The sequence below is a fragment of the Agromyces lapidis genome (assembly GCF_009749405.1).
Classification (GTDB): Bacteria; Actinomycetota; Actinomycetes; order Actinomycetales; family Microbacteriaceae; genus Agromyces; species Agromyces lapidis.
Map to the genome: position 1 here is coordinate 506854 of NZ_WBIQ01000002.1, position 57671 is coordinate 564524.

The 57671-nt window shown below is 71.4% G+C and carries 47 protein-coding genes (1 of these 47 running past the window's edge); 29 read left to right on the top strand and 18 right to left on the bottom strand.

The window, feature by feature from the left end; genetic code table 11:
• Nucleotides 1–57 precede the first annotated feature (57 nt).
• The 3 genes from groES (at nucleotide 58) to GQQ93_RS05720 (ending at nucleotide 2934) form a co-directional block, all read left to right on the top strand.
• Entirely contained in the window at nucleotides 58–354 is a 297-nt protein-coding gene (gene groES, locus GQQ93_RS05710; protein WP_022889766.1) for a co-chaperone GroES, read from the top strand.
• A 107-nt stretch (nucleotides 355–461) separates the two neighbouring features.
• Nucleotides 462–1412 (top strand): EamA family transporter RarD, encoded by a 951-nt coding sequence (rarD, locus tag GQQ93_RS05715; RefSeq protein ID WP_376863068.1) that lies wholly within the window; start codon nucleotides 462–464, stop codon nucleotides 1410–1412.
• Between the two features lie 220 nt (nucleotides 1413–1632).
• Complete coding sequence (locus GQQ93_RS05720) at nucleotides 1633–2934, top strand: ABC transporter substrate-binding protein (RefSeq protein ID WP_157423251.1); 1302 nt, start codon at nucleotides 1633–1635, stop codon at nucleotides 2932–2934.
• 189 nt (nucleotides 2935–3123) lie between these two features.
• Here the strand turns inward: GQQ93_RS05720 and GQQ93_RS05725 are convergent, their stop codons facing one another.
• The 5 genes from GQQ93_RS05725 to GQQ93_RS05745 form a co-directional block, all read right to left on the bottom strand.
• On the bottom strand, nucleotides 3124–3267 hold the full coding sequence (locus tag GQQ93_RS05725) for a hypothetical protein (RefSeq protein ID WP_157423252.1): 144 nt from the start codon (nucleotides 3265–3267) through the stop codon (nucleotides 3124–3126).
• Between the two features lie 92 nt (nucleotides 3268–3359).
• Nucleotides 3360–4133, bottom strand: a complete 774-nt coding sequence (locus GQQ93_RS05730; protein WP_157423253.1) for an ABC transporter ATP-binding protein — start codon at nucleotides 4131–4133, stop codon at nucleotides 3360–3362.
• Nucleotides 4120–5001 carry an ABC transporter ATP-binding protein gene (locus GQQ93_RS05735; RefSeq protein WP_343032741.1) on the bottom strand — a complete coding sequence of 294 codons (882 nt, stop codon included), beginning with the start codon at nucleotides 4999–5001 and terminating at the stop codon, nucleotides 4120–4122. Before GQQ93_RS05735 ends, GQQ93_RS05730 begins: the two co-directional genes overlap by 14 nt.
• Before the next feature lie 22 nt (nucleotides 5002–5023).
• Entirely contained in the window at nucleotides 5024–6004 is a 981-nt protein-coding gene (locus GQQ93_RS05740) for a branched-chain amino acid ABC transporter permease (RefSeq protein ID WP_157423393.1), read from the bottom strand.
• 15 nt (nucleotides 6005–6019) lie between these two features.
• Nucleotides 6020–7171: an ABC transporter permease subunit gene (locus GQQ93_RS05745; RefSeq protein ID WP_343032742.1), complete on the bottom strand. Its 1152-nt coding sequence runs from the start codon at nucleotides 7169–7171 to the stop codon at nucleotides 6020–6022.
• Between the two features lie 405 nt (nucleotides 7172–7576).
• Between GQQ93_RS05745 and guaB the strand changes: the two genes are divergently transcribed.
• Complete coding sequence (guaB, locus tag GQQ93_RS05750) at nucleotides 7577–9079, top strand: IMP dehydrogenase (RefSeq protein ID WP_157423256.1); 1503 nt, start codon at nucleotides 7577–7579, stop codon at nucleotides 9077–9079.
• A 43-nt stretch (nucleotides 9080–9122) separates the two neighbouring features.
• On the opposite strand, the gene GQQ93_RS05755 is transcribed toward guaB, so the two are convergent.
• Both GQQ93_RS05755 and GQQ93_RS05760 read right to left on the bottom strand, forming a co-directional pair.
• Entirely contained in the window at nucleotides 9123–9605 is a 483-nt protein-coding gene (locus GQQ93_RS05755; RefSeq protein ID WP_157423257.1) for a GNAT family N-acetyltransferase, read from the bottom strand.
• Nucleotides 9606–9728: 123 nt separating this feature from the next.
• The gene (locus GQQ93_RS05760; protein WP_157423258.1) at nucleotides 9729–10898 is read right to left on the bottom strand and encodes a MalY/PatB family protein; all 1170 of its coding nucleotides are present in this window, start codon (nucleotides 10896–10898) and stop codon (nucleotides 9729–9731) included.
• 132 nt (nucleotides 10899–11030) lie between these two features.
• Between GQQ93_RS05760 and GQQ93_RS05765 the strand changes: the two genes are divergently transcribed.
• Both GQQ93_RS05765 and GQQ93_RS05770 read left to right on the top strand, forming a co-directional pair.
• A complete protein-coding gene (locus GQQ93_RS05765; protein ID WP_157423259.1) occupies nucleotides 11031–12731 on the top strand; it encodes an ABC-F family ATP-binding cassette domain-containing protein in 1701 nt (566 codons plus the stop codon).
• A 98-nt stretch (nucleotides 12732–12829) separates the two neighbouring features.
• Nucleotides 12830–13318, top strand: coding sequence for a DUF6463 family protein (locus tag GQQ93_RS05770; protein ID WP_157423260.1), 489 nt, complete (start codon nucleotides 12830–12832; stop codon nucleotides 13316–13318).
• Between the two features lie 27 nt (nucleotides 13319–13345).
• Here GQQ93_RS05770 and GQQ93_RS05775 read toward each other — a convergent pair whose 3' ends face one another.
• Entirely contained in the window at nucleotides 13346–13879 is a 534-nt protein-coding gene (locus GQQ93_RS05775) for a DoxX family protein (protein WP_157423261.1), read from the bottom strand.
• Nucleotides 13880–13970: 91 nt separating this feature from the next.
• Between GQQ93_RS05775 and GQQ93_RS05780 the strand changes: the two genes are divergently transcribed.
• The 4 genes from GQQ93_RS05780 to GQQ93_RS05795 all read left to right on the top strand — a co-directional run bounded on the left by GQQ93_RS05780 (nucleotide 13971) and on the right by GQQ93_RS05795 (nucleotide 18473).
• A complete protein-coding gene (locus tag GQQ93_RS05780) occupies nucleotides 13971–14522 on the top strand; it encodes a TetR/AcrR family transcriptional regulator (protein ID WP_157423262.1) in 552 nt (183 codons plus the stop codon).
• Between the two features lie 55 nt (nucleotides 14523–14577).
• On the top strand, nucleotides 14578–15702 hold the full coding sequence (locus GQQ93_RS05785) for a GuaB3 family IMP dehydrogenase-related protein (protein ID WP_157423263.1): 1125 nt from the start codon (nucleotides 14578–14580) through the stop codon (nucleotides 15700–15702).
• Nucleotides 15703–15847: 145 nt separating this feature from the next.
• Complete coding sequence (locus GQQ93_RS05790; RefSeq protein ID WP_212277258.1) at nucleotides 15848–17578, top strand: glycerol-3-phosphate dehydrogenase/oxidase; 1731 nt, start codon at nucleotides 15848–15850, stop codon at nucleotides 17576–17578.
• Nucleotides 17579–17648: 70 nt separating this feature from the next.
• Nucleotides 17649–18473 (top strand): SURF1 family protein, encoded by an 825-nt coding sequence (locus GQQ93_RS05795; RefSeq protein ID WP_246192104.1) that lies wholly within the window; start codon nucleotides 17649–17651, stop codon nucleotides 18471–18473.
• Nucleotides 18474–18557: 84 nt separating this feature from the next.
• On the opposite strand, the gene GQQ93_RS05800 is transcribed toward GQQ93_RS05795, so the two are convergent.
• Nucleotides 18558–18989, bottom strand: coding sequence for a VOC family protein (locus tag GQQ93_RS05800; RefSeq protein ID WP_246192106.1), 432 nt, complete (start codon nucleotides 18987–18989; stop codon nucleotides 18558–18560).
• Nucleotides 18990–19057: 68 nt separating this feature from the next.
• On the opposite strand from GQQ93_RS05800, the gene GQQ93_RS05805 reads away from it, so the two are divergent.
• The 3 genes from GQQ93_RS05805 to guaA are packed head-to-tail and all read left to right on the top strand — an operon-like array spanning nucleotide 19058 to nucleotide 21750.
• On the top strand, nucleotides 19058–19654 hold the full coding sequence (locus tag GQQ93_RS05805) for a TetR/AcrR family transcriptional regulator (protein WP_157423264.1): 597 nt from the start codon (nucleotides 19058–19060) through the stop codon (nucleotides 19652–19654).
• A 9-nt stretch (nucleotides 19655–19663) separates the two neighbouring features.
• Entirely contained in the window at nucleotides 19664–20167 is a 504-nt protein-coding gene (locus GQQ93_RS05810) for a DUF3817 domain-containing protein (protein ID WP_157423265.1), read from the top strand.
• The gene (gene guaA / locus GQQ93_RS05815) at nucleotides 20167–21750 is read left to right on the top strand and encodes a glutamine-hydrolyzing GMP synthase (protein WP_157423266.1); all 1584 of its coding nucleotides are present in this window, start codon (nucleotides 20167–20169) and stop codon (nucleotides 21748–21750) included. Before GQQ93_RS05810 ends, guaA begins: the two co-directional genes overlap by 1 nt.
• 126 nt (nucleotides 21751–21876) lie before the next feature.
• Here the strand turns inward: guaA and GQQ93_RS05820 are convergent, their stop codons facing one another.
• On the bottom strand, nucleotides 21877–22824 hold the full coding sequence (locus GQQ93_RS05820; RefSeq protein WP_157423267.1) for an L-lactate dehydrogenase: 948 nt from the start codon (nucleotides 22822–22824) through the stop codon (nucleotides 21877–21879).
• A gap of 138 nt (nucleotides 22825–22962) precedes the next feature.
• Nucleotides 22963–23778, bottom strand: a complete 816-nt coding sequence (locus tag GQQ93_RS05825) for a Bax inhibitor-1/YccA family protein (protein ID WP_157423268.1) — start codon at nucleotides 23776–23778, stop codon at nucleotides 22963–22965.
• A 169-nt stretch (nucleotides 23779–23947) separates the two neighbouring features.
• Between GQQ93_RS05825 and GQQ93_RS05830 the strand changes: the two genes are divergently transcribed.
• From GQQ93_RS05830 to GQQ93_RS05840, 3 genes are all read left to right on the top strand, one after another.
• Nucleotides 23948–25003, top strand: coding sequence for a glycerophosphodiester phosphodiesterase family protein (locus GQQ93_RS05830; protein ID WP_157423269.1), 1056 nt, complete (start codon nucleotides 23948–23950; stop codon nucleotides 25001–25003).
• Between the two features lie 112 nt (nucleotides 25004–25115).
• Nucleotides 25116–27605: an ATP-dependent helicase gene (locus GQQ93_RS05835; protein WP_212277259.1), complete on the top strand. Its 2490-nt coding sequence runs from the start codon at nucleotides 25116–25118 to the stop codon at nucleotides 27603–27605.
• Complete coding sequence (locus GQQ93_RS05840) at nucleotides 27602–28171, top strand: NUDIX domain-containing protein (RefSeq protein ID WP_157423271.1); 570 nt, start codon at nucleotides 27602–27604, stop codon at nucleotides 28169–28171. The genes GQQ93_RS05835 and GQQ93_RS05840 overlap by 4 nt, the downstream gene beginning before the upstream one ends.
• Nucleotides 28172–28207: 36 nt before the next feature.
• On the opposite strand, the gene GQQ93_RS05845 is transcribed toward GQQ93_RS05840, so the two are convergent.
• Complete coding sequence (locus tag GQQ93_RS05845) at nucleotides 28208–28930, bottom strand: VIT1/CCC1 transporter family protein (RefSeq protein ID WP_157423272.1); 723 nt, start codon at nucleotides 28928–28930, stop codon at nucleotides 28208–28210.
• A 271-nt stretch (nucleotides 28931–29201) separates the two neighbouring features.
• On the opposite strand from GQQ93_RS05845, the gene sucC reads away from it, so the two are divergent.
• Nucleotides 29202–30371, top strand: a complete 1170-nt coding sequence (sucC, locus tag GQQ93_RS05850; protein WP_157423273.1) for an ADP-forming succinate--CoA ligase subunit beta — start codon at nucleotides 29202–29204, stop codon at nucleotides 30369–30371.
• Nucleotides 30372–30382: 11 nt separating this feature from the next.
• On the top strand, nucleotides 30383–31291 hold the full coding sequence (gene sucD / locus GQQ93_RS05855; RefSeq protein WP_157423274.1) for a succinate--CoA ligase subunit alpha: 909 nt from the start codon (nucleotides 30383–30385) through the stop codon (nucleotides 31289–31291).
• 140 nt (nucleotides 31292–31431) lie between these two features.
• Here the strand turns inward: sucD and GQQ93_RS05860 are convergent, their stop codons facing one another.
• Nucleotides 31432–33318 carry a prealbumin-like fold domain-containing protein gene (locus GQQ93_RS05860; protein ID WP_157423275.1) on the bottom strand — a complete coding sequence of 629 codons (1887 nt, stop codon included), beginning with the start codon at nucleotides 33316–33318 and terminating at the stop codon, nucleotides 31432–31434.
• A 429-nt stretch (nucleotides 33319–33747) separates the two neighbouring features.
• Between GQQ93_RS05860 and GQQ93_RS05865 the strand changes: the two genes are divergently transcribed.
• The 7 genes from GQQ93_RS05865 (at nucleotide 33748) to ddaH (ending at nucleotide 42136) form a co-directional block, all read left to right on the top strand.
• Entirely contained in the window at nucleotides 33748–34299 is a 552-nt protein-coding gene (locus tag GQQ93_RS05865; protein WP_157423276.1) for a hypothetical protein, read from the top strand.
• A gap of 50 nt (nucleotides 34300–34349) precedes the next feature.
• Nucleotides 34350–35813, top strand: a complete 1464-nt coding sequence (locus GQQ93_RS05870; RefSeq protein WP_157423277.1) for a hypothetical protein — start codon at nucleotides 34350–34352, stop codon at nucleotides 35811–35813.
• A gap of 65 nt (nucleotides 35814–35878) precedes the next feature.
• On the top strand, nucleotides 35879–37147 hold the full coding sequence (locus GQQ93_RS05875) for a cell division protein PerM (RefSeq protein ID WP_157423278.1): 1269 nt from the start codon (nucleotides 35879–35881) through the stop codon (nucleotides 37145–37147).
• Between the two features lie 55 nt (nucleotides 37148–37202).
• Nucleotides 37203–37796, top strand: a complete 594-nt coding sequence (gene purN, locus GQQ93_RS05880) for a phosphoribosylglycinamide formyltransferase (RefSeq protein WP_157423279.1) — start codon at nucleotides 37203–37205, stop codon at nucleotides 37794–37796.
• Nucleotides 37793–39403, top strand: coding sequence for a bifunctional phosphoribosylaminoimidazolecarboxamide formyltransferase/IMP cyclohydrolase (gene purH, locus GQQ93_RS05885; RefSeq protein ID WP_157423280.1), 1611 nt, complete (start codon nucleotides 37793–37795; stop codon nucleotides 39401–39403). Before purN ends, purH begins: the two co-directional genes overlap by 4 nt.
• A 156-nt stretch (nucleotides 39404–39559) precedes the next feature.
• Entirely contained in the window at nucleotides 39560–40651 is a 1092-nt protein-coding gene (locus GQQ93_RS05890; protein WP_157423281.1) for a Glu/Leu/Phe/Val dehydrogenase family protein, read from the top strand.
• Between the two features lie 210 nt (nucleotides 40652–40861).
• Nucleotides 40862–42136, top strand: coding sequence for a dimethylargininase (gene ddaH, locus GQQ93_RS18185; protein WP_281349877.1), 1275 nt, complete (start codon nucleotides 40862–40864; stop codon nucleotides 42134–42136).
• Between the two features lie 125 nt (nucleotides 42137–42261).
• Here ddaH and GQQ93_RS05900 read toward each other — a convergent pair whose 3' ends face one another.
• The 4 genes from GQQ93_RS05900 to GQQ93_RS05915 are packed head-to-tail and all read right to left on the bottom strand — an operon-like array spanning nucleotide 42262 to nucleotide 49786.
• Nucleotides 42262–42933 (bottom strand): ABC transporter ATP-binding protein, encoded by a 672-nt coding sequence (locus GQQ93_RS05900; protein WP_157423282.1) that lies wholly within the window; start codon nucleotides 42931–42933, stop codon nucleotides 42262–42264.
• Nucleotides 42930–43931: an ABC transporter ATP-binding protein gene (locus GQQ93_RS05905; protein WP_157423283.1), complete on the bottom strand. Its 1002-nt coding sequence runs from the start codon at nucleotides 43929–43931 to the stop codon at nucleotides 42930–42932. The genes GQQ93_RS05900 and GQQ93_RS05905 overlap by 4 nt, the downstream gene beginning before the upstream one ends.
• A gap of 3 nt (nucleotides 43932–43934) precedes the next feature.
• Nucleotides 43935–46754 (bottom strand): ABC transporter permease, encoded by a 2820-nt coding sequence (locus GQQ93_RS05910; RefSeq protein ID WP_157423284.1) that lies wholly within the window; start codon nucleotides 46752–46754, stop codon nucleotides 43935–43937.
• A complete protein-coding gene (locus GQQ93_RS05915) occupies nucleotides 46751–49786 on the bottom strand; it encodes a hypothetical protein (RefSeq protein ID WP_157423285.1) in 3036 nt (1011 codons plus the stop codon). Before GQQ93_RS05915 ends, GQQ93_RS05910 begins: the two co-directional genes overlap by 4 nt.
• 574 nt (nucleotides 49787–50360) lie before the next feature.
• Between GQQ93_RS05915 and GQQ93_RS05920 the strand changes: the two genes are divergently transcribed.
• On the top strand, nucleotides 50361–52145 hold the full coding sequence (locus GQQ93_RS05920; RefSeq protein ID WP_157423398.1) for an ABC transporter ATP-binding protein: 1785 nt from the start codon (nucleotides 50361–50363) through the stop codon (nucleotides 52143–52145).
• On the top strand, nucleotides 52142–53947 hold the full coding sequence (locus tag GQQ93_RS05925; RefSeq protein ID WP_157423286.1) for an ABC transporter ATP-binding protein: 1806 nt from the start codon (nucleotides 52142–52144) through the stop codon (nucleotides 53945–53947). Before GQQ93_RS05920 ends, GQQ93_RS05925 begins: the two co-directional genes overlap by 4 nt.
• A gap of 91 nt (nucleotides 53948–54038) precedes the next feature.
• On the opposite strand, the gene GQQ93_RS05930 is transcribed toward GQQ93_RS05925, so the two are convergent.
• Nucleotides 54039–55316 carry a type III PLP-dependent enzyme domain-containing protein gene (locus tag GQQ93_RS05930; protein ID WP_157423287.1) on the bottom strand — a complete coding sequence of 426 codons (1278 nt, stop codon included), beginning with the start codon at nucleotides 55314–55316 and terminating at the stop codon, nucleotides 54039–54041.
• 280 nt (nucleotides 55317–55596) lie between these two features.
• On the opposite strand from GQQ93_RS05930, the gene GQQ93_RS05935 reads away from it, so the two are divergent.
• A complete protein-coding gene (locus GQQ93_RS05935) occupies nucleotides 55597–56262 on the top strand; it encodes a response regulator transcription factor (RefSeq protein ID WP_157423288.1) in 666 nt (221 codons plus the stop codon).
• A protein-coding gene (locus GQQ93_RS05940) for a sensor histidine kinase (RefSeq protein WP_157423289.1) crosses the window boundary here: on the top strand, nucleotides 56262–57671 show its 5' portion. 372 nt of this gene lie beyond the right edge of the window; only the first 1410 of its 1782 coding nucleotides appear in the window; the start codon lies at nucleotides 56262–56264; its stop codon lies off the right edge, out of view. The genes GQQ93_RS05935 and GQQ93_RS05940 overlap by 1 nt, the downstream gene beginning before the upstream one ends.

The following is a 57671-nucleotide window of genomic DNA, read 5'->3' on the forward strand; positions in this document are numbered from 1 at the left end:
GAGGCTGCTAATCAGTCTTCGCAAGACATTTTCTTCATCAGAGAGATAGGGGCAACCGTGTCGGTTTCCATCAAGCCGCTCGAGGATCGCATCGTCATCAAGCAGGTCGAGGCCGAGCAGACCACCGCGTCGGGCCTCGTGATCCCCGACACCGCCAAGGAGAAGCCCCAGGAGGGCGAGGTCGTGGCGGTCGGCCCCGGCCGCATCGACGACAACGGCAACCGCGTCCCGCTCGACGTCGCCGTCGGCGACAAGGTGATCTACTCGAAGTACGGCGGCACCGAGGTCAAGTTCGGCGGCGAGGACTTCCTCGTCCTCTCGGCCCGTGACGTGCTCGCGGTCGTCGTTCGCTGAGCGACTCGACCCTTCCAGAACGGCCCGGATGCGCTGCATCCGGGCCGTTCTGCGTCTGCGCCGTCGGCAGCGTTGGCCATCGAGGCGCGCGGGCGTAGTCTGTATCGGTGAATCCCCGCCCTGACAGCCCTGCCGCGACGACGCAGGCGGGCATCAGCAGGCCGGGACTCGGGTATGCGATCTCCTCCTACCTGCTCTGGGGATTCCTCCCCATCTACTTCATCGCGCTCGCGCCCACCGGCTCGCTCGAGATCGTCGCGTGGCGCATCCTGCTCTCGCTGGTCTTCTGCGCGCTGCTCATCACGGTGACGCGCGGATGGGGCGCGTTCTTCGCCCTGCTCCGCGACCGGCGAGTGCTGTTCACGATGGCCGCTGCGGGCGCGCTCATCTTCGTCAACTGGCAGACCTACGTCTACGCGGCGGTCTCGGAGCAGGTCGTCGAAGCCTCGCTCGGGTACTTCATCAACCCGATCGTGACCGTCTTCCTCGGCGTGCTCGTGCTGCGCGAGCGGCTGAACACGACGCAGTGGGTCGCGGTCGGCATCAGCATCGTCGCGGTCGTGGTGCTCGCCGTCGGTCACGGGCAGTTCCCGTGGATCGCGCTCCTGCTCGCCTTCTCGTTCGGCTTCTACGGGCTCATCAAGAAGCGGGTCGGTCCGCGGGTCGACGCCGTCTCGGGCCTGACGCTCGAGACGCTGTGGCTCGCGCCGCTCGCCGCGGTGCAGCTGTGGTGGGTCGCCGCGACCACCGGGCTCACGATGGGCACGGAAGGCACGTGGCACACGGTGCTGCTGCTCGGCGCCGGCGCGGTCACGGCCGTGCCGCTGCTGCTGTTCGCGGCGGCATCGCGCCGGCTGCCCCTGATCTACATGGGGTTCATCCAGTACTTCGCGCCGTTCATCCAATTCCTCGTCGGCGTCGTGCTGCTCGGCGAGCCGATGCCTCCCGAGCGATGGGTCGGCTTCGCGCTCGTGTGGGCGGCCCTCGCCGTGCTGACGGTCGACTTGATCCGCGGCGCTCGACGAGCCTCGAAGCGGGTCGTCGCCGAGCCGGTCTGAGTCGTCGTCCCTACTGCGGATTCCGCGCATGATGACGCAGGATGACGCGGATTCCGTGCGTAGAACCGCTGAAGGGTGTCGGTGAGATAACAATCCGACCGGGTGTTACCGGGTTGTGACCGGGGTGACTTGTTTCCGCCGATGCCCCGGAATACTGTCAGACAACGGCGTCACCACGGCGCTGCATTGTGTACCAATTCCTTCAGTCCCAAGGAGCAACATGAGCGTATTCGCGAAGGCCACGGCCTCGCGCTCGGCTCGCGCAGCCTGGACGGGTGTCGCCATCGCCGGCGTCAGTGCCCTCCTCCTCACTGCGTGCAGCACGGGTGCCCCGGCCCCTGCCGAATCCGAACCGGCCACGGACGCCGGTGACGCCCTGCCCATCGCCGAGGGCGAGCGCGACCTCGCGCTCAAGCTCGGAACGATCCTGCCGCAGAGTGGTGCGCTCGCATTCCTCGGCCCGCCCGAAGAAGCGGGTGTCCAGCTCGGTGCCGACGACGTCAACGCCGCAGACTCTGGCCTCGGCGTCGAGATCGTCTTCCGCGACTCGGGCGACACCACGACCGACACCGCGACGGTCTCCGTGACCGACCTCCTCTCGCAGGACGTCTCGGGCATCATCGGCGCCGCGTCGTCGGGTGTCTCGAAGACCGTCATCGACCAGATCGTGGCGGCGGGCGTCATCCAATTCTCGCCCGCGAACACCTCGGCCGACTTCACCGACTACAACGACAACGGTCTGTACTGGCGCACGGCTCCGTCCGATGTGCTGCAGGGTGAGGTGCTCGGCAACCTGATCGCCGAGGACGGCAACGCCACCCTCGGCCTCATCGTGCTGAACGACTCGTACGGCACCGGTCTCGCGCAGTTCACCAAGGACGCCTTCGAGGCGGCCGGTGGCGAGGTCGTCGCCGAGGCGCTCTTCAACGAGGGCGACTCGAGCTTCGACGCGCAGATCTCTGAGGTCACGGCGGCCAACCCCGACGCGATCGCGCTGATCACGTTCGACCAGGCCAAGATCATCACGCCGGCCCTCGTCGGCTCGGGCTACCCCGGCGACCAGCTCTACTTCGTCGACGGCAACCTGTCCGACTACAGCGCCGACTTCGCGCCGGGCCTCGTGGCCGGCTCGAAGGGCACGCTCCCGGGCCTCGACACGGGCACGCTCGGTGACTTCACCGACCGCCTGCTCGCCGTCGACCCCGAGCTGACCGACTACAGCTACGCGGCCGAGTCCTACGACGCCGTCGTGCTGCTGGCGCTCGCGGCCTACGCGGCCAACAGCACCGACGGAGCCGAGATCGCCAAGTACCTCCAGCAGGTCTCGGGCGGCACCGGCGACGGCGAGAAGGTCACGACGTACGAAGAGGGCGTCGCGCTCCTCGCCGAGGGTCAGCAGATCGACTACGACGGACCGTCGGGTCCGATCACGTTCGACGAGAACGGCGACCCCACCGAGGCGACGATCGGTATCTTCCAGTACCTCGACGACAACACCTACGAGCGCATCGGCGACGGCTGATCCAACGCGCGAAGGTGAAGGGCCCCGGCTTCGGCCGGGGCCCTTTCCCGTGCCCGGGAACGTGCCCCATGGCGATCGCCCTCGCGGCCGGCGAGCGGCCCGGAGAGGCCCGTGTGGAGCGACGGTGGCGCACCTTGCACCTCAGGCCGGAGCGGGTCTCTGAGACGGCCGTGCCGCCCGAGGACTGCTTCACGCCGTCGAGTCGAGTCGGATGATGGGCACCCGGTCCGTCGACGGCGGGATCGGCGGCATCCCACCCTGCTCGACGAACCACACGCGCGACGTCCGAGGGCTGCCGTCGCGGCGCAGCGTCGTGATCCACCCGTGTCGCATGCGGACGATGCTCATCGCTCACCGCCCGCCCGGCGCGGGAACGGCGAAGGGGCGGATGCCGCAGCATCCGCCCCTTCGCCGTTCGCCTGCGGCTACTCCTCGTCCTGCCCGAGGGTGCCGAGGTAGAGGCCGATGACCTTCGGGTCGTTGAGCAGTTCGCGGCCGGTGCCGGTGTAGGCGTCGCGACCCTGATCGAGCACGTAGCCGCGGTCGCAGATCTGCAGGCAGCGGCGGGCGTTCTGCTCGACCATGATGGTCGTCACGCCGGCACGGTTGATCTCCTTCACGCGCAGGAAGGCCTCGTCCTGACGGACGGGGGAGAGCCCGGCGCTCGGCTCATCGAGGAGCAGCACGTGCGGCCCCATCATGAGTGCGCGCGACATGGCGACCATCTGCCGTTCACCGCCCGACAGCGAACCGGCCCGCTGGCCGAGGCGCTTGCCGAGCTCGGGGAAGATCTCGGTGACGAACTCGAGGCGCTCCTTGAGGCCCTTCGGCTTCAGGAAGATCCCCATCTCGAGGTTCTCCTGGATCGTGAGTGAGGGGAACACGTTGTTCGTCTGCGGCACGAAGCCGACGCCCTGGGCGACGAGCTTGTTCGCCTTGAGGTTCGTGATCTCCTCGCCGTGCAGGAAGATGCCGCCCTCGCGCACCTTCACGAGACCGAAGATCGACTTCAGCAGGGTCGACTTGCCGGCGCCGTTCGGGCCGATGATGCCGATGAGCTCGCCCTGGGCCGCCGTGAGCGAGCATCCGTTGAGGATGTTCACCCCCGGCAGGTACCCGGCGACGACGTCGCGCACCTCGACGACGAGCTCGCCGGCGGGCGGCTCTGCGACGGACGGGGCAGGACTACTGTTCGTCATCGAGGAGCTCCTTCAGTGCTTCGACGTGACCGGTGTCGGTGGAGCCGAGGTCGGTGTCGTGGTGGGCGCCGAGATAGGCGTCGATCACCGCCGGGTCCTCCATCACCGTGTGCGGGTCGCCTTCGGCGACGACCTTGCCCTCGGCCATCACGATCACCCAGTCGGCGATGTGCCGGACCATGTGCATGTCGTGCTCGACGAACAGCACGGTCATGCCCTGGGCCTTCAGGTTGAGGATGTGGTCGAGCAGCGACTGCGTGAGCGCCGGGTTCACGCCGGCCATCGGCTCGTCGAGCATGACGAGCGTCGGGTCGCTCATGAGCGCCCGCGCCATCTCGAGGAGCTTGCGCTGCCCGCCGGAGAGGCTCGCCGCGTAGTCGTCCTTCTTGGCGTCGAGCTTGAAGCGCGCGAGGATCTCGAGCGCCTTCTCCTCGATCGCGGCGTCCTGCTTGCGCCAGAGCGACGGGATGAGGGAGCGGAAGAGGTTCTCGCCGACCTGGTCCTTCGCGCCGAGCTTCATGTTGTCCATCACCGAGAGCAGGGCGAGGGACTTCGTGAGCTGGAACGTGCGGATCAGGCCCATGCGGGCGACCCGGTAGGCGGGCACGTGCGCGAGCGCGCGCCCGTCGAACGACCACGTGCCGGTGTCGGGCTTGTCGAAGCCCGTCAGCAGGTTGAAGAAGGTCGTCTTGCCGGCGCCGTTCGGCCCGATGAGCGCCGTGATGGCGCCGCGGGGGATCTCGACGTGCTCGACGTCGACGGCGGTGAGGCCGCCGAAGGTGCGCTTGACGCCGTCGGCGATGAGGATCGGGTCGTGCTTCTTGACGCCGGGGGCGGCATCGCCGACGTGGAGGCCGGTGGTCTTCACCGGCTTGGACCTGGGAGTGGCATCACTTGACAAAAGCCAGCTCCTTCCGATTTCCGAGGAGGCCCTGCGGCATGAATATGACGATCAGCATGATCGCGATGCCGACGAGGATGAAGCGGAGCTGACCGGCCTGCACCTGCGTCATGAACGGGAACCAGCCCGCCTCGACCGCTCGGGAGATGAAGCCCGAGAAGAAGGAGAGCAGCACCCAGAACACCATCGAGCCGACGATCGGCCCGAGGATGGTCGCGGCGCCGCCGAGCAGCAGGATGGCGTAGACCATGAAGGTCAGCGTCGGCTGGAAGTACGACGGCACGACCGCACGCGGCATCACGAAGATGATGCCGGCGAGGGTGCCGAAGAGTCCGCCGAGGATGAGGCTCTGCATCTTGTACGAGTAGACGTTCTTGCCGAGCGAGCGCACGGCGTCCTCGTCCTCGCGGATGCCCTTGATGACGCGGCCCCACGGGCTGCGCATCAGCAGCCAGGTGAGCAGGGCGGCGAGCGCGACGACGACCCAGGCGAGCACGAGGAAGAACCACACCCGGTTGTCGAACACCCACGGGCCGAAGCCGTAGCGCCCGGGCGGGAACGGGTTGAACTCGAGCAGCCCGGCCTGGAACTCGGAGAGTCCGTTGGCCGAACCGGTCACCGGCTGGAACTCGTTCGTCGTGAACACGAGCCTCAGTACCTCGGCTGCGGCGATCGTCACGATCGCGAGATAGTCGGCGCGCAATCGCAGCGTCGGGATACCGAGGATGAGTGCGAACACCACGGAGGCCAGCAGTGCGCTGAGCAGGCAGGCCCACCAGGGCCAGCCGAGCTTCAGCGCCGGGATGGCGTAGCCGTAGGCGCCGAGCAGCATGAATCCCGCCTGGCCGAAGTTCAGCAGGCCGGTGAAGCCGAAGTGGATCGCCAGACCCAGCGCGGCGAGCGCGTAGGCGGCTGTCGTCGGGCTGATCAGCTCGACGGCCGCGTTTCCGAAGATTGCTCCCCAGTCGATCATGGTCGTCCCCTCCTATCCGATTCGCTCTCGACGGCCCAGGATGCCCTGCGGCCGGAACAGCAGCACCAGGATCAGGATGACCAAGGCGCCCACGTACTTCATGTCGCTCGGCAGCCACAGGGTCGACAGCTCGACGAACACGCCCACGATGAGCGAGCCGACGAGGGCGCCGAACGCGGTGCCGAGTCCGCCGAGGGTGACCGCTGCGAAGACGAGCAGCAGGATCTGGAAGCCCATGTCCCAGCTGACGCCCGGGCGGAAGTACGCCCAGAGGATGCCCGAGAGGCCGGCCAGCAGTGCGCCGAGCACCCAGACGATGCGGATGACCCCGTCGACGTCGATGCCGCTCGCCGAGGCGAGGCTGGCGTTGTCGGAGACCGCGCGGGTCGCCTTGCCGATGCGCGTGCGCAGCAGGAAGAACGCGACCGCGAGGAGCACGACGATGCTGACGCCCATGCTCAGGAGGTCGACCCACGAGAGGGCGATCGGGCCGATGCGGATGTCGCTCGGCAGGGTCGCGCCGGGCAGCTGGCTCGTCGAGCCGCCGTAGAAGAACTGGTACGTGTAGCGCAGCGCGAGCGAGAGGCCGATGCTCACGATCATGAGTTGGATGACGCCGACGCCCTTCCTTCGCAACGGCTTCCAGATGGCGGCGTCGAGCCCCCAGCCGAGGGCCGCGCTGAGCAGCAGCGCGATGCCGATCGCCGCCCACAACGGCCAGCCGAGGTTCGACCCGAAGGTGAGCACCATGAGCGCACCGAAGGTGATGAGCTCGGCGTGCGCGAAGTTCGAGAGCCCCGTCGTGCCGAAGATGAGCGAGAGACCGATCGCGGCGAGCGCCAGCAGCAGACCGAAGTTGATGCCGTTGAACAGTCGTTGCGCGAACTGGTCGAAGAAGCTCACCGTGACACGGGTGCCCTCGCCGAGGAAGAAGTTCACCGAGGCGTTCTTCGTGAGGCCGAACTCGGCCTCACGGGTCGCACCGCCCTCGGCGACGACCACCCCTTCGGGCAGCGTGTCCTCGTCGAGGGTCACCTCGTAGGTGCCCTTCTCGGGTACGCCGATCTCCCAGCGGCCGTCGGCATCCGTCTCGGTCTCGGCTTCGAAGCCGTTTCCCTCGAGCGATATGCCCACTCCTTCGAGCGGCTCGCCGTTGTACTGCACGTTTCCACGGAAGTGGTATTCGTACTCCTCGGACTCCGAGGCCGTACTCCCATCCTCCGCCATCGCAGGGGACGCTGCGATGCCGGACAGAGTGAGTGCGGACAGAAGTATTCCGAGGAGGAGAAGCCACCTCCCGCGAGAGCGTGTCTGGATTGTTCTCGTGGGTTCCACTGCACCTCCAAGGGGTCACCGGAGGCGTTTTGGACCTCCGGGACCGATCCTTTCCCGTTGACGACGTCGTCGACGGTACGTGCCGATTATGTCCCATGTGTTTCCGACATGAGCACAACAGGCCCTCGATTGTTATCCGGGGAATGCCCGCGGTGCAAACTCGCTTAACATTGATGCACCGCCGATGCGCCGAACATGCGCTGCGCGCGGGTTCACTCGACACGAAGGGAAGTCATGGATCAGGCAGATCCGTTCGGATTCACGGGACTCACGTACGACGACGTCCTCCTCCTGCCCGGTCACACCGACGTGATCCCGAGCGACGCCGACACGAGCTCGAGGCTCACGCGTCGCATCACCGTCGCGACGCCGCTGCTGTCGGCCGCGATGGACACCGTGACCGAGTCGCGCATGGCGATCGCCATGGCGCGCCAGGGCGGCATCGGCATCCTGCACCGCAACCTCTCCATCGCCGACCAGGCCGAGATGGTCGACCGCGTGAAGCGCAGCGAGTCGGGCATGGTCTCGAATCCGGTCACCACCACTCCCGACGCCTCGGTCGCCGACGTCGACGCGCTCTGCGCGACCTACCGGGTCAGCGGCCTCCCCGTCGTCGACGACGACGGCAAGCTCGTCGGCATCATCTCGAACCGCGACATGCGCTTCGTCTCCGACTTCGACAAGCCGGCCACGAAGGTCAGCGACGTCATGACCAAGATGCCGCTCATCACGGGGCGCGTCGGCATGAACCCCGACGAGGCGCTCGCGATCTTCGCCGAGCACAAGGTCGAGAAGCTGCCGCTCGTCGACGACGAGGGCCACCTCACCGGGCTCATCACCGTGAAGGACTTCGACAAGTCCGAGCAGTACCCGAACGCCACCAAGGACTCCGAGGGGCGGCTCCGCGTCGGCGCGGCCATCGGCTTCTTCGGCGAGGCGTGGGAGCGCGCCGAGGCCGTCCGCGACGCGGGGGTCGACGTCATCGTCGTCGACACCGCGAACGGCGAGTCGGCCGGCGTGCTCGACATCATCCGCCGGCTGAAGGCCGACCCGAGCTTCGCCCACATCGACGTCATCGGCGGCAACGTCGCGACCTACGAGGGTGCGAAGGCGCTCGTCGAGGCCGGCGCGGACGCCGTCAAGGTCGGCGTCGGGCCCGGTTCGATCTGCACCACCCGCGTCGTCGCCGGCGTCGGCGTGCCGCAGGTCACGGCCGTGTACGAGGCATCCAAGGCGACCAAGCCCGTCGGGGTGCCGCTCATCGCCGACGGCGGCCTGCAGTACTCGGGCGACATCGCGAAGGCGCTCGTCGCCGGCGCCGACACCGTCATGCTCGGTTCGCTGCTCGCGGGCACGGCCGAGAGCCCGGGTGAGCTCGTGTTCCAGAACGGCAAGCAGTTCAAGGCCTACCGCGGCATGGGATCGCTCGGCGCGATGCAGACCCGCGGCAAGAAGACCTCGTACTCGAAGGACCGCTACTTCCAGGCCGACGTTCCGACCGACGACAAGCTGATCCCCGAGGGCATCGAGGGCCAGGTGCCCTACCGCGGCCCGCTCTCGGCTGTGGCCTACCAGCTCATCGGCGGACTGCGTCAGTCGATGTTCTACGTCGGCGCGCGCACCATCGAGGAGCTGAAGACGAAGGGCCGCTTCGTGCGGATCACCCCCGCGGGCCTCAAGGAGTCGCACCCGCACGACGTGCAGATCGTCGTCGAGGCGCCGAACTACACGCGCTGATCCGCGGCACAGGCGCCCCTGAGCGCCGGTCCCGGCGTCGCGGCTACTCGAGTTCCCGGATGTAGCAGAGCATGCGGGAGTCGGTGCCCGGTTCGATGTTCACGAAGCCGTGGCGTTCGTAGAACCTGCGGGCGTCGGTGTCGTCTTCGTCGACGTTGATGTGCATCTCGCCGCCGCCGCGCCGGAGCACCTCGTCGATGGCGTGTTCGAGCAGGGCCGTGCCGATGCCCGCACCGCGCAGCGCCGGCACGACGTACAGCTCGTCGAGCACCGCCAGCGGGCCTTCGCAGTACACCGTCGGCCGCAGCGTGACCACGGCGTAGCCGGTGGGCTCGGCGCCGTCGCCGGCGAACAGCACGAACCCGTCGGGGTCGGCGATCAGCCGACGGAAGCGCGGCTCGAGCACGTCGCGGCTCGGCGTCGGCGTGTCGAACTCGACCGCGAACTCGACCTGCAGCCGCGCTGCGGTCGCAGCGTCGGACGGGTCGGCGAGGCGGATGCCTCGTGCCCGATCTTCGTCGTTCATCGTCCTGCCGTTCTCGATTCAGGAGATCGGTGGCTGCTCAGGACGATGATGCGGATTCCGTCCTGACCTGGCGTCGATGTCCTGAATCGGGGAGCTCATCGGCGTCGCCGGGAGGTCGGCGCACTACGACGACGGCGCGCTCGCGGCGGCATCGGCGAGCCGGGTGACCGCCTCGCCGAGCACCTCGGGCGTGCACGCGAAGTTCAGGCGCACGTGCCCGCGCCCGACCTCTGCGCCGAACATCGTGCCGACGCCGAGCGCGACCCGCGCGTGCTCGAGGGCGAAGGCCGCGGGATCATCGCCCCAGCCGAGGGCCGAGAGGTCGAGCCACGCGAGGTAGGTCGCGTCGGGGATGCGGTACCGCACGCCCGGCAGTTCGTCGGCGAGGAGCTCGGCGAGCAGTCGCCGGTTGTCGTCGAGGCTCGCGAGCACGCCGTCGAGCCAGTGCCCGCCCTCGCGGAATGCGGCCACCGAGGCGATAGAGCCGAACTGGCTCATGCGCCACTCGACCTCGTAGGGGAACGCGCGGCGCACCGCGTCGCCGCGGTCGGAACCGGTGACGACCATCGCGGCCTTGAGCCCGGCGAGGTTGAACGCCTTCGAGGCCGCGGTCACGGTGATGCCGTGCTCGCGGGCGGCGTCGGAGACGGTGAGGAACGGCGTGTACCCGGTGCCGGGCTGTGCGAGCGGTCCGTGCACCTCGTCGGAGACGATCGTCACCCCGTGTCGCGCTGCGACGTCGGCGAGTGCGGCGAGCTGTTCGCGGGCCGGCACGAGCCCGATCGGGTTGTGCGGGTTGCAGAGGACCATCGCCCGCGCGCCCGCCGCGAAGGCGGCCTCGATGCCGTCGAGGTCGAGCGACCAGCCCTCGTCGATGCCGCCGAGCATGGGCACCTCGACGACGCGGGCGGAGGCCTCGGTCACGATGTCGAAGAACGGGGGATAGATGGGCGGCGTGATGACCACCCCGTCGCCGGGCTCGGTCACCTGGCGCAGCACCTCGACGAGGCCCATGGCAACGTCGCCCGTGCAGGTCACCCGCGCCGGGTCGACTTGCCAGCCGAGCCGTTCCGCGGCGAACGGCACGAATGCCTCGGCCACGCCCCGGCTGCCGGCGGCGTAGCCCGTGTCGGATCGGTCGATCGCGGCGTGCAGGGCGGCCGCAATCGGCTCGGCGAGCGGGTAGTCCATCTCGGCGACGGGCAGCGGCAGCACGTCGGCGTCGTAGTGGCGCCACTTCTCGCTCGTACGGGTGCGGAGGACGTCGAGAGGCTCTGCGGCGATGCGATGCATGCCTCCAGCTTGCCGCAGAACGGCTCGGGGTGGCAGGGGTGGCGCTGAGCTTGTATTCTGATCGGCTGCCCTTCGGGCGGCGCGGCCGCGGGTGTCCCGAGTCAGGTCGCCGACCGATCGGATCACCGAGCAATGGGCTTCATCGACGTCAACGGCGTCTCCTTCTCCCTTCCCGACGGGCGGCCGCTGCTCGCCCGCCTCGCGTTCCGCGTCACCGACGGCGCGACGACGGCGCTCATCGGCGCGAACGGCGCCGGCAAGTCGACGCTGCTGCGGATCATCCGCGGCGAGCTCCGCCCCGACGAGGGCAGCGTGCAGCTCGACGGCGGCCTCGGGGTGATGGACCAGTTCATCGGCACCGGGCAGACGGTCGACGGCGCGGATGCCACGGTCGCGGGCCTGCTCGTCTCGGTGGCGCCGGCGCGCATCAAGGCCGCCGCACTCGAACTCGAGGCATCCGAGAACGCGCTCATCGAGCGCGACGACACCGACGCGCAGATGCGGTACGCGACCGCGCTCGCCGAGTACGCCGAGGCCGGCGGCTACGAGCAGGAGGTGGTGTGGGACCACTGCACCCTCGCGGCGCTCGGCATCCCGTTCGAACGTGCGAAGTGGCGCGAGCTCTCGACGCTCTCGGGCGGCGAGCAGAAGCGGCTCGCCCTCGAGGCCCTGTTCCGCGGGCCCGAGCAGGTGCTGCTCCTCGACGAGCCCGACAACTCGCTCGACGTGCCGGGCAAGCGCTGGCTCGAGGAGCAGCTGCGCCAGACGCCGAAGACCGTTCTGCTCGTCTCGCACGACCGTGAGCTGCTCGCGCGCGCCGCCGACCGCATCGTCACGATCGAGCTCGGCGCGGCCGGCAACACCGCCTGGGTGCACGGCGGCAGCTTCGAGGGGTATCACGCGGCGCGCGACGAGCGGTTCGCCCGACTCGACGAACTGCGCCGACGCTGGGACGAGCAGCACGCGGCCCTGAAGACGCTCGTGAACACGCTCAAGGTGAAGGCGACGTACAACGACGGCATGGCCTCGCGGTACCAGGCCGCGGTCACCCGGCTGCGCAAGTTCGAGGAGGCCGGCCCGCCCGAGGAGCGTCCGCCCGCGCAGGCGGTGTCGATGCGGCTGCGGGGCTCGCGCACCGGCAAGCGCTCGATCGTCTGCGAGGAGCTCGAGCTCACGGGGCTCATGCGACCGTTCGATCTCGAGGTCTGGTACGGCGACCGCGTCGCGGTGCTCGGCTCGAACGGCTCGGGCAAGTCGCACTTCCTGCGGCTGCTCGCGGGCGGCGGCACCGAGCCCGATCGCACGCTCGGACACGTGACGAGCGTGGGTGAGACGCTCGCGCGGGTGCCGCACGAGGGTCGCGCGGTGCTCGGGGCGCGGGTCGTGCCGGGCTGGTTCGCGCAGAACCACGAGCATCCCGAGTTCCGGGGGCGCACGCTCCTCGACATCCTGCACCGCGGTGATGCCAACCGGGAGGGGATGGCGCGCGAGGCCGCGAGCTCGGCGCTCGACCGCTACGGGCTCGCGGGTGCGGCGCTGCAGGACTTCGAGCAGCTCTCTGGCGGGCAGCAGGCGCGACTGCAGATCCTGTTGCTCGAACTCTCGGGGGCGACGCTGCTGCTGCTCGACGAACCGACCGACAACCTCGACCTCGTGTCGGCCGAGGCGCTCGAGGAGGCGCTCGAGCGCTTCGACGGCACGGTGCTCGCGGTCACCCACGACCGCTGGTTCACCCGCAGCTTCGATCGCTTCGTGGTCTTCGCCCAGTCGGGCGAGGTCATCGAGACGGATGCCCCCGTGTGGGACGAGGGGCGCGTCGCTCGAGCCCGCTAGGGGCGCTGCGAGTCACGCGGCTCGTCGTCGGACGGGCCGAGTCGCCTCACCCGATCGGGTGAGGCGCCGAAAGGTTGCCGCAGCCAAGACTGGTCGGCATGACGAGACTGAGGAAGAACCGGCCGACGGCGATCGCGGGACCGGCGCTCATCATCGTGTGCGCACTGCACACCACGGTCGGAGTGCTCGCCTCCGCGCCGGCGCTGGCCGCGGCGGTCGCCGACGGCTGGTACGGGGCGATGACGATCGAGCTCGAAGTGGCGCTCTGGTTCTTGATGACCGGGTTCTTCGGGTTGGCCACGGGCCTGGCGGCGACCGCCCTCGAGCTCACCGGGCGACTGCCGTGGTCGGTGAGCATCGCCCTGCTCGCGATCGCGCTGATCGGGGTGGCTGCAGCGCCGGTGTCGGGGTTCCTGCTCGTGCTCGTGGCGGCCGCCCTCGCGGTCGTGCAGTCGGCGCGCGGGCAACGTCGGCGAGGATCGGTCGACTCGGACCGCCGCGCGCCTCTCGTCGACGAGCCGCGCCCGTCGGCTCCGGAGGGTGCGGGTCTCGTGCACGCTCCACGATCGGGAGAGGACCGGGAGTGAGCTCCGCCCGGCCCGCGACGAGGCCCGTCAGGCGAACGCGACTGCGAGGCACGCCGCAACGAAGACGAGCTGCTCGATCGTGCGGGGCACGAGGGGCGACGCGTCGCGGTTCGAACGGGCGGCGTGCACGTTCGCGGGGAACACGGCCACGAGCAGCAGCGCGAGGCAGAGCGCCGCGAGGCGGTGCGTCGGCGGGAGCAGCAGCCCGATCGCGCCGGCGGTCTCGAGCACGCCGGTGGCCGCGACGATGAGCTCGGGCCGGGGCAGCCGCGGCGGCACCATGGCGACGAGCTCGGCGCGCACCGTGGGCACGAGCCGCCCGATCGCGCCCATGAGGAACATCAGGACGAGGCCGCCCGTGAGCCACGCCGGCCAGTTGCCGAGCGCCGGAACGCCGAGGGCGCCGAGGAGGGCGGTCGCGGCGATGCCGACGGCGAAGGCGATCGGCACGGGGGAGAGGAAGGTGCTGGCCCAAGGGCCGCGCGGCGTCGGCACGGTTCGGTCGGCGCGGACGAGCCGTGCGTCGTCGGACGCGGCCGTGTCGCTCGGAGTGCGGTGCATCGGAGACTCCCATCTCGTGAACTTGTCAGTGTCAAGATAGGCCGGATCCCCAAACTTGTCAATGGCTAGTTCTGGGTTCTAGTCTTGGCGCATGGCGTACCACCACGGCCGGCTCCGCGAGACCCTGATCGACGAGGCGGCGGCCGCGATCGACGAGCGCGGCGTCGACGCGCTGAGTCTCCGCGAGCTCGCGCGCCGTGCCGGCGTCTCGCACGCCGCACCCGCCCACCACTTCGGCGACCGCTCGGGCCTGCTCACGGCGATCGCCGCCGACGGCTTCGAGCGCCTCGCCGACGCGCTCGGTGCCGCCGGCACCGACTTCGTCGAGGCCGGAGTCGCCTACGTGCGCTTCGCGACCGAGGAGCCCGGCCGGTTCGCGGTGATGTTCCGCACCGAACTGCTGCGCCCCGACGACCCCGCGCTCGAGGCCGCGCGCGACCGGGCCGGGAGCATCCTCGCCTCGGGGGCGGTCGGCGCCCTCGGCGAGGCCAGGGCCGACCGCCTCGCCGCCTGGTCGATCGTGCACGGCTTCGCCACCCTCTGGAACTCGGGCGCGATCGAGTCGGCACCCGACGAGCACCCCGATGCGCTCGCGCGGGAGGTCGCCGCGCGTCTCGTGCCCGGCGCTCGGGCCGGCGGCTGAGCCGCGCGATACCGCGGGCTCGGGCGCTTCCGGGAGCGACCGGTAGGCTGGGACGGTGAGCCAAGAGATCGAGATCGGCCGCTCCAAGCGGGGCCGGCGCGTATACGCATTCGACGACATCGCGATCGTGCCGAGCCGGCGCACGCGCGACCCCGAAGACGTCTCGGTCGGCTGGGCGATCGACGCCTATCAGTTCGACATCCCGTTCATCGCCGCGCCGATGGACTCGGTCGTCTCGCCGCAGACGGCGATCATGATGGGCAAGCTCGGCGGCCTCGGCGTGCTCGACCTCGAGGGCCTCTGGACCCGCTACGACGACCCCGCACCCGTCCTCGCGGAGATCCGCAGCCACCCGGCCGATCGTGCGACCGAGCGCATGCAGCAGCTCTACTCCGCGCCGATCAAGCCCGAGCTCGTCACGGCCCGCCTCGCCGAGATCCGCGCCGCCGGCGTCACCGTCGCCGCGGCGCTCTCGCCGCAGCGCACGCAAGAGCTGTACGAGACCGTCGTCGCCGCGGGCGTCGACCTCTTCGTGATCCGCGGCACCACGGTGTCGGCCGAGCACGTCTCGAAGAACCAGGAGCCGCTGAACCTCAAGAAGTTCATCTACGAGCTCGACGTGCCGGTGATCGTGGGCGGTGCTGCGACCTACACGGCCGCCCTCCACCTCATGCGCACGGGCGCGGCCGGCGTGCTCGTCGGCTTCGGCGGCGGCGCGGCCTCGACGACGCGCGCGACCCTCGGCATCCACGCCCCCATGGCGACGGCGGTCGCCGACGTCGCGGGCGCTCGCCGCGACTACCTCGACGAGTCGGGCGGCCGCTACGTGCACGTCATCGCAGACGGCGGCGTCGGCACCGGCGGCGACATCGTGAAGGCGATCGCCTGCGGCGCCGACGCGGTCATGCTGGGTGCGGCGCTCGCGCGCGCGACGGATGCCCCGGGCGGCGGCTACCACTGGGGCGCCGAGGCGCATCACCCGAAGCTCCCGCGCGGACGGCGCGTGCACGTCGGACAGGTCGCGCCCCTCGAAGAGGTGCTCTACGGGCCGGCCCCGGCCGCCGACGGCACCGCGAACCTCGTGGGCGCACTCCGCCGCTCGATGGCGACGACGGGATACTCCGACCTGAAGGAGTTCCAGCGCGTGGAGGTCATCGTCGAGCCGTACCTCGGTTCGTAGCGCGGTCGCCGCGGCGGCCTCGTGGGTCGTCGCCCGGCCGGATCCCGGTTCGTCGCCACCGGCTCTACTCGTTCGCCGGGGTCTCGGGTAGCGTGGAAACGGATCACGCGGCCCAGCCACGAGGCCGCGGGGATGGGGTGGCACGATGGCTCGGAACAAGTCGGTGACGCGTTCGCAGAAGCTCGGACCCGAGGAGCGCGCGGCCGCGATCGCCCGGCTCAAGGAGAAAGAGCTCGACATCCTCGTCGTGGGCGGCGGCATCGTCGGCACGGGTGCCGCGCTCGACGCCGTCACCCGCGGGCTCTCGACCGGGCTCCTCGAGGCCCGAGACTGGGCCTCGGGCACCTCGAGCCGTTCGTCGAAACTCGTGCACGGCGGCATCCGCTATCTCGAGCAGCTCGACTTCCGTCTCGTGCGCGAGGCGCTCATCGAACGAGGACTCCTCCTGCAGCGCATCGCGCCGCACCTCGTGAAGCCGGTCCGATTCCTGTACCCGCTGCAGAAGCGCGTCATCGAGCGCTGCTACGTGGGCGCCGGCATGCTGCTGTACGACATCTTCAGCTACACGGGCGGCCGGCCTCCGGGCGTGCCGCACCACCGGCACCTCTCGAAGCGGCAGGTGCAGCGGGCCATCCCCTCGCTCGCCCCGAACGCGCTCGTCGGCGGTCTCACGTACTACGACGCCCAGGTCGACGACGCCCGCTACGTGGCATCCCTCGCGCGGACCGCGAGCTTCTACGGCGCCCACGTCGCGACCCGCGTGAAGGTCGACGGCTTCATCAAGGTGGGGGAGCGCGTCGTGGGAGTGACCGCGCACGACCTCGAGACCGACGAGCACTTCGAGGTGCGCGCGAAGCAGGTCGTGAACGCCACGGGCGTCTGGACCGACGACACGCAGCGCATGGTCGGCGAACGCGGCACCTTCAAGGTGCGGGCGTCGAAGGGCATCCACCTCGTCGTGCCGCGCGACCGGATCCAGTCGGCGATGGGCATGATCTTCCGCACCGAGAAGAGCGTGCTGTTCGTGATCCCGTGGGGCCGTCACTGGCTCATCGGCACGACCGACACCGACTGGAACCTCGACAAGGCGCACCCGGCGGCGACCGCCGCCGACATCGACTACCTGCTCGAGCACGTCAACCGGGTGCTCTCCATCCCGCTCACCCGCGAAGACGTCGAGGGCGTGTACGCGGGGCTCCGCCCGCTGCTCGCCGGCGAGAGCGACCAGACCTCGAAGCTCTCGCGAGAGCACCTCGTGGCGCACACCGTGCCGGGGCTCGTCGTCATCGCCGGCGGCAAGTGGACGACGTACCGGGTGATGGCCAAGGACGCGATCGACGCGGCCGTCGACGCCCTCGACGGCCGCGTCCCGCCGTCGACGACGCAGGACATCCCCCTGCTCGGCGCCGAGGGCTACCAGGCGGCGTGGAACAAGCGCGGCAAGATCGCGCGGGCCTTCGACGTGCACAAGGTGCGTATCGAGCACCTGCTGAACCGGTACGGCACGATGACCGACGAGCTGCTCGACCTGATCCGCAGCGACCCGAAGCTCGGCGAACCACTGCCGGGTGCCGACGACTACCTCGCCGCCGAGGTCGTCTACGCGGCCTCGCACGAGGGCGCGCTGCACCTCGACGACGTGCTCGCCCGGCGCACCCGCATCTCGATCGAGGCGTGGGACCGCGGGGTCTCGGCCGCGCCGGTCGCGGCGAAGCTGATGGGCGAGGTGCTCGGCTGGGACGCGGCGCGCGAGACGCTCGAGGTCGAACGCTACCTCCAGCGCGTCGCCGCCGAACGGGCCTCGCAGGAGCAGCCTGACGACGAGTCGGCCGACCGGGTGCGGCTCGAGGCGCCCGACATCGTCGAGGTCGACTGAGCGCCCGCGCTGCGAGAGCCCCGCTGGGGCCGAGGGCACGCACAGGTGGGGCCGGGTAGGCTTGTCCATCGTGTCAACCGAGTCCCGGCGCGCCACCCTGCGCATGATGGTCCGTCCGCGCTGGGTGCTCGCGCTCGTCGCCGCACTCGGGACCGCCGCCGCGTTCGCAGTGCTCGGACAGTGGCAGCTCGAACGGGCCGTCGAACAGGCCGAGGTGGTCGAGCATCCGACCGAGGAGCTCAGGGCGTTCGCGGGTGTCGCTGAGCCCGGCGCTCCGACCGCGCAGGCCGTGACCGGGCAGAAGGTCGAGGTCGCCGGGGCATTCGTGCCGGGCGACACCGTGCTGGTCGCCGATCGCCGCAACGACGGCACCTCGGGCTATTGGGTGGTCGCGCATCTCGAAGTGGCGGATGCCCCGGAGGGAGGCCTGCCGGTCGCGCTCGGCTGGGCGCCCGATGCGCAGGTGGCGCAGGCCGCGGCCGATCGCTTCGACGCCGCGATCGATCCCGAAGAGAGGGTGGCGATCGTGGGTCGCTTCCTGCCGAGTGAAGCACCGGTCGCCCCCGCCGACGACGAAGACCCGTTCCTCATGCGATCGGTCGCGGTCGCGCAGCTCGTGAACGTCTGGGCCGATTACGACGACCGCCCGGTGTACTTCGGGTATGTGACCGCAGCCGAGCCGGTCGAGGGTCTCGAGGTCATCTACTCGCCGCCGCCCCAGCAGAACACCGAGCTCAACTGGCTGAACATCTTCTACGCGGTCGAGTGGGTCGTGTTCGCCGGCTTCGCGATCTATCTCTGGTACCGGCTCGTGCGCGACGCCGTCGAGCGCGAGCGGGAGGAAGCGGCGGAGGCCGAGGCCGCCGCCGGACGCGCACCCGTCGACGCCGGCTGATCCCGAGCGAATCGGCCGCCCGAACCGGCCGGACCGCAGCCGCGCGCCCGAACCGGCCGGTTCGCAGCCGCGCGCCCGCTCGGCTCAGCGGCCGAACGCAGCTGCGAACTCGGGAGCGGGCTCGATCTCGGTGATCACGTCGACGAGCACGCCGCCCGGGTCTCGCACGATCACGTGACGCTGCCCGAAGGCCTCGCTGCGCAGCGCCTGCACGGTCGGCACTCCGGCGGCATCGAGTCGTGCAGCGAGCGCGTCGACGTCGTCGACCTCGAGGTTCACGAGCATGCCGCGGGCGGCTTCGCCGTACCCGGCGGGGATCGACTCGTGGCCGGCGTCGAGCAGCGCGAGCTCGTGCCCGCGGTCGGGGTGGCGGAGGCTCACGTACCAGTCGGCCTCGAAGACGGTCGTGAAGCCGAAGTGCTCGCGGTAGAAGTTCGCGCTCGCGGAGACATCCGCGGTGCAGAGGACGGGGTAGCAGCCGGTGAGCATGATCTCTTCTCCTTCGTCATGATGCATACAGACTGTATGTATCTATTCATAGCCTGATCGACGTACAGTGTGTACGTCAAGCAAAGGAGGGCCGCATGGCGACGAAGGCGGAGCAGCGCGAACGCACCCGTGCCGAGATCGTGCGAGTCGCGACCGCGCGCTTCGCCGAGCACGGCTACGCGGGCGTCGCGCTCGACGACCTGATGGCCGAGGCCGGGCTCACGCGGGGCGCGCTCTACCACCACTTCGGCAGCAAGCAGGGGCTGTTCCAGGCCGTCGTCGAGCAGGCGCAGCGCGGGGTCGCGACGGCGGTCGAGCTCGCATCGAGCGGGCACGACGACGTGCTCGCCGACTTCCTCGCGGGCTGCCGCGCCTTCCTCGAGGCGAGCCTCGCCCCCGAGGTGCGCCGGATCCTGCTCATCGAGGGCCCGGCCGTGCTCGGCTGGGGCGAGTGGCGCGAGGGCGACCTCGACACGAGCGTGCGACTGCTCGACGAGGGAGTCGCCGAGCTCGCCGCCGCGGGGCTCATCGCCGGGCGTTCGCTCGACACCGTCTCGACCATGCTCTCGGGCGCCCTCAACGAGGTCGCGATCGCGAACGCCGCCTCGTCCGACCCGGCCCGCGGCATCGACGATGCGGTCGAGACGCTCGGCCGGTTCCTGCTGGGTCTGCGCCCAGCCGTGGCCACGTAGACTGTACGCATGCCCCTCGAGCCGAAATCCGCCGATCTGCCGCGCATTCGCGGGGCGCTGAAGTTCTACAAGGTCGCCTCGGTGATCACGGGCGTCATGCTGCTGCTGCTCTGCGCCGAGATGCTGCTGAAGTACGTGTGGCACCTCGAGCTCTTCGCATTCGGCCCCAACGGCGTCCTCAGCTTCGAGCCGGTCATCGAGACGGCGGCCGGCCTCGAATCGACGGGCAGCGGGGTGAATCTCTCCACCGGCATCCTCATCGCCCACGGCTGGTTCTACGTCGTGTACCTCTTCAGCGACTTCCGGCTCTGGAGCCTCATGCGCTGGCACTTCGGCCGGTTCATCCTGATCGCGCTCGGCGGCATCATCCCCTTCCTCTCGTTCTTCCTCGAGGTCCGCGTCGCGCGTGAGGTGACCGCGTACCTCGACCGCCGCGAATCCGCAGAGGCGGCCGCCGCGAGCGCCGCCCCCGAGGCATCCGAAACCACCCCCGACTCCGTGGAGGCCCAGTAGTGACCGACCAGCAGACCGAGCAGCGGCCCGTTCTCGTCGTCGACTTCGGCGCGCAGTACGCGCAGCTGATCGCACGGCGAGTGCGCGAGGCATCCGTCTATTCCGAGATCGTGCCGCACACGATCACGGCCGACGAGGTGCGCGCGAAGAACCCCATCGGCATCGTGCTCTCGGGCGGGCCGTCGTCGGTCTATGAAGAGGGTGCGCCCCGCCTCGACGAGGCCGTCCTCGAGCTCGGCGTGCCGACCCTCGGCATCTGCTACGGCTTCCAGGTGATGGCCCAGCACTTCGGCGGCGAGGTCGCGCACACCGGCCAGCGCGAGTACGGTGCCACCGAGGCGAGCGTCGTGGATGCCTCGGGCAACGCACTCCTCGTCGAGCAGCCCGCCGCGCAGACCGTCTGGATGAGCCACGGCGACTCGGTCTCGCGCGCGCCCGAGGGCTTCGAGGTGCTCGCCTCGACCGCCTCGACCCCCGTCGCCGCCTTCGCGAACGACGAGCGCAAGCTCTACGGCGTGCAGTGGCACCCCGAGGTGAAGCACTCGCCGTTCGGCCAGGGCATCATCGAGAACTTCCTGCACCGCGCCGCCGGCATCCCCGCTGACTGGAACCCGGGCAACGTCATCGCCGAGCAGGTCGCCCGAATCCGCGAGCAGGTCGGCTCGGCCCGCGTCATCTCGGCGCTCTCGGGCGGCGTCGACTCGGCCGTCTCGACGGCGCTCGTGCAGCAGGCGGTCGGCGACCAGCTCACCGCCGTCTTCGTCGACCACGGCCTCCTCCGCAAGGGCGAGCGCGAGCAGGTGCAGAACGACTACGTCGCCGCGACTGGCGTGCGCCTCGTCACGATCGACGCCGAGGACACGTTCCTCGACGCGCTCGCCGGGGTGACCGACCCCGAGGAGAAGCGCAAGATCATCGGGCGCGAGTTCATCCGCGCGTTCGAGGCCGCCGAGCGCGACCTGCTCGCCGAGGCCGCCGCCGACGGCACGCCCATCAAGTTCCTCGTACAGGGCACGCTGTATCCCGACGTCGTCGAGTCGGGCGGTGGTTCGGGCACCGCGAACATCAAGAGCCACCACAACGTCGGCGGCCTTCCCGAAGACCTGCAGTTCGAGCTCGTCGAGCCGCTGCGCACCCTCTTCAAGGACGAGGTGCGCGCGATCGGCCGCGAGCTGGGCCTCCCCGAGGCGATCGTCGGCCGCCAGCCGTTCCCCGGCCCGGGACTCGGCATCCGCATCGTCGGCGAGGTCACCCGCGACCGGCTCGAGCTGCTGCGCGACGCCGACGCGATCGCACGCGAAGAGCTGAGCGCCGCCGGCCTCGACCAGGAGATCTGGCAGTGCCCGGTCGTGCTGCTCGCCGATGTGCGCTCGGTGGGCGTGCAGGGCGACGGCCGCACCTACGGCCACCCGATCGTGCTGCGTCCCGTCTCGTCGGAGGACGCGATGACCGCCGATTGGACCCGCCTGCCCTACGACGTGCTCGCGAAGATCTCGAACCGCATCACGAATGAGGTGCGCGAGGTCAACCGCGTCGTGCTCGACGTCACGTCGAAGCCGCCGGGGACGATCGAGTGGGAGTGATCCGCTCCTGATGTGCGCGAAGGGCGCCGGCCGTGTGGCCGGCGCCCTTCGGCGTACCCGGCGGCGGCATCGCAAGGCGACGCGCCGCCGGACGGCCCGCGCTGGAGCGGGAGGGCGCGCGGCGGCTCAGTAGCCGAGCGCCCCCGCGGCCGCGCGGATCGCGTCAGCCGAGGCGACGAGCTGCCCGCGCTCGCGCTCGGAGAGCGGCGTTCCGATGATCGGTCGCGCGCCCTCGCCGTCGACGACGCTCGGCAACGACAGGGCGACCCCCTCGAGCTCGGGAATCTCAGGCCCGTGCACCGTGCTCACGGGCAGCACTGCGTGTTCGTCGCGCAGCACGGCCTCGACGATGCGGGCACCCGTGAGCCCGATCGCGTAGTTGGTCGCGCCTTTGCCGCGGATCACGGTGTAGGCGGCATCGCGCACCTGGTGTGCGATGCCGTCGAGCGCGTCGGACGTGAAGCACTCGCCGCCCGCCCAGTCGAGGATCGGCACCGGGCCGATCCGGGCCTCCGACCACAGTGGGAACTCGGTGTCACCGTGCTCGCCGACGATGTTGGCGTGCACGCTCGAGGTCGAGACGCCCGCGCGCTCGGCGAGCAGCCAGCGCAGCCGCGAGGTGTCGAGCACCGTGCCCGAGCCGAACACCCGCTCGGGCGGCAGCCCCGTGATGCGCTGGGCGGCGACGGTGAGCACGTCGACCGGGTTGGTCACGAGGACGATCACGGCACCCGGTGCGCGCTCGAGGAGCGTTGGCATCAACTGCTCGAGGATCCCGACGTTCGTCGCCGCGAGGTCCATGCGGCTCTGGCCGGGCAGTTGCTTCGCGCCGGCGGTGACGACGATGACGTGCGAGCCCTCGACGACCGCCGGGTCGGCTCCGCCCGTGACCCGCGAGCGGGTGAACTGCGTGCCGTGGGCGAGGTCGAGCACCTCGGCCTCCACCTTCTCTGCGGCGATGTCGTAGAGCGCGACCTCGGCGGCCGACTCCCTGATGAGTGCGGCATAGGCGAGGCTCGACCCGACCGCACCGGCTCCGACGACCGTGAGCTTGCTGTTCTCGACGACTCCCACTCGCCCAGTCTGGCAGCAGTCGTGGACGGCCCCGCCCGGCCCGGACCGAAAGGCCCGCCCGAAACGACGAACGGCCGCCCGAGGGCGGCCGTTCTGGTCTCGATACGGCGCTGCGCGCCTACTCGACCGGCGAGGTGGCTAGTCGCGCGCGATCGCGAGCATGCGCAGGATCTCGAGGTAGAGCCAGATCACCGTGACCATGATGCCGAAGACGCCGGTCCACTCGTACTTCTTCGGAGCGCGGTTGCGCACGCCCTGCTGGATGAAGTCGAAGTCGAGCACGAGCGAGTAGGCCGCCATGATCACGACGAGCACGCCGAGGATGAGTCCGAACGGGATGCCGGTGCCGAAGAAGTCGGCTCCGCGCAGGCCCCACGGGTTGCTGTCGGCGCCGCCGAAGATCATGATGCCCATGTTGACGAGCGAGAACACGAGGTAGCCGACCATCGCGATGAGGAAGACCTTCGTCGCCTTCTTCGAGGCGCGGATCTTGCCCGAGGCGAACAGTGCGAGCGTGACGCCCACGACCACGAGCGTCGCGATGACGGCCTGGGCGACGATGCCGCCGCCGTACATCATCTCGTACCACGCCGAGATGCCGCCCACGAAGACGCCCTGCACGCCCGCGTAGGCGAGGATGAGGCCGGCCGAGGGCTCGCGCTTGAACGTGTTGACGAGGGCGAGCACGAAGCCGACGATGCCGGCTCCGATCCAGAGGAACGGCAGGCTCTCGACGGTCAGCCAGCCGATCGCGGCGCCGACGAGCAGCAGGCCGAAGCCGACGACCGACTTGCCGATCGTCGTCTCGACCGACATGGTCTCGCCCGCGGGCGGCGTCGTGGGCTGGTTGTACATCTCCTGCAGCTGCTGGGCCGAGAGGTCTTGCGCTGCGGCCACGGCTCCCTGCTGCGAGAAGGCGGAGTTCCGCGAGAATGCGGGATTGTCGAGAGCCATGGGTTCCTCTGCTTTCGGCTGTCGTCGGATGCGGGGGATCGGCGACCGGATGCGGCATCCGTGCCAGGTAACAAACCTACCCGAGTTCTTCGAGACAACGCCGTGAGTTCTCGCGGAATTCCGCGGCGCCGCACCTGCCGGCGAAGCGCGGCTGGCTACGCTGGGGCCCATGCAGCCCGACCTCGCCCGGCATCCGCTCGTGATCGGTCACCGCGGGGCGCCGGGATACCGCCCCGAGCACACGCGATCGGCGTACGAGCTCGCGTTCGCGCTCGGCGCCGACGCGGTCGAGCCCGACCTCGTCGCAACCCGCGACGGCGTGCTCGTGCTGCGGCACGAGAACGAGATCTCGGGCACTACGGATGTCGCGTCGCGACCCGAGTTCGCCGCCCGCCGTACGACCCGCGAGATCGACGGCAAGCCGCTCACCGGCTGGTTCACCGAGGACTTCACCTGGGCCGAGCTCGCGACCCTGCGGTCGCGCGAGCGGCTCGGATCGCTCAGACACGCGAGCGCGAGCTTCGACGGGCGCTACCCGATCATCCGTCTGCGCGAGCTCTTCGAACTCATCGACCGCGCGGCCGACGAGCAGCGGCGCATGCTGCGGATGGTGGCGGAGTTCAAGCACGCCGCGCATTTCGACGCGCTCGGGCTGCCCCTCGACGAGCTGTTCGCGGCCGAGCTCGGCGCCGCAGGATGGGGCTCGGGCGACGAGCGCCTGATCATGGAGGCGTTCGAGCCCACCCTGCTCGATCGGCTCGGGGTGCGCGGCATCCGCGGGCGCCGGGTGTTCCTCATCGAGAACTCGGGCTCGCCGTGGGACCTCGTGCTCGCCGCGGGGCGCCGCGCCCCGCGCTACGACGACTTCGTGACCGAGCGGGGCCTGCGCGGCCTCTCGGGCCGTTTCGACGGCGTGAGCGTCGGCACGCCGCGTCTCGTCGGCGCTCCGCCCGCGCGGTCGTCGGATGCCACGGGGTCGCCCCTGCGCGGAGCTGCCCTCGTGGAGGCGGCGCACGGCGCGGGGCTCGAGGTCTACACGTGGACCCTGCGCCCCGAGAACCGATTCCTCACGGCGAAGCGCCGACGTGGAACCACCCGGTCGGGTTACGGCGACTGGGCCGCCGAGTTCGCGGAGGTGCTCGCGACCGGCGTCGACGGCGTCTTCGTCGACCACCCCGATCTCGGCGTGGAGGCGCGGGCGGACTTCGCGCGGTCGGCCGAGTAGCGACGAAGAAGCATATCGGGGCCATCTGGGCGGCGTGGTCTCGATACGGCGCTGCGCGCCTCCTCGACCGACGGAGCTCATGTCGGGGGCCGCGCCTAGACTTGAAGGCGACATGACGCTGATCCTCGACCCCGACGACCCGGCCGGCTGGCGCGAGGCGCCCCCCGCACGCTCCGACGACCCCTCCGGCCCCGGTTCGCCCCTCACCGAGGGCCTGAACCCGCAGCAGCGCGAGGCGGTCGAGTATCGCGGCCCGGCGCTCCTGATCGTCGCGGGCGCCGGCTCGGGCAAGACCCGGGTGCTCACGCACCGCATCGCGCACCTCATCGAGATGCGCGATGCCTGGCCGAGCCAGATCCTCGCGATCACCTTCACGAACAAGGCCGCCGCCGAGATGCGCGAGCGCGTGCAGGCGCTGCTCGGCGACAGCGCGTCCGGCATGTGGATCTCGACGTTCCACTCGGCGTGCGTGCGCATCCTGCGCCGCGAGGCCGAGTCGCTCGGCCTCTCGTCGACGTTCACGATCTACGACTCGGCCGACCAGCGCACGATCCTGAAGCGCATCATCAAGGGACTCGACGCCGACACCATGGGCTTCACGCCTGCGAGCGCGCAGGCGAAGATCTCGAAGCTCAAGAACGAACTCGCCGACGTCGAGAGCCACGCACGCAACGCGAACATGAACGACCCGCAAGAGGTCATGTTCCTCGAGATCTTCCGGCAGTACACGCGGCGCCTGCGCGAGGCATCCGCCCTCGATTTCGACGACCTGATCGCCGAGACCGTCTACCTCTTCCGCGCCTTCCCGAAGGTCGCGGCGCTCTACCAGCGGCGGTTCCGGCACATCCTGGTCGACGAGTACCAAGACACGAACCACGCGCAGTACTCGCTCATCCGCGAGCTGACCCGACCGGTCGCGCCGGCGATCGTGTCAGAGCTCGACGAGCACGGCATCCTCGTGCGCGGCATGACCGACGCGACGGGGTCGATCCCCGGAGCGAGCCTCACCGTCGTCGGCGACTCCGACCAGTCGATCTACGCGTTCCGCGGCGCCGACATCCGCAACATCGTCGAGTTCGAGCGCGACTTCCCGGGCGCCAAGGTGGTGCTCCTCGAGCAGAACTACCGCTCGACCCAGAACATCCTCTCGGCGGCGAACGCGGTCATCTCGAACAACTTCGACCGCAAAGACAAGAAGCTCTGGACGGCCGACGGAGACGGCGAGCAGATCGTCGGCTACACCGGGTACACGGCGCACGACGAGGCCCAGTTCATCGCCGACGAGATCGAGTCGCTGCACCGCTCGGGCGTCGCCTACCGCGACATCGCCGTGTTCTACCGCACCAACGCGCAGACCCGTGCGCTCGAAGAGATCTTCGTGCGCTCGGCGCTGCCGTACCGCGTCGTCGGCGGCACGAAGTTCTACGAGCGCGCCGAGATCAAAGATGCGATGGCCTATCTCATCGCCGTCGCGAACCCGCTCGACGAGCTCGCGCTCCGACGCATCCTGAACACCCCCAAGCGCGGCATCGGGCCCGCCACCGAGACCACGATCGCGCAGTTCGCCGAGCAGAACGAACTGACGTTCCGTCAGGCGATGCGATCGGCCGGCGGGCTGGGGCTCGGGCCGAAGGTCACCGCGGCGATCTCCGCGCTCGCCGACGTGCTCGACGAGGCCGCGGCGATGCTCGTGCCCTCGCAGGCCGGCATCGACGCGGGCACGAACGAGGGAGCCTCGAAGATCTCCGAGGTGCTCGTGTTCCTGATGGAGCGCTCGGGGCTGCTCGACGCACTCCGCAACAGCCGCGACCCGCAAGACGAGACGCGCGCCGAGAACGTCGAAGAGCTCGTCGCCCAGACCCGCGACTTCGACCGCGAGAATCCCGGTGCGACGCTCGTCGACTTCCTCACCCAGGTCTCGCTCGTCGCCGCGGCCGACGAGCTCGACGACGCCTCGGGCACGGTCTCGCTGATGACCTTGCACACGGCCAAGGGGCTCGAATACCACGCCGTCTTCCTCACGGGCATCGAAGAGGGGCTGCTGCCGCACCAGATGTCGGCCTCCGAGCCCGGCGGTCCCGCCGAAGAGCGACGCCTTTTCTACGTCGGCATCACGCGTGCGCGCAAGCGCCTCTACCTCTCGCTCGCGATGAGCCGCGCCCAGTTCGGCGAGGTCGCGGTGGCGATGCCCTCGCGGTACCTCCAAGAGATCCCCGAGGGGCTCATCGACTGGCGCCAGTCGCCCGGCATGGCCACGAGCCGCGGCGGTTCGCAGCCGCGAGCGCTCAACGCCCGTCGCGGCTTCGGCCAGGGCGGGGCTGGCGGCGGCGCCTGGGGCACCCGCGACCGCGACCTCGAACGCTTCAGCGTCACCCGCTCCGAGAAGCCGAAGACCGAGTGGGCGAACAAGGTCACCGGCACCGTGCGCGACAACGGCGACCTCACCCTCGAGGCCGGCGACCGCATCCGGCACGCCGACTTCGGCGAGGGCAAGGTCACGCAGGTCACCGGTGAGGGCACCAAGCGCATCGCGCACGTCTCGTTCGACCGCGCCGGGCAGAAGAAGCTCCTCATCAAGATCGCGCCGATCGAGAAGCTGTGAACTGGCCGACGCGCGCTTCGCGCACCGTCTACGAGAACCGGTGGATCAGGGTGATCGAAGACGAGGTCGTGCGACCCGACGGCGAGACGGGCGTCTACGGCGTCGTCGAGATGGCGCACCCCGCCGCATTCGTGGTCGCGGTCACCGACGCCGACGAGGTGCTGCTCGTCACGATCGACCGTCACACGGTGGGCACTTCGATCGAGGTGCCGGCCGGTGGCACCGACGGAGAGGATCCGCTCGTCGCCGCGCAGCGCGAACTCGCCGAGGAGACCGGCTACGAGGCATCCGACTGGCGTGCGATCGGCCGCATGACGGCGCTCAACGGCATCGCCCGGGCGGTGGAGCACGTGTACCTCGCCACGGGGCTGCGCCGCCCCGGCGCGGCCGATGCGAGCAGCGGCCTCGAGGCCACGCACGCGGCCCGACTCGAAGAGGGCATCACCGCCGTGCGGGCGGTGCCGTGGCCCGAGGTCATGCGCATGGTGCGCGACGGCGAGATCGACGACGGCGAGACCGTCGCGGCGCTGATGTTCGCGGCGCTCGCGCTCGGGCACCTCGGCTGAGCGCGTCGGTCCCGCCGACTCAGCGGACTCGTCGACTCACACGACCCCGCCGAGCAGCCCGCCGATCACCCAGGTGACGACGAGCGCGAGCGCGCCGCCGACGACGACGCGCAGCACGGCACGGCCTCGTGGCGCCCCGCCGATCCAGGCCGAGAGCCAGCCGGTGATCGCGAGCGCCACGACCACCGCGAGGAAGGTCGTCGCGATGCGCCACTCGGGCGGCGGCAGGAGGATCGCGAGCATCGGCAGCACCGCGCCGACGAGGAACGACAGGGCGGATGCCCCGGCCGCATGCCACGGGTTGACCACGTCGTCTTCGGAGATGTGCAGCTCGGCCTCGAGGTGGGCGGCGAGCGCGTCGTGCGCGGTGAGCTCGCGGGCGACGCGGTCGGCCGTCTCCTCGCTCAATCCCTTCGCGCGGTAGATGCCGGCGAGCTCCGCGAGCTCCTGCTCGGGCATCTCGGCGAGCTCGCGCGTCTCCTTCGCGATGAGCGCCTGCTCGGTGTCGCGCTGGGTCGAGACCGAGACGTACTCGCCGAGGCCCATCGAGATGGCGCCCGCGACGACGGAGGCGACGCCGGCGACGAGGATCGCACCGAGATCGGTCGTGGCGGCGGCCACGCCGACGACGAGGGCGGCGACCGAGATGATGCCGTCGTTCGCGCCGAGCACGCCGGCGCGCAGCCAGTTGAGCTTCTCGTGCACCTTCACGTCGTGCGGGTCGGCGCCGTGCGCCGGCTCGGTCGTGGCATCCGTCATACCGGCAGTCTCGCAGCCGCTCGGGCGCCGCACCAGCATGGTGAGGCTCTCCTCCGTTGTGGGCGTCGAGCGTCGCGGGGAGCGCCGCGGGGAGCGCGGTCCGGGCGGCCGGACGCCGTGGCATCCGCGCGATTCTCGGCCCCGCTGCGCGGGGAGTAGCATGGAGGGTGGCCCACTTATCTTGACGTCGAGATGTTTTTCGTCGCCCTCCGGGCCGAAACCCACCAGCCCCTGTGCGCGATCGCGCGTGCGGACCGATTGGAAGTAGAGCGTGGATCTTTACGAGTACCAGGCCAGAGACCTGTTCGAGCAGTACGGGGTCCCGGTGCTCCCGGGCATCGTCGCCGACACCCCCGACGAGGTGCGTGCGGCGGCCGAGAAGCTCGGCGGCGTCGTCGTGGTCAAGGCCCAGGTGAAGACGGGCGGCCGCGGCAAGGCCGGCGGCGTCAAGGTCGCGAAGACCCCCGACGAGGCGTACGAGGCGGCGAAGGCCATCCTCGGCCTCGACATCAAGGGCCACGTCGTCAAGCGCGTCATGGTCGCCGGCGGCGCCCGCATCGCGCAGGAGTTCTACTTCTCGGTGCTGCTCGACCGCGCCAACCGCTCCTACCTCTCGCTCACGAGCGTCGAGGGCGGCATGGAGATCGAGCAGCTCGCGGTCGAGAAGCCCGAGGCGCTCGCGCGCATCGAGGTCGACCCGATCGCCGGTGTCGACGCGGCGAAGGCCCGTGAGATCGCGGTCGCCGCGAACTTCCCCGCCGAGCTCGTCGATAAGGTCGCCGACGTCTTCGTGAAGCTCTACGAGGTCTACACGGGCGAAGACGCGACGCTCGTCGAGGTCAACCCGCTCATCCTCGACGAGGACGGCAACGTCATCGCCCTCGACGGCAAGGTCTCGCTCGACGAGAATGCCGAGTTCCGTCACCAGAACCACGCGCTCCTCGAGGACAAGGCCGCGGCCGACCCGCTCGAGGCGGCCGCCAAGGAGCTCGACCTCAACTACGTCAAGCTCGACGGCGAGGTCGGCATCATCGGCAACGGCGCGGGCCTGGTCATGTCGACCCTCGACGTCGTCGCCTACGCGGGCGAGAACCACGGCGACGTGAAGCCCGCGAACTTCCTCGACATCGGCGGCGGCGCCTCGGCGGAGGTCATGGCCAACGGCCTCGGCATCATCCTCGGCGACCCGCAGGTCAAGAGCGTGTTCGTCAACGTCTTCGGCGGCATCACCGCCTGCGACCAGGTCGCCAAGGGCATCGTCGGCGCGCTCGCCGAGCTCGGCTCCGCTGCGAACAAGCCGCTCGTCGTGCGTCTCGACGGCAACAACGTCGTCGAGGGCCGTCGCATCCTCGAGGAGGCGGCGCACCCGCTCGTCACCCTCGCCGAGAACATGGACCAGGGCGCCGACAAGGCGGCCGAACTGGCGAACGCCGCGAAGTAAGGGATTCAGACATGACGATCTTCCTCAACAAGGACTCCAAGGTCATCGTCCAGGGCATCACCGGCGGCGAGGGCTCGAAGCACACCGCCCGTATGCTCGCGGCCGGCACCCAGGTGGTCGGTGGCGTGAACGCCCGCAAGGCGGGCACCACGGTGCTGCACACGGATGCCTCGGGCAACCCCGTCGAGCTCCCGGTGTTCGCCTCAGTGGCCGAGGCCATGGCGCAGACCGGCGCCGACGTCTCGATCGCGTTCGTGCCCCCGGCCTTCACGAAGGACGCCGTGATCGAGGCCATCGACGCCGAGATCCCCCTGCTCGTCATCATCACCGAGGGCGTGCCCGTGCAGGACTCGGCCGAGTTCTGGGCCTACGCCAAGGACAAGGGCGAGAAGACCCGCATCATCGGACCGAACTGCCCCGGCATCATCAGCCCCGGTGAGGCCCTCGTCGGCATCACCCCGGCGAACATCACCGGCAAGGGCCCGATCGGCCTCGTCTCGAAGTCGGGCACGCTCACCTACCAGATGATGTACGAGCTGCGCGACCTCGGATTCTCGACCGCCATCGGCATCGGCGGCGACCCGATCATCGGCACCACCCACATCGACGCGCTCGCCGCGTTCGAGGCCGACCCCGAGACGAAGGCGATCGTCATGATCGGCGAGATCGGCGGCGACGCCGAAGAGCGTGCGGCCGACTTCATCAAGGCGAACGTCACGAAGCCGGTCGTCGGCTACGTCGCGGGCTTCACCGCGCCCGAGGGCAAGACGATGGGCCACGCCGGCGCCATCGTCTCGGGCTCGGCCGGCACCGCGCAGGCCAAGAAGGAGGCCCTCGAGGCCGCCGGGGTCAAGGTCGGCAAGACGCCGTCCGAGACCGCGCAGCTGCTCCGCGAGGTGTACGCCGCCCTCGGCGCGTAGGCGCGAGTTCGACGCCAGGGGCATCCCGGTCGAATCGACAGAACCCCGCAGACCGTGGTCTGCGGGGTTCCGCCGTTCGGCGGGGTGGAGCGGGGGGCGCACCCCGGCCGTTTCGGTTCACCCGTCTCCGTCGCGCCCGATCACGGGTCGACGACCACCGTGCAGACGTACACGCCCGGCTGTCGATCGCTCAGCGTGAGGCTGCCGTCGCCGTTCGCGTCGGTCACCTCGTCGAAACCGGGATCATCGGTCGGGGTGCACTCGATCGTCGACGCGGTTCCACCGTCGATCTGCGAGTCGACCGTGACGGTGATGTTCGTCAGCGGCATGTTGGTGAAACTCTTCGTGACGTACGGACCGCCCGGGCAGCTGCCCGCGACGTCAACGGTCGCGGTCTGCGGGTTGGCGCTCGTCACCGCGTAGCCGGCTGGCACCGACTCGGTCACCGTGTAGTCGTCGACGAAGTCGCTCAGCACGAGGCCGTCGAAGCAGACGACTCCGCTCGCGTCGGTCTGCCCGGTGACGCCCTCGGCCGGCAACTCGCCGCCCGTGACGGTGAACGTCACACCCGCGTGCGGGTGATCGGTGATCCCATCATGGTTCAGTGCGACGTGCTTGCGGGTCTTGACGATCTTGATGGCGCCTCGATCCCGGTCGTCGTGGAAGGTGCAGACCACGTTCTCGCCCGGATCGAGCTCGATCGCAGCCGGATCATCCCCATCGTCGTCACCCGCACAGCTCGCGCTGACCAGGTGCCAGTTCTCGGGAACCGTCTCGCTGACGTCGTAGGTGCCGGGAACCAGGTTCCCGAACTCCGCCGAGTCCTTGCCTGCTGCGCCGGCTGCCGTCGTCGTCAACGTGAACGGTGACGGTTCGAGCGTCTCCGAGGTGAACTCGAATGCTCCCGTGCCGCTGTCGGTGATCTTCTCGACCGTGATCGAACCGCGCGCCTTGTTGTAGTACGTGCAGTCGACGGTGTCCGCCGCGGAATCGAGGTTGAAGGTGATCTCGGCTCCGTTGATCGAGATGTTCGCTCCATCGGTGCTCAGGCTGCAGTCGATGTGATCGAGATCCCACCCGTCGGGCAGCGCGGACTCGGTCACATGGCCGGTCACGCCGATCGGCACCTCCGCGAACTCCTGAGATTCCCCGTCGCTCAGCGTGAAGCTGTCCGATGAGGGGTCGCTCGAGAAGTCCCCGGTGTAGGTGAAGTCCGCCGTCGAACCGGCGGGGTCGGTGACCTTGCTGATCTTCACGCCGCCACAGGTCGGGAATCCGGTCTCGATCGGAGCGATGAAGTCCTTCATCGCGGCCGCGAACGAGTCGGAGGACCGGCTCTTCAGGTATGCGCTGCCGAAGGTCTCGCACTGATCGAGTGTGCTCGCGAGTGCGGTGAAGTCCACCGTCGCCTCACCGAACGTACGCGCCGAGATCGCGCCGAGTCCGTCGGCGTTCGGAGCGGTGATCGCGGTCGCGTTGATCGATCCGGTCGCGAGTCCGAGTTCGGTGAAGTTGGTCCGTGTGCTCCAACAGGGGACCGAGTTGCTCGCCTCGCATTGCGAGCCGGCTCCCGCGGTGACCCACGTCGAGATGGACAACTGCGGGTTCGTGCCGCCGTTCGAGAGGTCGTACTGGATCAGCAGGTCGCCGGTGCTGCGAACGGGCGTCACCCCGTTGTCCGAGAGGACCTTGGACTTGTTGAACTCGAAGTCCATGTTCGTCGTGCCGGTCGGGTCCTGCACTCGGTGCCAGTAGAGGTGCAGGTACTGATGCCCCGCGTCGTTCGTCTCGAGCGCGAGGCCGAAGGTCTTGAGGTCGCTCTTGTTCGGCGGGATGCTGCCGTCCACGACCGTGGGCACCGGGGTGTCCTCCTTCGAGCCCTGACCGAACGAGTCGTCGCCGGCGCCGCTCGCCTTGTCGGGCTTGCGCACCTCGGTGATGTCCGCCCAGTCGGTGGACGGCGCCGGGTCGTCGACCACGAGATTCGCGTTCGTGTCGATCTCGAAGTCGCTGCCGGGCAGGCTCACTTCGGGGTGGTCCGCATAGGCCGGCGATATCGCGAGCCCGGCGAGGAGGAGGCCTCCGACGGTGGCTGCGGCGATGATCGGGGAGCGCCGCAACCTGCGGCGAGCTCGTGACGTGGGACGGGTTCCGTGTTGAGTGCGCAGTGGCATCGTCGCCTCCAGAGTTGCGCGGCTTCGCCCGGCCCGGGCGGGCAGGGCGATCCCCGGCGGGGCGATGGACTGGGGCGGCTGTGCGCGGGCGCGGCAGGGCTTGCGGGTGACGGTCGTCTCTCGTCGCCGTGGGTGAGGCGGCGGCGGGATGCATCGGACCCGGGGGAGTCTCAGGTTTCATCTCGCACGCTACTCCGAACGAATGCCGCACGACAGAGCAGTTGAGCAATTCTCACCACCCAGAACGGGGGGTATCGCTCCTCGGCATGAGAGAGTGGCGGCATGAGCGTCGAAGATACGGATGCCGCGCGCGAGCGGGACCGGCGCAGGACTGCCGCCGAGGTCAGGGACGATCTCGTCCGGACCGCGTTCGTGACCGAGGAGTCGGTCTACGGCGTGGTGCTCGTCTCGGGCATGATCGTGGTGGCCGGCACCCACGGATCGACCGCCTGGGAGGTGTTCTGGATCGTCGCCGTCACGGTCGTGGTGTTCTGGGCCGCCCATGTCTACGCCGGCACGGTCGCTCGCCACGGCCTCGCGATCGATCACGTGATGCCCCTGCGGCAGGCCTTCGACGCCGCACTGCAGCACTCGCTCGGACTGCTCGCCTCGGCGATGCTTCCGTCGTTGATCCTCCTGCTCGGCGCCCTCCGGGTCGTGCCCGACGCCCTGACCATCTGGCTGGCGCTGTGGGCGGGTGTCCTCGTGCTCGCGGTGCTCGGATTCGTGGCCTACCGCCGTCGTGGCGCGCCGTGGCCGATGCAGCTGCTCGGCGCCCTCACGACGGCCGCCTTCGGCCTCGTCATGATCGTCTTGAAGGCCTTCATCCACTGAGTACGTGCCCCGGGGGCGCCGAGCCGCTATCGTCGTGCCTAGGGGGACACATGCCGAAGATGACCAGTGCCGAGCTCGAAGCCCGGATCGCCGAGCTCGAAGCCGAGAACGCGCGCCTGCGCAGCGTCGAGACCACCGAGGTGCCCGGTGCGCCGGCCGCTCCGGTCGTCGCCGAGAAGCGTCGCGGTCGCGGTCGCACGATCGGCGCCGTCGTGCTCGTCGTGATCGGTCTGCTGCTCGCCCCCGTCGCCGTCGTCGCCGGCTGGGCCCGCCTCGAGCTCGTCGACACCGATCGATTCGTCCAGACCTTCGCGCCGCTCGCCGACGACCCCGAGGTGCAGGAGTTCGTCTCCGACCAGGTGACGGCGGCCATCGAACGCGAGGTCGACATCCCGCAGCTCACCGCCGACCTGTTCGACGGCATCCGCGCCCTCGATCTGCCGCCCCGCGCCGAGGCGGCCCTCGGGCTGCTCGAGGCGCCCGCGACGCAGGGGCTGCAGTCGCTCGTCGCCGACGTGGTGCACCGGCTCGTGAGCTCCGAGGCGTTCGCCGACATCTGGCGCACGGCGCTGCAGACGACCCACACCCAGTTCGTCGCAGCCGTGCAGGGCGACCCCGATGCGATGCTCGAGATCGGCGGCGACGGAACCCTGTCGGTGCAGATCGGCCCGATCATCGAGGCCGTGAAGGAGCGTCTGTCCGAGCGCGGCGTCGGGTTCGCCGACGCGATCCCCGTCATCGAGCAGAGCATCGTCATCGCACAGGGCGACGCCTTCGTGCTCGTCTCGACGATGTACGCGCTCGCCGTCGGCATCGGCACCTGGCTGCCCTGGGTCGCACTCGCCTTCCTCGTCGCGGGCGTGCTCGTCGCGAAGCGCCGATCGAAGGCCTTCGTCTGGACGGCCGGCGGCTTCGCCTTCGTGATGGCGCTCCTCGCGGCGGGTTTCGAGATCGGCAAGGTCGTCGTGATCGCGGCCCTCAGCCCGAGCATCATCCCGGGCGACGCGGCGTCGGTCATCTACGCGCAGCTCACCGAGGCCATGCGCTCGACGACCGTCGCCCTGCTCGTGCTCGGCCTGTTCGCCGCACTGATCGCGTGGGTGGCCGGGCCGTGGGCGCCGGCGCGCTCGCTCCGCGGCTTCGCCGGCAGCGGCTTCGCCGCGCTCCGGCGCGCCGGTGACAAGCACGGGCTCTCGACCGGGTCGTTCGGCCACGCGCTCGACCGCTCCCACGGGCTGATCGCCGGGGCGATCGCGCTGATCGCCGCGGCCGTCATCCTGCTCAATCGCCCGGTGACGACGGCCTCGGTCGTGACGACCGTGCTCCTCGCGCTCCTCGCGCTCCTCATCCTCGAGGTGCTCCGACGGCCCGTCGACGAGCCCGAGGGGGTGGATGCCGCGGAGTCGGCGCCGGAGGTCGGCGACGAGTCCGCAGGGGTCGACGCCGCAGAGGCCGAGGCCGAGGCGGACGAGGACGAGCCGGACACCGTGCTCACGGGCGAGGGGCGTTCCTGAGAGGTGACATCACCCCGCCGTGGCGGGCGGCTCGGGCGTCGGGTTCCGCTAGGCTCGGCGAGGTCATGAGACGTACCACGATCGCCCTGCTGGCCGCACTCGAAGCCGCCGTCTCGGCGCTCATCGGCCTCGGCGTCGTGCTCGTGCCGCTCCTCGTCGTCTGGGCGGTGCACTTCGGTCTCGCGGTCGACGCAGTCGCCTTCTTCCGCGCCGCCGCCGACCTCTGGCTGCTCGGGCACGGGGTCGACCTCGTGCTCCAGCTCGACGCGGTGACCGCGGCGCGCATGGCGCTGCCCGGCGCCGGCGATCCATTCCCGATCACGATCGCGCTGCTCGGCTTCGCCCTCGCCTCGGTCGCCGTCGGTCGCCGCATCGGTCGCCGATCGGCCGCCGCGGGGCACTCGATCACCGGATCGATCTCGGCGGTCGTGGTCTACGCGCTCGTCGGCGGCACGCTCGGCCTCGCCGCGGACAGCGAAGCGGCGAACGCATCGCTCTGGCAGGCGATCCTGCTGCCTGCGTTCGTGATGGCGATCGGCGTCGTCGTCGGCGCCGTGCTCGAGACCCTCCGCGAGGCCAACCACGGAGACCTCGCGGGCGGCTGGGTTCGCGAGCGGCTCGGCGAACTCCCGCCCGCCGGCGTCGACGCCGTGCGCCGCGCAGCTCGCATCGGCGGCGCCGCCGCCTTCGGCGTGCTCGGCGTCGCGGCGGTGCTCGTGGCGGTGCTCATCGCCGTCGACTACGCGACGATCGCGGGTCTCAGCCAGTCGCTCGGCGCGGGGGTCGACGGCGGCATCCTGCTCACCGTCGTCGAGCTCGCGTTCATCCCGAACTTCGTGATCTGGGCGGCGGCCTGGCTGCTCGGCCCCGGAATCGCGATCGGCGCGGGCACGACCGTCGCACCGGGCGGCACCGTGCTCGGACCGGTTCCCGGCATCCCCCTGCTCGGAGCGCTGCCGGGCGACGCCCCCATGCTCGGGGTGCTCTGGCTCCTGGTCCCCGTGGTGTTCGGCTTCGTCGGGGCGTGGTTCGTGCTCGGGCGCGGCGCCGCAGACGGGGCGACGCCCGGCGACGCACAAGCCGGCGCGTCAGCGCCCTGGTGGCATCCGGTCGCGGTCGGGGCGGGTGCGGGCGTCGTCGCGGGCCTCGTGATGGGACTGCTCGCCTGGTGGTCGGGCGGCGCCGCCGGCCCCGGCCGCCTCGCCGTCGTCGGCCCCGACCCCTGGGCCGTCGGACTCGTCGCCGCCGCAACGGTCGGCGTCGGCGCGATCGCGGGCGGCGTGGCGGCGTGGATGCGCCTCCGGGAGCCCGCACCCGAGTTTCTCGCACGGTAGTCGCGGGGCGACGCGTGCCGTCGTGCCGGCCCCCGGCGGCCGGTAGGCTCGAAGGGTGCTGAAGCTCGTCGTCCTCATCTCCGGCGGAGGCTCGAACCTCCGGGCCCTGCTCGAAGCCGCCGAAGACGCCGAGTTCCCGGCGCGGGTCGTCGCGATCGGCGCCGACCGCGAGGCATCCGGTCTCGTGCTCGGCGAGGAGTTCGGCGTGCCGACCTTCACCGTGCCGTTCACGGCCTACCCCGACCGAGACGCCTGGGGCGCCGCGCTCATCGATGCGGTGCGTCGCTGGGAGCCCGACCTCGTCGTGCTCTCGGGGCTCATGCGGCTCGTGCCTCCCGCGGTCGTCGACGCCTTCTCGCCGCAGCTCATCAACACGCACCCCGCGTACCTGCCCGAGTTCCCCGGCGCGCACGGCGTGCGCGACGCGCTCGCTGCGGGCGTCGCACAGACCGGGGCGAGCCTCATCGTCGTCGACAACTCCGTCGACGGCGGCCCGATCATCGCGCAGGAGCGCATCCCGGTGCTGCCGGGCGACACCGAGTCGAGCCTCCACGACCGCATCAAGCCCGTCGAGCGGCGCCTGCTCATCCAGGCCGTGCTCGACATCGCCAATTCGCACCTCGACCTGAAGGACCTCGCACGATCATGAGCGGCCACGCCATCGACCCCAGCCTGTACCGCGAACGCGACCTGGTGCCCGTGCGCCGGGCGCTCATCGCCGTGAGCGACAAGCGCGGCCTCGTCGAACTCGCGAGCGCGCTCGTCGAGTCCGGCGTCGAGATCGTCTCGACGGGCGGCACCTCCAAGGCGATCGCCGACGCGGGGCTCCCCGTCACGCAGATCGCCGAGGTCACGGGCTACCCCGAACACCTCGACGGGCGTGTGCGCACCCTGCACCCGGCCGTGCACTCGGGCCTGCTCGCCGACCTGCGCCTCGAATCGCACGAGCAGGAGCTCGCGGGCCTCGGCATCGCGCCGTACGAGCTCGTCGTCGTGAACCTCTACCCCTTCGTCGAGACGGCCGCCTCGGGCGCCGCACCCGATGCGGTGGTCGAGCAGATCGACATCGGCGGCCCCGCGATGGTGCGTGCCTCGGCGAAGAACCACGCGAACGTCGCCGTCGTCGTCTCGCCTGAGCGCTACGACGAGGTCGTGGCTGCGCTCGCCGCGGGCGGCACGACCCTCGCGCAGCGTCGCGAGCTCGCGCGCGAGGCGTTCCGGCACACCGCGTCGTACGACGTCGCGGTCGCCTCCTGGATCGGCAGCGTGGTCGCCCCCGACCAGCCGGCCGAGGTCTCGCCGTTCCCGGCCTGGGTCGGCGGCACCTGGACGAAGGAGGCCGACCTCCGCTACGGCGAGAACTCGCACCAGCAGGCGGCGATCTACTCCTCGCAGGGCGGCCGGCCGGGCATCGCCCAGGCCGTGCAGCTGCACGGCAAGGAGATGAGCTACAACAACTACGTCGACGCGGATGCCGCGGTGCGGGCCGCCTTCGACTTCGACGAGCCCGCCGTGGCGATCATCAAGCACGCGAACCCGTGCGGCATCGCCGTGGCCGCCGCCGGCGCCGGCGACCCGATCGCCGACGCCCACCGCCGCGCGCACGAGTGCGACCCCGTGTCGGCGTTCGGCGGCGTGATCGCGGCGAACCGCACCGTCACCCGCGAGATGGCCGAGACCGTCGCAGGAATCTTCACCGAGGTGCTCGTGGCGCCGGCATTCGAGGCCGAGGCCGTCGAGATCCTCACGCAGAAGAAGAACATCCGCCTGCTCACCCTGCCCGAGGGCTTCGTGCCGACCGCGGTCGAGCTCAAGCAGATCTCGGGCGGCGTGCTGCTGCAGCAGGCCGACCGGCACTTCGCCCCCGCCGCCGAGTGGACGCTGGCCGCGGGGGAGGCGGTCGACGCCGAGACCCTCGCCGACCTCGAGTTCGCCTGGCGGGCCTGCCGTGCGGTCAAGTCGAACGCGATCCTGCTCGCCTCGGGCGGTGCCTCGGTGGGCGTCGGCATGGGCCAGGTCAACCGTGTCGACTCCTGCAAGCTCGCGGTCGAGCGGGCGGGCGATCGCGCCGCGGGCTCGGTCGCGGCATCCGACGCGTTCTTCCCCTTCGCCGACGGCCTGCAGATCCTGCTCGACGCGGGCGTGAAGGCCGTCGTGCAGCCCGGCGGCTCCGTGCGCGACGAGGAGGTCGTCGCGGCCGCCGCGGCGGCCGGCGTCGCGATGTACTTCACGGGCGAACGGCACTTCTTCCACTGATCTGACGGTGCCGCGGGCGCCGGTGCGCCGGCGGGCGTCGCGTGAGCCGTATGCGAGCGGCGGCATGCCGGGCGGCGGTACCCTTGGATCGACCCTGCGCACACCCCGCGCGGGCAGGTTCCGCCCACGAAGCGGATGATTCGAGGAGAACGATCGATGTCGATCACCCACGCCCCGGCGGTGCCCGCCGAGGTCAGCGCCACCCTTCCGAGCGACGCCCCCGACCATGAGCGGGTGCTCATCACCCGCGGTCCCCGCTCGGGACTCACCGTCATCGTCGCCGTGCACTCCACGCGCCTCGGCCAGGCGCTCGGCGGTGCCCGCGTCTGGAACTACGGGCACTGGACCGACGGCCTCGCCGACGCGCTGCGCCTCTCGCAGGCCATGACGATGAAGAACGCCGCTGCGGGTCTCATGCGCGGCGGCGGCAAGTCGGTCGTCGCGGTCCCGGCCGGCGTCGTGCTCGACGAGGCGCAGCGCCGCGACGCGATGCTCGACCTCGGCGACGCCGTCGAGTCGCTCGGCGGCGCCTACATGACCGCAGAAGACGTCGGCACGAGCGCCGAGCTCATGGCCGTCGTGCACGAGCGCACCGAGCACGTCTGCGGCCTGCCGCCCGAGCAGGGCGGCGTCGGCGAGCCCGCCGATGCGACCGCCGCGGGCGTGCACGCCTCGATCCTCGCGACGCTCGGCCACGTCTTCGGCTCGAACGACGCCGCAGGTCGGCATTTCGTCATCTCGGGCCTCGGCCAGGTGGGCGGTCGCCTCGCGCGCAGCCTCGCCGCCGCGGGCGCCCGCCTCACGGTGACGGATGTCGCGGAGCACAAGCGCGCCCTCGCCGACGAGCTCGGCGCCGCCTGGGTCGACCCGGCCGAGGCGCACCGCGTCGAGGCCGACGTGTTCGTGCCCTGCGGCCTCGGCGGCGTGCTGACGCCCGCCGTCGTCGACGAACTGCGGGTGCGCGCCGTCGTCGGCGCCGCCAACAACCAGCTCGCCTCGCGCGAGGTCGCCGTCCTGCTGCGCGACCGCGGCATCGTCTGGGCACCCGACTTCGTCGTCAACGCCGGTGGCGTGATCTACCTCGACGTCGCCGGTCAGCCCGACGCCGACCAGGCCGCGCTCGATGCGCGCATCGCCGGCATCGGCGACGTGGTCGGCGCCGTGCTGCACGACGCCGTGGCGACGGGCTCGACGACGCTCGACGCCGCCGAGCGGCTCGCCCGCGCCCGCCTCGACGCCGGTCGCTGAGCCGGGGCTCCGGTCACCACGTCCCGTCGCCGCCCGGCGGTGTCGCGAGTCCGCTCGCGAAGCATCGTCGGGCGGCGACGGGCGTTTCGCGTGTGCAGGTGCGCGCGAGCGGAGGGGCGAGCCGCGAGGCGGCGAGCTGCGGGGCGGCGAGCGGCGAGGGTGGGGGGAGCGCGGACCCCGAGGCATCCGACCGGCCAGTAGGCTCGTGCCATGACCTCCCCCGTTCCGCCGGCTTCGACCCTGCCCGCATCTCGCTCCGCGGCTCGTTTCACGCCGGTGGCGACTCGCGGACGCCGGGCGGCGGCGGCCCTCGTCTCCGCGGCGGTCGTCGCGATCATCGCCATGAGCGTCGCGGTGCTCGCGTTCTTCATCGGCAACGGGCAGTCGCCGACCGTCTTCGCGCAGGTGTTCGGGCACTTCGCGCTCGCCGCCTTCTTCGCATGGGGTCTGCTCTCGATCGCGAACTCGCTCGGCGCGACCCGGGTGTGGTTCCTCGCACTGATCACCGGGTTCACCTCGGCCTGCCTCGCGGCACTCGTCGCGACGACGATCATGGTCGCGCTGACCGCCCGATCGCCGTTCGGGCCGCAGGCGTTCCTCTTCGTCATCGGCTCGCTCGTGAGCCTCAACCTGATCTTCGTGATCGCCGTCGTGCTCGGTCAGGTGCTGCTCGCGCCGCGCGTCGTGCACGGGGTCCTCAGCTACGCCCCGGTCCGCGAGCCGCGCAGGATCGCCCTCGTGCGGATCCCCGCCTCGAACCTCGACGAGGCCGAGCTCACCCATCTCGAACGTCGACCCGTCGACCAGGCGCGCGCCGACGAGCAGTGGGACAACTACTGCGCCGCGCTCGTCGCCGAGGGGTGGGAGACCGTGGAGGTCGATGCCGCCCCCGATCTGGCCGACTCGGTGTTCGTCGAGGACACGGTCGTCATGTTCGACGACCTCGCCGTGCTCACCCTGCCCGGCGCGGAGTCGCGCCGCGCCGAGGTCGAGGCCGTGGAGCGGGCGGTGCGTTCGATCTCGCGGTTGAGCGTCGCACGCATCGAGGAGCCGGGTACCCTCGACGGCGGCGACGTGCTGAAGGTCGGCGACGTCGTCTACGTCGGGGCCTCCTCGCGCACGAACGCCGAGGGCATCCGCCAGCTCCGCGAACTCCTGGCACCGCACGGCTACACGGTGGTCGGCGTGCCGATGTCGAAGGCGCTGCACCTGAAGAGCGCCGCGACCGCACTGCCCGACGGAACGGTGATCGGCGACCCGGCGCTGCTCGACGTGACCGGCCTGTTCCCGCGGTTCCTGCCGGTACCCGAGCCCGAGGGCGTCGCCGTCGTCGCGCTGTCGGCCACCTCGCTGCTCATGTCGGCGTCGGCGCCGCAGACCGCGGCGATGCTCGCGGGACTCGGCTACCGGGTGGTGACCGTCGACATCAGCGAGTTCGAGAAGCTCGAGGGCTGCGTGACCTGCCTGTCGGTGCGGGTGCGCTGAGCCGTCGCCCTGCCCGGCCGTGCCCGGCCGTGCCCGGCGCGGCGCTGCGTGTGCAGGAAAATGGGCCCGATGCCTGCCTCACAGCGAGGATGACGCCCATTCTCCTGCACGAGCAGCCGGAAGGGTCAGTCGACGGCGCGGCCGTCGTGGAGCTCGATCACGCGATCGGCACGGCTCACGAGGGCCGCGTCGTGGGTGGTCACGACGGCGGCGACGCCCTGGGCGTGCACGAGGTCGCCGATGAGATCCATCACCGTCGTCGCCGTGCCGCTGTCGAGCTGCCCCGTGGGCTCGTCGGCGAGCAGCAGCTGCGGCCGCGCGGCCAGCGCCCGCGCGATGCCGACGCGCTGCTGCTGACCGCCGGAGAGCTCGTACGGACGCTGGGCCGAGTGGCCGCCGAGCCCCACGAGCTCGAGCGCCTCGGCGACCCGTGCGGAGCGCTCGGCGGGCGGGGTGCGCTGGAGCCGGAGCGGGACCTCGACGTTCTCGGCGGCCGACAGCACGGGGATGAGCCCGAACGACTGGAAGATGTAGCCGACCCGGTCTCGGCGCACGGCGGCGAGCGCCTCCTCGCCGAGCGTCGACAGGTCGTCGTCGCCGAGCAGCACCGTTCCCGAGGTGGGGCGGTCGAGGCCGCCGAGCAGGTTGAGCAGGGTCGTCTTGCCGGCGCCCGAGCGGCCGGTGACCACGACGAGCTCACCGGGGTGCACCTCGAGCGACACTCCGTCGACCGCATGCACGGCGCCGCCGCGGCCTTCGAAGACCCGGCTGACGGATTCTGCGCGCAGCGCACTCATCGTTCCTCCTCGGTTCGATCGGATGCCTCGGGGCCGGCGGCGTGCCGCGCCCGGCGCGGGGGCGTCGCGGACGACGGTGGCGTCGCGGATGGCGGGGGAGTCGGGGCATCCGGCCGTCGCTCATGACCGGGCCAGACGCCGACGTGATCGCTCTCGAGCGCGAGGCGCACGCGGTCCCTCAGCTCGAGGCTGTGCATGAAGTCCTGCGGCAGCTGGAGGCGCCCGACGCGGTCGAGCACCGCGAACTCCTCGGCGACGTGCTGCTCCTCGCCGTGCTCGTCGACGCGGGTCGAGCGCAGCACCTCGGTCGAGGTGCGGCCGTCGCGGATCTGCACGGTGCGCCGGACATGGCCCGACACCGCCGGGTCGTGGGTGACGATGAGCGTCGTCACGCCGAGCTCGTCGTTGACGCTGCGCATCGCCTCGAGCACCGCCGACGACATGGCCTCGTCGAGCTCGCCCGTCGGCTCGTCCGCGAGCAGCACCAGGGGGTCGTTCGCGAGCGCCACGGCGATCGCGACCCGCTGCTGCTGTCCGCCCGAGAGCTCCGCCGGGCGCCGGTCGCGCTCGGCGCCGACCTCGAGGAGCCCGAGCAGCTCGTCGACGCGCCGGGCGCGACCGGCGCCGCGGCGCGTGCGCGCCACGTTCATCGCGAGGGCGACGTTCTCGGCCGCGGTGAGGTACGGCAGCAGGTTGCGCGACGTCTGCTGCCAGACGAACCCGACCGTGCGCCGGCGGTAGGCGACCCGCTCGCGCGACCCCATCGTCAACAGGTCGTGGCCCGCGACCCTGGCGACACCGGCCGTGGCGGTGTCGAGCCCCGAGAGGATCGTCAGCAGGGTCGACTTGCCCGAGCCCGAGGCGCCCACGACGGCGACCATCTCGCCCGAGTCGACCCGCAGGTTGAGGCCCTGCAGCGCCTGCACCTCGACGCCGTCGGCGGTGAAGATGCGCACGAGGTCGGTGCACAGGATGTGCGGTTCCTGGTCGATCGGCATGGGTCAGCCCTCCTCTTCCTTGCGCATGGCGCGCGCCGCGCTCGCCTCGCCGCCGACGCGCGACGCCAGCAGCACGGCGAGGCCGGTGACGAGTACCGAGCCCACGAGCACCGCGCCGATCAGCCGGAGGTCGAACACGACCCCCGGCTGCTGGTCCGCACCCGTGAAGGCACGGAGGTCGATGCCCTGCAGCACCACGAACGGCAGCACGACCCCGAGCAGCGCACCGGCGACGAGCGCCACGACCACGACCGGGCCGACCTCCCACGCGACGAGCGCCCGCTCGCCGCGACGACGCAGCCCGAGCGTCGTGAGCAGCGGGAGGAGGCGTTCGCGCGCCGGGCGCCCGACCACGAGGGTGAGCACGATCGCGAGCGCCGTGAGCAGGCTCGAGAGCACGATCGCGCCGATGAGCGAGACCACGAGCCCCTGGGTGACCGACGTCGAGGCGAGCTCGTCGCGCAGCATCGTCGGGGTCGTCACGGTGGCGCCCTCGCCGGCGATCTCACCGAGCTCGGCGGTGACGGCCGCGGCATCGGCTCCGGGTTCGAAGCGCACGAGCACCCGATCGGGCACGAAGGTGCCGACGAAGCCGTCGGCGTTGGCGCGATCCATGAGCACCCAGCTCGTGCGCGGCCAGAACGCGGTGCGGCCGTCGACGACGCCGAGCACCTCGAACGCATCGCGATCGAGCTCGACCTCTTCGGCGCCCTCGATCGAGTCGGCGATGACCTTCGAGATGACCACGGGCACCGCTTCGGCGCCCGTCTCCGAGAGCCCCTCGGGCAGCGGCGTCGCCCCCGAGCGGCCGGCCTGCACGGCGCGCATCTCCTCGGAGTCGACGACGACCAGCGTCGTGGTGCGCAGCCGCCCGTCGATGCCGACCTGGATCGAGTCGGTTGCATACACCGGGGCGATCGCCTCGACCCCGGGCACGGCCGCGAACGCCTCCTGCTGCTCGAGTGTGAACGGCACGCCGGCGACCGCGGCGTCGGCACCGACGCGGGCATCGGCCGCGCGGTCGACGCCGGTCTGCACGGTGCCGAGCAGCACCGCGGAGAACATCGCGACCGAGACGCCCACGACCACGGTGAGCACGGGCACGACGCCCGCGGAGGGGTCGCGCAGCGCGCGCGCCGAACCCAGGAAGGCCACGAGGCCCCGGCCCCGCGAGGCGGCACGCACGATCGCGGCGAGCGGCAGCGGGTAGAGGCGCAGCACGATGAGGCAGGTGAGCAGCGCGAGGAGGAGGGGCACCGCCGCGAGCAGCGGATCGACGCCGACTTCGCCCGCTGAGGTCGCGAGGCCGCGTCGGAGGAGCAGCACCACCGCGGCCACGGCGACGATCGCGACGAGCGCCTCGAGGATCCACCTGACTCGTCCGCCCCCGCGCGTCGCGAAGTCGGCGCGTGCGCGGCGGAGCGGGCTCAGCGCCGGTGCGGAGCTCACGAGGAGCAGCGCCGGGGTCAGGGCGAAGAGCGCCGCGATCACGAGGCCGGCCGCGCCGCCGTCGGCGGGCACGGCGAGCGTGCCGAGCACGGCGCCGAGCACCGCCGCCGGCACGCCGATGACGGCGCCCTCGACGGCGAGGATGCCACGGAGCTGGCCGGTCGACGCCCCGCGGGCCGCGGCCAGCTCGAGCCCCTGCCTGCGCCGCTCGAACACGACGCGTGCACCGAGCACCAGCACCGCGACCATCACGCCGATGGGGCCGGAGGCGACGGTCGCGAGCACGGTGTCGCTCGCACCGGCCGCCGCCGCTGCCGTTGCGAGGGCGTCGCCGAGCCCGCTCGAGAATCCGACGACGCCGACGGTCGAGAAGTAGAAGTCCCACTCGCCCGAACCGACCGGGTAGCCCACGCTCGTGAACTCGTCGAGGTCGCCGCGGAGTTCGGCCGAGCGGTCGGCGCGGATGCGGTCGTCGGCCACGGGGAACCACATCTCGAGCGTGGTCGGCAGCTGCGAGCGCTCGAGCGCCGCCCACGAGTTCGGGTGCGCGAAGCCGAGCCCGGTGATGCGCAGGGTGCCGTCGGCGGTGAAGGCGACCGAGGGTTCGAGCGGCACGGGCAGGTGGGTCCAGAAGCCGTCGCCCGGGTCCTTCGCGGCGAAGGTGCCGACGAGCACGACGCGCTGCGAGGCGGTGCCGAGGGGGATGCTGCGCTCCTGGCCGATCTCCCAGTGCATCTCGCGGGCGACCGGCTCGGCGGCGATGAACTCGAGCGGCTTCGCGCTGGGTGCCGGTGCGGTCGGCGGCTCGGGCATCGGCAGTGAGCCGGGTTCGCCCTCGGGCTCGGCCGGCGGGGGCGGCGCATCGAGTGCAGTCGGCCAGGCGCCTGCGGTGAGCTCGACGTGCTCGTCGAGGCGGGGGTCGAAGCCCGCGTACAGCACGTAGTCGGTGGAGCCCGGCCCCGCCCCGTCGGGCTTCGCCGAGTTGGGACCGGCGATGACCACCTGCAGCGGATCGTCGCTCACGCGCGCGAGCTCGTCGGGCATCTGCTCGCCGATCGCGAGCAGGCGTTCCTCCTGCCCGCCCCACAGCGCATCGACGTCGTCGGCGAGGGTCGTGCCGCCGCTCGAGGGTCCGAGGTCGGGGAGCGCCGATCGGTTCGCCGACAGCAGGTCGAGTTCGCGCGCCGGGAAGTCGGCGAGGTGCTCGGCCAGCGCGGCCGTGTGCATCGCCGCGACGGCGCGGGGGAGCGCCGTCGCGAGGAAGGCCCCCGCGGCGACGAGCAGTGCGAGCATGACCGAGGCGAACGGAGCGGCGAAGAACTGCCGGCGGAAGAGGCCGACCGGGGTCAGCGCCGAGTGGTGCCGAGCGCTCATCGCTCCTCCTCCCTGAGGCCGGGGCGGCTCGCCGTGCGTCGCACCGCGCGGGCGGCCGACGCGGCGACGAGCGCGGCGAGCAGCGCGAACGCGGCGAGCCCGGCGAGCCAGGGCCAGAGCTCGACCCCGAGCGTCGCCTCGAGCGAGGCGGGGGCGTCGGCGATCGTCGCGCGGGCGAGCTCGCGGGCGGTCAGCCACGCGGTGATCCCGCCGATGACGGCACCCATGGCGATCGCGGCGAGCACGGTCGCGGCGAGCTCGGCGAATCGCGCGCGGGCCTGCACCCGCGGTGCGACGCCGAGCACGCGCAGCACCACGATCTCGCCGAAGCGGCTGCCGGCGAGGGCACTCGCGAGCGCCAGGAGCGAGATGAGGGCGAAGAGCAGGGCGCCGGCCGCGCCGAGCCAGAACGTCGCGATCGCCGGAGTGATCAGCTGGGCCGACGAGGCGTCGGCCCGGGTCGTCGACGTCGCGGCGGTGCGCTGTTCGCGATCGATCGACTCCGCGCTCGCCACGGGGTCGCTCGACGCGAGCCAGCGCTCGCCGAACTGCGGCACGCCGGCGTCGGCGTCGAAGGCGGCTCGCTCGAGCGCGCCGAGGTCAACGAGGAGGGCGTTGCCGCCCGCCGTGGGGACGGCGGGGACGACCCCCGCGACGACGGCGTCGATCTCGGCGCCGCCCGTCACGATGCGGAAGTCCACGGCGTCGCCGACGCCGGCCGAGATGCGGGTCGCGAGCTCGGCGCCGAGCACGATCGGCAGCGTTTCGCCGCCGCCGGCGAGCGGCGCCCGCGCCTCGGGGTCGCTCGCGGAGAGCTCGACGGTCTCGAGGTCGCCGGCGAGTTCTCGTGAGGGGGTCGCGCCGTCGACGCCGAGTCCGCCGAAGGAGACCTGGACGCCTCGGGCGCCGGGGGAGTCGACGAGCCCGGCCGAGAGGCCGAGGAGGCGGAGGCCCGCGGCATCCGGAAGCTCGAGTTCGGCCACGCCCCCTCCGGCGGCGATGTCGACCGAGCCTGCGGGCAGTCGCATCGCGGCCCCGTCGCCGGTGAGGAGCCAGACCCAGACGCCGACCCGGCCCGGTGTGCCCCCGGGCGCGCGAACGCCGACCTCGACCTCGAGCGTCGCAGCGCCGTCGGGCAGCGGCGCTGCCGCAGCCTCCGCCGAGGGTGCGAGATCGTCGGCCGCGGCGGCGAGTCCGGTGCCGGGGGCGAACGCCTCGATTCCGCTCGCAGGAGCGCCGACGAGCGTCGCCGCGTCGGAGCCGAGCCGGACCTCGCCGCGGAAGACCGGACCGTCGGCCACGACGCCGGGCACCTCGGCGAAGAGCTCGCCGGTCGCGAGCGGGTCGGGTCCGCGCACGACATCGCGGCCGGGGAACGAGACGCGGACCTCGCCGCCGGTCGCGAGCGCGGCGGCGTGGCGGTCGACCGACTGCCAGGCGCCCGCGAACACTGCGGCGAGCGTGAGGCCCGCGACGGCGATCATCGTGACGAGCGAGGCCGACGCGAACAGGGAGCCGCGACGCGCGAGCTGCCGCATCGGCAGGGCCGGGATGAGCGCGGGCCGGGCGGCGGCCAGCCGCTCGAAGAGCGCCCCGATCGGGCGTGCGAGGCCGAGCGCGAGGAGCGAGAGCGCGAGCAGCACGAGCACGGGGGCGAGCACCGCGAGCGGATCGACCTCGACCGCGCCGGACGCCCCCGTCACGAGCGGCGAGCCGTACAGCCGGAACTGCCACAGCGAGATCCCGGCGGCGACCGCGATGAGCACCACGCCGCCCGCGACGGCGGTCCGGGGCATCCGGCCCTGTTCGTCGCCCGAACCGCGCTGGACCGGCCGACGCGCCTCGGTGAAGGCGCGGCCGGCGACGAGCAGCACCGCGATCACGACGCTCGTCGCCGCGACCAGCCAGGCGATCGCGGGCATCCGCACCTCACCGGGACGGAGGAGACCGAGGGCGAGTTCGGCGGAGATCGCGCCGAGCGCGGCGGCCGGGATCCCCACCGCGATCACCTCGACCGCCGTGTCGCGGGCGAGGCGCGTCGCCGACGCCCCGCGCGCCCGGAGCAGCAGGGTCTCGCCGCGGCGCGCGGCGCCGAGGAGCGCTGCGAGGCGGGCGAGCGCGGCGACACCGGCGATCGCGAGCAGCAGCACGGGAACGGGGGCGAGCGCGCGCACCGCACCGAGACCGGCCAGCAGCCGGGACAGCGTGCCGTGGAGGCCGCCGGAGGCGGCGAGACCGCTCGAGCCGATGTCGTCCTGATTGCGGAGGGCGGGTTCGACGTCGGGTAGTTGCGCCCGCAGCGCCGCGGCATCGTCGGGCGTCATGGTCGCGGGGTCGACGACCGCGGTCCAGCGCACGACCGCAGCCGACGGGGCGGCCAGGACGGCCGACTCGTCGACGAGGAAGGGCCCTGCGGCCCCGTCGGCGAACCCGGTCGCCACGACGGGGTCGCCGAACCAGGCGGGATCGGTCGGGTCCGCGGGCTCCCAGATGCCGACGACGACGAGCGTCGGGCCGTCGTCGACGGTCACGAGCGAGCCCTGCTCGAGCCCGAGCTCCGCTGCGGCGGCGGCGTTCACCGCGGTCGGCAGGGCATCCGGTGCGCCCGCATCGGGCGTCGACGAGCCGGTGCCGGGCCACTCGCCCTCGACCAGCTCGGCGCGCTCCGCGACGGCGGGGTCGGCCGTGAGCAGCGCCTCGAACGACTCACCGCCCGCGTTCGCCGGGGTCGGCAGCGCCTGCGCACTCCGCTGCCACGCCGCGCCGTGGGGCACGAGCATGCGGTCCAGCACTGCGGCGGCCGCCTCCGACTGCGCGGCGGCATCGTTCGCGAGCCGGATCTGCCAGCGTGCGGCGCCCGCGGCGCCGGTCGCGGACTCGAGGCCGGTGCGCAGCCCGCCCGCCGCGGCCCCGGCGAGGGTGCCGAGCGAGGCGGTGCCGATGCCCGAGAGCAGCAGCACCACGGCCGCAATGCCGCTGAGCACCCCGAGACGGGCGTTCGCGCGGGCGAACGCCGTCCGTGCACTTCCCACGCGGGCTCCTCATCGATCGGGACGGCACGCGGGCGGTGCAGGGCCGGGCATGCGGTCGCCTCGATGCGGCGGCGGCACGCGAACCCGCGTGGCGACGAATTCGCACACTCTACTCCGGATCAGGGTCTTGCATGCCAGCGCGCGAACCCCATATTCTGAAGGGCTGGCCGCCGCAGCCCTACGCGAGCGGCCCCGAGGGTATCGAAGACGATGACGCAGGAGGACACCATGCAGACAGACATCAACGCCCGCCAGGTCGCGGTCGATGGCGCTGCCCGCCGTACGTCCCCGGTCGCGCGGTCCGCGGGGTAGCGCCCCCGACAGCCCCGCAGGCGCTCAGCCTGCACGTTGCGCGGCCGTGCCCGCGCCTGACGCGCTCCGCGTCCATGCTCTCCGTTCGTTCTCCGCCGGTCGTCGCCCTGCCGCGACCCCGACCGGCCACCCCTCCGAGAGGAATCCGGCTTTGTCCGACACCGTCCAGCCGCAGCAGCCCGCTGCGACCGAACCACCCGCGCACGAGCAGCTCGGGGCGCTTCGCGCGCTCTGGCGCCTGCGTGAATATGCGGGGCCGGCGATGCCGGCGTTCGCCGCGAGCATGGCCGCGGCGCTCGTCGCGCAACTCATCGCGCTGACGATCCCGCAGGTCCTCCAGCAGATCGTCGACGGTCCGCTCGCCGACGGCGATGCCTCGGCGGTCGTGCCGCTGGCGCTGCTCGTCTTCGGTCTCGGCGCCACCGAGGCGCTCCTCTACGCGTTGCGGCGCTGGCTCGTCGTCGGCCCAGGCACGAAGGTCGAGGCGCGCATGCGCAACGCGCTCTACGCGAAGCTGCAGGACCTGCCGGTGAGCTTCCACGACCGCTGGCCGAGCGGCCAGCTGCTCTCGCGCGCGGTCAGCGACCTCGGCCTGATCCGCCGATGGCTCTCGTTCGGGCTCGTGCTCACCGGCGCGAACCTCGTGATCATCGGCGTCGGCGTCGGCATCCTCATGTCGATGAACTGGATGCTCGGGCTCATCTTCCTCGTCTGCTCGCTCCCCCTGTGGTGGGCCGGCTGGCGGTTCGAGGGGCGCTACTCCGAGAAGTCGCGGCTCAGCCAGGACCAGCAGGGCGACCTCGCCACCGCGGTCGAGGAGTCGGTGCACGGCATCCGCGTGCTGAAGGCGTTCGGCCGGGGCAAGCACGCCCTCTCGAGCTTCCGCGCCCAGGCCGAGTCGCTGCGCCGCACCGAGATCGAGAAGGCGCGCCTCGACGCGAACATCTGGGTCTGGATCATGGTGGTGCCGACGGTGGCGCTCGCGCTGTGCCTCGTGGTCGGCGTCTGGCTGGCCGCGAACGGACAGCTCACGGTGGGCGAGCTCGTCGCGTTCTTCGCGACGGCGGCGGTGCTGGCGTGGCCGATCGAGTCGATCGGCTTCATGCTCGCCTTCGCGCTCGACGCGCGCACCGCGACCGATCGCTTCTTCGACATCCTCGACAGCGAGAACACGATCGTCGACCCGGCCGAGCCGAAGCACGACGAGCGGCCGCGCGGCGAGCTCGCGTTCTCGAACGTGCACTTCCGCTACCAGGATTCGCCCGATCGCTTCGGCGACCTGCTCGACGGCGTCGAGCTCGTGGTCGAGCCGGGCGAGACGATGGCGCTCGTCGGGCTCACGGGCTCGGGCAAGACGACCATGACGGCGCTCACCACCCGCCTCTACGACGTCACGGGCGGCTCGGTCGAGCTCGACGGGGTCGACGTGCGGGCCTTCACCCGCGAAGAGCTGCGCCGTCACATCGCGATGGCCTTCGAGGACGCGACGCTGTTCAGTGCCTCCGTGCGCGACAACGTGCTGCTCGGCCGCCCCGAGCTCGCGGGCGACGAGCCCGCGGTGCAGGCGGAGGCCGAGCGGGTGCTCGACGAGGCGCTGCGCATCGCGCAGGCCGGCTTCGCCTACGACCTCCCCGAGGGCGTCGACACGAAGGTCGGCGAAGAGGGCATGAGCCTCTCGGGAGGCCAGCGGCAGCGGCTCGCGCTCGCCCGTGCGGTCGCGGCGAAGCCCGCGGTGCTCGTGCTCGACGACCCGCTGTCGGCGCTCGACGTCGCCACCGAGGCGCGCGTCGAGGCCGAGCTCCGCTCGGTGCTCGCCGACACCACCGCCCTCATCGTGGCGCACCGCCCGTCGACGGTCATGCTCGCCGACCGGGTGGCGCTGCTCGAGGCGGGCCGCGTGACCGCGGTCGGCACCCATTCCGAACTGCTCCGCGAGAGCGAGCACTACCGATTCGTCATCTCGAGCCTCGAGGACGACGAGCGTCGCCACGGCGGAGGCGATGCTGACGAAGCATCCGAGTCGATGCGAGAGGAGGCGGCATCATGAGCGTCACCGGCGTGCAGGGAGAAGAGCGCAACGACTACTCGAAGGCGGAGTCGCGGCAGATCCGGGCCCGTTCGCGGCGCCTGCTGGGCTCGCTCCTGCGACCCCAGCAGGGCAAGCTCTGGCTGACCGCGGCCGCGGTCGTCGTCTCGTCGGCCGCGCAGGTCGCCGGCCCCGTGATCATCGCGTACGGGATCGACCAGGGCATCCCCGCGCTCATGGAGCAGGACTGGATGCCTGCGGCATTCGCCGGACTCGCGTACCTGCTCACCGGGCTCGTGGGCGCGTTCCTCATCTCCGTCTACATCAGGATGTCGGCGCGGATCAGCCAGGCCGTGCTCATCGACCTGCGGACCCGCGTGTTCCTGCACACGCAGAAGCTCTCGCTCGAGTTCCACGAGTCGTACACCTCGGGCCGCATCATCTCGCGGCAGACGAGCGATCTCGACGCGATCCGCGAGCTGATGGACGAGGGGCTCACGATGCTCGTGCGCGGCCTCATGTACATGGTGTTCACCGCGATCGCGCTGCTGCTGCTCGACTGGCAGTCGGGGCTCGTGCTGCTCGTCGCGCTCATCCCGCTCGGCATCCTGACCCGCTGGTTCCAGGTGCGCTCGCAGGCGCTGTTCCGGCGCTCGCGGGTTGCGTCGGCGAAGCTCATCGTGCAGTTCGTCGAGACGATGACCGGCATCCGCGCGGTGCAGGCGTTCCGCAAGGAGCGCCGCAACGAGCAGGAGTTCGGCGGCCTCGTCGAGGACTACCGCGATGTCAACGCGAAGGTGCTGGGCCTCTTCGCCGTGTTCAACCCGGGCCTCGCGCTCATCGGCAACGCGGCGGTCGCGGTGACGATCGTGCTCGGCGGGTTCCGGGTCATCGACGGCACGCTCGGGGTCGGCGTGCTCCTCGCGGCGGTGCTCTTCACGAAGCGCTTCTTCGACCCGATGGAGGACCTCGCGATGTTCTACAACGGGTACCAGTCGGCCTCCTCCGCGCTCGAGAAGATCTCGGGCGTGCTCGAGGAGGAGCCGAGCGTGCCCGACCCCGCGAAGCCCGTCGACCTCTGGAACGCCGAGGGGCAGGTGCGCTTCGACGGCGTCGAGTTCGCGTACACGCAGGGCCGGGTCATCCTGCCGCGCTTCGACCTCGACATCCCGGCCGGGCAGACGATCGCCCTCGTCGGGTCGACGGGCGCCGGCAAGTCGACGCTCGCGAAGCTCATCGCGCGCTTCTACGACCCGAGCGACGGCGTCGTCTCGCTCGACGGCGTGCCCCTCAGCGACCTCCACCCGAAGGACCTGCGGCGCGCGATCGTCATGGTCACGCAGGAGGCGTATCTCTTCTCGGGCTCGGTCGCCGACAACATCGCGCTCGGCAAGCCCGACGCGACCTTCGACGAGATCGTGCGGGCGGCGCAGGCCGTCGGCGCGCACGAGTTCATCGAGGGGCTGCCGAACGGCTACGACACCGACGTGAACAAGCGCGGCGGCCGGGTGAGCGCGGGCCAGCGGCAGCTGATCTCGTTCGCCCGCGCCTTCCTCGCGAACCCCGCGGTGCTCATCCTCGACGAGGCGACGAGCTCGCTCGACATCCCGAGCGAGCGACTCGTGCAGGAGGGCCTGACGAAGCTGCTCGCCGACCGCACCGCGGTGATCATCGCGCACCGTCTCTCGACGGTCGCGATCGCCGATCGGGTGCTCGTCATGGAACACGGCCGCATCGTCGAGGACGGCGCGCCCGCCGAGCTCATCGGCGGCACCGGCCGCTTCGCCGCGCTGCACGCGGCCTGGCGGGACTCGCTCGTCTGAGCGGCTCGCGCGCAGCGCGCCGCGACCACGGCAGACGGATGCCTCGCGCCCCACTCGGGCGCGAGGCATCCGTCGTCGTGGGCCCACCGTCTCAGCGCGGCGCGACCACCACGGGGGCGACCGCGCTCCCGTCGAATCCGGTCGTGGCCCGGATCGTGTACGCCCCCATGCCGGGGCTCACGACGAGGTCGCCAACGCCGAGCGGCGGCAGCGGGTGGTCTCGCGCGACGACGTCGCGACGGTCGTTCGCCGGACCCACGAGGGTCGTCGGCACCCGGTGCCGGGTGAGGAGCCGACGGGTCGCGCGATCGGTCGCGCCGTCGGGGAGCGGCTGGCTGCCGAGCTCCTCTGCGGCGAAGACCGGGCGGCGGTCGTCGTGTCGCATCGCAGGGAGGAACTCGTGCACCTCGCAGTCGAGGGCGAGCCATCGGCCGTCGGAGCGGTCGGCGCCGGCGACGACGCGCGCGACGAGGGTCATCGCGGGTGCGGCGACGAACCGGCCGGGGGCGATCACCAGCCGCAGGTGCGCGGGCGCGCCCGCGAGTGCGGCCCTGATGCGTGCGGCGACCCCGTGGAACGCGGCGGCCGGGTCGTCGGCGAGGGGGAGCCCGCCGCCGAGGTCGAGCATCTCGAAACGTGTGCCGTGCCGGCGCTCGAGCGAGCGGATGAGGGCGAGCGAACCGCGGATCGCGCGCTCCCAGACCGCCGGGTCGCGCTGCCGGTCGCCGAGATGGAAGGTGAAGCCCGCGACCCGGAGTCCGACCCGTCGGCAGTGGGCCACGAGTGCGGGCGCCTGCTCGGGGGAGACACCCGACCCGGACTCCCCGCCGGGGAACGCGAGTCGCACGAGCACGGCGACGTCGCGGGGGAGACCGGCGAACTTCGCGACCTCCGAGCGGGCATCGACGACGAAGGTCCGGATGCCCCGGAGGTAGGCGCTCGTGAGGTCGTCGACGCGCTTGACGGGGTCGACGTGCACGACGTGCCTGAGCGGCACGCCCTCGCGCTCGAGCAGCGTGATCTCTCCTCGCGAGGCGACGTCGAAGCCAGCGCCGAAGGCGTGCACCGCTCGGATCGCGGCGGGGTGCGGGAGCGCGCCGAGCGCGAAGTGGAGGTGCACGCCGGGCAGCTCGCGCCGCAGGGCGAGCAGTCGCGTCGCGATCCGATCGGTGTCGAGCACCAGGAGCGGGCTGCCGTGCGCCTCGACGAGCTCGGCGATCCGCATCCTGGCGGCATCGGCGGCGACTTCGCGGCGGACGAGCTCGCGGCGGGGCGGGAGCTCGGGGGCGGGCAGGGCGCTGCGACGACGGGGCCCGGAGCGCCGAGTGCGCTCGAGCGTGGGAGTGGGGGTGGGGGTTGCGCCGAACATGTGACCGATACTCGCCGAGGCCCTCGTCGTCCGGATCAGGAACGACCACGAATCCGACTGGGTGCACACCCTGAACCCTCGTCGGCACGCACGTCGCACGGGCAGCTTGCCACGTCGAGGGGCCGCGGGGATCCGGGTACCCCCTGAAGCGGGGGAGCGCCGCGAGCGCCGAACGCGATACAGTCACGACAGGCGGGGGCGACCGGTTCGGTCGCCCGTGCCCGTTTGACGGCTCGGATCGAATCGGTTCGGTGCCCGGGTCGGCGAAGTGGAGGTGCCCATGGACGAGACGTCTCGACCGTTGCGGGTCGCCATCGCCGACGACGCGCTCCTCCTCCGCGAGGGCATCGCGAAGGTGCTCGAGGGCGGTGGGCTCGAGGTCGTCGCCTCGGTCGGAACGGGCGAGGAGCTCGTCGAGGTCGTGCGCGCGGGCGGGGTCGACGCGGCCGTGCTCGACATCCGCATGCCGCCGAGCTACCGCGACGAGGGCATCGTCGCACTCGAGTCGCTCCGGGCGAGCGGCTCGACGATCGGCGTCCTGCTGCTCTCGATGTACGCGACGCCCGAGTACGCCCTGCGCGTGATGGGCGCAGGCAGCGGCACCGGCTACCTCCTGAAAGAGCGGGTCTCCGAACCGCAGACCCTCGTGCGCGCCGTCGAGACCGTCGCCTCGGGCGGGTCGGTCGTCGACCCCGAGGTGGTCGAGCAGCTCGTGCACCGCACCCGTGCCGACGACCCGCTCGCGCGGCTCACCGAGCGCGAGCGATCGGTGCTCGAACTGATGGCCCAGGGCTATTCGAACGGCGGCATCGCGCAGACCCTCTTCCTCGGCCTGAAGACGGTCGAGACGCATGTCCGCTCGATCCTGCAGAAGCTCGATCTCGAGGAGTCGCCCGAGCACCACCGGCGGGTGCTCGCGGTGCTGACGCTCCTCGGCGCGAGGTGATGGCCCCCGGCCGACGAGGCCGGATCATCAAGCGCACGATCGCCATCGCCGCGGTCGTCGCGCTGAGCCTCACGATGGAGATCACGGGGTTCCTCGTGTCCCCCGAGTCCGAGCGCCCCGAGGTGAGCTACGCCACCCTGCACGCGATGGTGCCGCTCGTGTTCGCGGCCTGCGCGGGCGTCGCCTGGGCGATCGGGCCCTCCCCGGTGCCGGCACGCCTCATGGTGCTCTTCCCGGTCGTGTGGATCCCGCTTCCCTTCCTCCGGGTCATCGAGGACCTCGGGTGGCTCTGGCCCCTGCTCTACGGCGTGCACCTCTGGTGGGGCCTGCTCACTGGCATCCTCGTGCTGCTCTACCCCCGCGGCGATTTCGGCGACCGCCTCGCCCGGGTGCTCGGGGCCATCGCGCTCGTGGCCTCGGTGAGCTACCTGCTCGGCACCGTGCTGCTCGCCGAGCCGCCGGCCGCGCTCTGCGACTGCGCGCCGAACCCGTACCGCATCATCGACGCCCCCGTCATGGCCGGGGTCATCGACCTCGGCTACCGCTTCATCGGCGTCGTCCTCGCGCTCGTCATCTCCGTGCGCTTCCTCGTGCGCTGGATCCGCGGCAGCGTTCCCGCACGGACGGTGGCGTTCCTCATGCCCCTGGCCCTCCTGGCCTGGGCGACGACGCTCGCCGCGCAGGCCGTGACGTACGCGGCCAACGCGACCGCCCCGCAGGTGCTCGCGACCGTGTCGCTCGTCGCGATCGCCTCGATCCCCGTGAGCTTCGTCGCGGGCATCTCGCACACGCGCAACATGCGCGCCCGCGTCGCCGACCTGATGCGCATCACCCGCGAGGGTGCCGACCGCGGACTCTGGGCCGAATCACTCGCGCGCACCCTTCGCGACGCCTCGGTGCGGGTCTACTGGTGGGACGAGGAGCGGGGCCGGTACGCGGATGCCTCGGGCGATCCCATCGAGCACGACCCCGCCGACCGCAACGGCGACCACAGCCTGCTGCCGGTGGCCTCGCCGACGGGCATGCCGATCGCGCTCATCCGGCACGACCGGGTACTCACCGACAACATGCGCCTGCTCGACGGGGTCTCGAGCGCTCTCCGGCTCTCGGTCGACAACGGGCGCCTGCGCTCCGAGATCGAGCGCACCCTCGAGCAGGTGCGTCAGTCGCGCGCCCGCATCGTCGAGGCCGGCGACGAGGCTCGGCGCCGCATCGAACGCGACCTCCACGACGGAGCGCAGCAGCACCTCGTCTCGCTCGGCATGCGGTTGCGGCTCGCCGCCAACCAGGCCCGCGACCGCGGGATCGAACCGCTCGGCGTCGAGCTCGACGGCAACATCGCGATGCTGAACGACGCGCTGAAGGAGCTGCGCGAACTCGCCCACGGCATCCACCCCTCGCTGCTCTCC

Coding starts and splice junctions, on each gene's coding strand:
- GQQ93_RS05780 (WP_157423262.1), top strand. CDS start 13,971: ATGGCGTACCACCACGGCCGGCTCCGCGAGACCCTGATCGACGAGGCG.
- GQQ93_RS05755 (WP_157423257.1), bottom strand. CDS start 9,605: ATGAACGACGAAGATCGGGCACGAGGCATCCGCCTCGCCGACCCGTCC.
- GQQ93_RS05770 (WP_157423260.1), top strand. CDS start 12,830: ATGACGAGACTGAGGAAGAACCGGCCGACGGCGATCGCGGGACCGGCG.
- GQQ93_RS05805 (WP_157423264.1), top strand. CDS start 19,058: ATGGCGACGAAGGCGGAGCAGCGCGAACGCACCCGTGCCGAGATCGTG.
- GQQ93_RS05760 (WP_157423258.1), bottom strand. CDS start 10,898: ATGCATCGCATCGCCGCAGAGCCTCTCGACGTCCTCCGCACCCGTACG.
- GQQ93_RS05810 (WP_157423265.1), top strand. CDS start 19,664: ATGCCCCTCGAGCCGAAATCCGCCGATCTGCCGCGCATTCGCGGGGCG.
- GQQ93_RS05830 (WP_157423269.1), top strand. CDS start 23,948: ATGCAGCCCGACCTCGCCCGGCATCCGCTCGTGATCGGTCACCGCGGG.
- GQQ93_RS05910 (WP_157423284.1), bottom strand. CDS start 46,754: ATGAGCGCTCGGCACCACTCGGCGCTGACCCCGGTCGGCCTCTTCCGC.
- GQQ93_RS05765 (WP_157423259.1), top strand. CDS start 11,031: ATGGGCTTCATCGACGTCAACGGCGTCTCCTTCTCCCTTCCCGACGGG.
- GQQ93_RS05935 (WP_157423288.1), top strand. CDS start 55,597: ATGGACGAGACGTCTCGACCGTTGCGGGTCGCCATCGCCGACGACGCG.
- GQQ93_RS05845 (WP_157423272.1), bottom strand. CDS start 28,930: ATGACGGATGCCACGACCGAGCCGGCGCACGGCGCCGACCCGCACGAC.
- ddaH (WP_281349877.1), top strand. CDS start 40,862: ATGACCTCCCCCGTTCCGCCGGCTTCGACCCTGCCCGCATCTCGCTCC.
- GQQ93_RS05730 (WP_157423253.1), bottom strand. CDS start 4,133: ATGACGAACAGTAGTCCTGCCCCGTCCGTCGCAGAGCCGCCCGCCGGC.
- GQQ93_RS05930 (WP_157423287.1), bottom strand. CDS start 55,316: ATGTTCGGCGCAACCCCCACCCCCACTCCCACGCTCGAGCGCACTCGG.
- purH (WP_157423280.1), top strand. CDS start 37,793: ATGAGCGGCCACGCCATCGACCCCAGCCTGTACCGCGAACGCGACCTG.
- GQQ93_RS05875 (WP_157423278.1), top strand. CDS start 35,879: ATGAGACGTACCACGATCGCCCTGCTGGCCGCACTCGAAGCCGCCGTC.
- GQQ93_RS05835 (WP_212277259.1), top strand. CDS start 25,116: ATGACGCTGATCCTCGACCCCGACGACCCGGCCGGCTGGCGCGAGGCG.
- sucD (WP_157423274.1), top strand. CDS start 30,383: ATGACGATCTTCCTCAACAAGGACTCCAAGGTCATCGTCCAGGGCATC.
- GQQ93_RS05725 (WP_157423252.1), bottom strand. CDS start 3,267: ATGCGACACGGGTGGATCACGACGCTGCGCCGCGACGGCAGCCCTCGG.
- GQQ93_RS05920 (WP_157423398.1), top strand. CDS start 50,361: ATGCCGGCGTTCGCCGCGAGCATGGCCGCGGCGCTCGTCGCGCAACTC.
- GQQ93_RS05800 (WP_246192106.1), bottom strand. CDS start 18,989: ATGCATCATGACGAAGGAGAAGAGATCATGCTCACCGGCTGCTACCCC.
- GQQ93_RS05925 (WP_157423286.1), top strand. CDS start 52,142: ATGAGCGTCACCGGCGTGCAGGGAGAAGAGCGCAACGACTACTCGAAG.
- GQQ93_RS05720 (WP_157423251.1), top strand. CDS start 1,633: ATGAGCGTATTCGCGAAGGCCACGGCCTCGCGCTCGGCTCGCGCAGCC.
- GQQ93_RS05775 (WP_157423261.1), bottom strand. CDS start 13,879: ATGCACCGCACTCCGAGCGACACGGCCGCGTCCGACGACGCACGGCTC.
- GQQ93_RS05905 (WP_157423283.1), bottom strand. CDS start 43,931: ATGCCGATCGACCAGGAACCGCACATCCTGTGCACCGACCTCGTGCGC.
- GQQ93_RS05825 (WP_157423268.1), bottom strand. CDS start 23,778: ATGGCTCTCGACAATCCCGCATTCTCGCGGAACTCCGCCTTCTCGCAG.
- GQQ93_RS05870 (WP_157423277.1), top strand. CDS start 34,350: ATGCCGAAGATGACCAGTGCCGAGCTCGAAGCCCGGATCGCCGAGCTC.
- GQQ93_RS05790 (WP_212277258.1), top strand. CDS start 15,848: ATGGCTCGGAACAAGTCGGTGACGCGTTCGCAGAAGCTCGGACCCGAG.
- GQQ93_RS05900 (WP_157423282.1), bottom strand. CDS start 42,933: ATGAGTGCGCTGCGCGCAGAATCCGTCAGCCGGGTCTTCGAAGGCCGC.
- GQQ93_RS05865 (WP_157423276.1), top strand. CDS start 33,748: ATGAGCGTCGAAGATACGGATGCCGCGCGCGAGCGGGACCGGCGCAGG.
- GQQ93_RS05890 (WP_157423281.1), top strand. CDS start 39,560: ATGTCGATCACCCACGCCCCGGCGGTGCCCGCCGAGGTCAGCGCCACC.
- guaB (WP_157423256.1), top strand. CDS start 7,577: ATGGATCAGGCAGATCCGTTCGGATTCACGGGACTCACGTACGACGAC.